The organism is Paenibacillus hexagrammi (genome assembly GCF_021513275.1).
Taxonomy (GTDB): Bacteria; Bacillota; Bacilli; order Paenibacillales; family NBRC-103111; genus Paenibacillus_E; species Paenibacillus_E hexagrammi.
In genome coordinates this window covers 5,813,869-5,871,539 of sequence record NZ_CP090978.1, presented here as the reverse complement: position 1 = coordinate 5,871,539, position 57,671 = coordinate 5,813,869, and the positions used below count along the sequence as shown (strand labels likewise).

The 57,671-nt window shown below is 48.7% G+C and carries 54 protein-coding genes, 6 pseudogenes and 1 riboswitch (2 of these 61 only partly in view); of the genes and pseudogenes, 54 read left to right on the top strand and 6 right to left on the bottom strand.

Annotated features, from left to right (window positions below):
• Positions 1 to 259, top strand: partial view of a 16S rRNA (cytidine(1402)-2'-O)-methyltransferase gene (gene rsmI, locus L0M14_RS26925; RefSeq protein WP_235119474.1) — the 3' end only. Its footprint begins 632 nt before the window's first position; the window shows 259 of its 891 coding nt (coding positions 633–891); its start codon lies off the left edge, out of view; it ends in the stop codon at positions 257 to 259.
• A 577-nt stretch (positions 260 to 836) separates the two neighbouring features.
• Here rsmI and L0M14_RS26920 read toward each other — a convergent pair.
• The gene (locus L0M14_RS26920) at positions 837 to 1,091 is read right to left on the bottom strand and encodes an AbrB/MazE/SpoVT family DNA-binding domain-containing protein (RefSeq protein ID WP_188178304.1); all 255 of its coding nucleotides are present in this window, start codon (positions 1,089 to 1,091) and stop codon (positions 837 to 839) included.
• 383 nt (positions 1,092 to 1,474) lie between these two features.
• Here L0M14_RS26920 and L0M14_RS26915 point away from each other — a divergent pair, with 383 nt between their 5' ends.
• Positions 1,475 to 2,752: an HD domain-containing protein gene (locus L0M14_RS26915; protein WP_235119473.1), complete on the top strand. Its 1,278-nt coding sequence runs from the start codon at positions 1,475 to 1,477 to the stop codon at positions 2,750 to 2,752.
• A 51-nt stretch (positions 2,753 to 2,803) separates the two neighbouring features.
• Positions 2,804 to 3,570, top strand: a pseudogene (locus L0M14_RS26910) (TatD family hydrolase).
• Here L0M14_RS26910 and L0M14_RS26905 read toward each other — a convergent pair.
• Together L0M14_RS26905 and L0M14_RS26900 are read right to left on the bottom strand one after the other, a co-directional pair.
• Positions 3,556 to 4,785, bottom strand: a complete 1,230-nt coding sequence (locus L0M14_RS26905) for an ABC transporter permease (RefSeq protein WP_235119472.1) — start codon at positions 4,783 to 4,785, stop codon at positions 3,556 to 3,558. The pseudogene L0M14_RS26910 and the gene L0M14_RS26905 sit on opposite strands and share 15 nt — an antisense overlap.
• On the bottom strand, positions 4,782 to 5,525 hold the full coding sequence (locus tag L0M14_RS26900) for an ABC transporter ATP-binding protein (RefSeq protein WP_235119471.1): 744 nt from the start codon (positions 5,523 to 5,525) through the stop codon (positions 4,782 to 4,784). Before L0M14_RS26900 ends, L0M14_RS26905 begins: the two co-directional genes overlap by 4 nt.
• Before the next feature lie 282 nt (positions 5,526 to 5,807).
• Positions 5,808 to 6,005: riboswitch (cyclic di-AMP (ydaO/yuaA leader) on the top strand.
• Between the two features lie 297 nt (positions 6,006 to 6,302).
• Here L0M14_RS26900 and L0M14_RS26895 point away from each other — a divergent pair.
• The 14 genes and pseudogenes from L0M14_RS26895 (at position 6,303) to L0M14_RS26830 (ending at position 18,937) form a co-directional block, all read left to right on the top strand.
• Complete coding sequence (locus L0M14_RS26895) at positions 6,303 to 7,442, top strand: resuscitation-promoting factor (RefSeq protein ID WP_235119470.1); 1,140 nt, start codon at positions 6,303 to 6,305, stop codon at positions 7,440 to 7,442.
• Between the two features lie 125 nt (positions 7,443 to 7,567).
• Positions 7,568 to 8,104 carry a ribonuclease M5 gene (gene rnmV, locus L0M14_RS26890; protein ID WP_235119469.1) on the top strand — a complete coding sequence of 179 codons (537 nt, stop codon included), beginning with the start codon at positions 7,568 to 7,570 and terminating at the stop codon, positions 8,102 to 8,104.
• A 12-nt stretch (positions 8,105 to 8,116) separates the two neighbouring features.
• The gene (gene rsmA, locus L0M14_RS26885; protein WP_235119468.1) at positions 8,117 to 9,019 is read left to right on the top strand and encodes a 16S rRNA (adenine(1518)-N(6)/adenine(1519)-N(6))-dimethyltransferase RsmA; all 903 of its coding nucleotides are present in this window, start codon (positions 8,117 to 8,119) and stop codon (positions 9,017 to 9,019) included.
• A 64-nt stretch (positions 9,020 to 9,083) separates the two neighbouring features.
• Positions 9,084 to 9,947: a sporulation peptidase YabG gene (yabG, locus tag L0M14_RS26880; RefSeq protein ID WP_235119467.1), complete on the top strand. Its 864-nt coding sequence runs from the start codon at positions 9,084 to 9,086 to the stop codon at positions 9,945 to 9,947.
• A 292-nt stretch (positions 9,948 to 10,239) separates the two neighbouring features.
• The gene (gene veg / locus L0M14_RS26875) at positions 10,240 to 10,512 is read left to right on the top strand and encodes a biofilm formation stimulator Veg (protein ID WP_235119466.1); all 273 of its coding nucleotides are present in this window, start codon (positions 10,240 to 10,242) and stop codon (positions 10,510 to 10,512) included.
• Positions 10,513 to 10,626: 114 nt separating this feature from the next.
• A pseudogene (locus L0M14_RS26870) lies at positions 10,627 to 10,797 on the top strand (small, acid-soluble spore protein, alpha/beta type); the annotation flags it as partial.
• 689 nt (positions 10,798 to 11,486) lie between these two features.
• Positions 11,487 to 12,340, top strand: a pseudogene (gene ispE, locus L0M14_RS26865) (4-(cytidine 5'-diphospho)-2-C-methyl-D-erythritol kinase).
• A gap of 352 nt (positions 12,341 to 12,692) precedes the next feature.
• Positions 12,693 to 13,214, top strand: coding sequence for an NfeD family membrane protein (locus tag L0M14_RS26860; protein ID WP_235119465.1), 522 nt, complete (start codon positions 12,693 to 12,695; stop codon positions 13,212 to 13,214).
• A 17-nt stretch (positions 13,215 to 13,231) separates the two neighbouring features.
• A complete protein-coding gene (locus L0M14_RS26855) occupies positions 13,232 to 14,746 on the top strand; it encodes a flotillin lipid rafts scaffold protein FloT (RefSeq protein WP_311198928.1) in 1,515 nt (504 codons plus the stop codon).
• A 264-nt stretch (positions 14,747 to 15,010) separates the two neighbouring features.
• Positions 15,011 to 15,848: pseudogene (gene purR / locus L0M14_RS26850) on the top strand (pur operon repressor).
• Positions 15,849 to 15,851: 3 nt separating this feature from the next.
• Positions 15,852 to 16,235, top strand: coding sequence for a RidA family protein (locus L0M14_RS26845; RefSeq protein WP_235119464.1), 384 nt, complete (start codon positions 15,852 to 15,854; stop codon positions 16,233 to 16,235).
• 117 nt (positions 16,236 to 16,352) lie between these two features.
• Positions 16,353 to 16,637: a septation regulator SpoVG gene (gene spoVG / locus L0M14_RS26840; RefSeq protein WP_036655543.1), complete on the top strand. Its 285-nt coding sequence runs from the start codon at positions 16,353 to 16,355 to the stop codon at positions 16,635 to 16,637.
• Between the two features lie 180 nt (positions 16,638 to 16,817).
• The gene (gene glmU, locus L0M14_RS26835) at positions 16,818 to 18,200 is read left to right on the top strand and encodes a bifunctional UDP-N-acetylglucosamine diphosphorylase/glucosamine-1-phosphate N-acetyltransferase GlmU (RefSeq protein WP_235123043.1); all 1,383 of its coding nucleotides are present in this window, start codon (positions 16,818 to 16,820) and stop codon (positions 18,198 to 18,200) included.
• A gap of 86 nt (positions 18,201 to 18,286) precedes the next feature.
• Positions 18,287 to 18,937 (top strand): 50S ribosomal protein L25, encoded by a 651-nt coding sequence (locus L0M14_RS26830; RefSeq protein ID WP_235119463.1) that lies wholly within the window; start codon positions 18,287 to 18,289, stop codon positions 18,935 to 18,937.
• A gap of 169 nt (positions 18,938 to 19,106) precedes the next feature.
• Here L0M14_RS26830 and L0M14_RS26825 read toward each other — a convergent pair whose 3' ends face one another.
• Positions 19,107 to 19,307, bottom strand: coding sequence for a hypothetical protein (locus L0M14_RS26825; protein ID WP_235119462.1), 201 nt, complete (start codon positions 19,305 to 19,307; stop codon positions 19,107 to 19,109).
• A 143-nt stretch (positions 19,308 to 19,450) separates the two neighbouring features.
• On the opposite strand from L0M14_RS26825, the gene pth reads away from it, so the two are divergent.
• The 14 genes from pth (at position 19,451) to spoIIE (ending at position 35,288) form a co-directional block, all read left to right on the top strand.
• Positions 19,451 to 20,011, top strand: a complete 561-nt coding sequence (pth, locus tag L0M14_RS26820) for an aminoacyl-tRNA hydrolase (RefSeq protein WP_235119461.1) — start codon at positions 19,451 to 19,453, stop codon at positions 20,009 to 20,011.
• 144 nt (positions 20,012 to 20,155) lie between these two features.
• The gene (locus L0M14_RS26815) at positions 20,156 to 20,386 is read left to right on the top strand and encodes an anti-sigma-F factor Fin (protein WP_235119460.1); all 231 of its coding nucleotides are present in this window, start codon (positions 20,156 to 20,158) and stop codon (positions 20,384 to 20,386) included.
• 72 nt (positions 20,387 to 20,458) lie between these two features.
• Positions 20,459 to 23,980, top strand: a complete 3,522-nt coding sequence (gene mfd, locus L0M14_RS26810; RefSeq protein ID WP_235119459.1) for a transcription-repair coupling factor — start codon at positions 20,459 to 20,461, stop codon at positions 23,978 to 23,980.
• The gene (locus L0M14_RS26805) at positions 23,967 to 25,091 is read left to right on the top strand and encodes a peptidylprolyl isomerase (RefSeq protein ID WP_235119458.1); all 1,125 of its coding nucleotides are present in this window, start codon (positions 23,967 to 23,969) and stop codon (positions 25,089 to 25,091) included. The genes mfd and L0M14_RS26805 overlap by 14 nt, the downstream gene beginning before the upstream one ends.
• Positions 25,092 to 25,343: 252 nt before the next feature.
• Entirely contained in the window at positions 25,344 to 25,886 is a 543-nt protein-coding gene (spoVT, locus tag L0M14_RS26800; protein WP_235119457.1) for a stage V sporulation protein T, read from the top strand.
• Positions 25,887 to 26,028: 142 nt separating this feature from the next.
• Positions 26,029 to 27,855, top strand: a complete 1,827-nt coding sequence (locus L0M14_RS26795) for a putative polysaccharide biosynthesis protein (RefSeq protein WP_235119456.1) — start codon at positions 26,029 to 26,031, stop codon at positions 27,853 to 27,855.
• A gap of 213 nt (positions 27,856 to 28,068) precedes the next feature.
• Positions 28,069 to 29,592 (top strand): bifunctional methyltransferase/pyrophosphohydrolase YabN, encoded by a 1,524-nt coding sequence (locus L0M14_RS26790; protein ID WP_235119455.1) that lies wholly within the window; start codon positions 28,069 to 28,071, stop codon positions 29,590 to 29,592.
• A gap of 120 nt (positions 29,593 to 29,712) precedes the next feature.
• Entirely contained in the window at positions 29,713 to 29,985 is a 273-nt protein-coding gene (locus L0M14_RS26785; protein ID WP_235119454.1) for an HU family DNA-binding protein, read from the top strand.
• Positions 29,985 to 30,248, top strand: a complete 264-nt coding sequence (locus L0M14_RS26780) for an RNA-binding S4 domain-containing protein (protein WP_235119453.1) — start codon at positions 29,985 to 29,987, stop codon at positions 30,246 to 30,248. The genes L0M14_RS26785 and L0M14_RS26780 overlap by 1 nt, the downstream gene beginning before the upstream one ends.
• 114 nt (positions 30,249 to 30,362) lie before the next feature.
• Positions 30,363 to 30,644 (top strand): sporulation protein YabP, encoded by a 282-nt coding sequence (gene yabP / locus L0M14_RS26775; protein ID WP_235119452.1) that lies wholly within the window; start codon positions 30,363 to 30,365, stop codon positions 30,642 to 30,644.
• Positions 30,641 to 31,216 (top strand): spore cortex biosynthesis protein YabQ, encoded by a 576-nt coding sequence (gene yabQ / locus L0M14_RS26770; protein WP_235119451.1) that lies wholly within the window; start codon positions 30,641 to 30,643, stop codon positions 31,214 to 31,216. Before yabP ends, yabQ begins: the two co-directional genes overlap by 4 nt.
• Before the next feature lie 15 nt (positions 31,217 to 31,231).
• A complete protein-coding gene (locus tag L0M14_RS26765; protein WP_235119450.1) occupies positions 31,232 to 31,558 on the top strand; it encodes an FtsB family cell division protein in 327 nt (108 codons plus the stop codon).
• A 109-nt stretch (positions 31,559 to 31,667) separates the two neighbouring features.
• Positions 31,668 to 32,243: a S1 domain-containing RNA-binding protein gene (locus tag L0M14_RS26760; protein WP_235119449.1), complete on the top strand. Its 576-nt coding sequence runs from the start codon at positions 31,668 to 31,670 to the stop codon at positions 32,241 to 32,243.
• Positions 32,244 to 32,795: 552 nt separating this feature from the next.
• Positions 32,796 to 35,288, top strand: coding sequence for a stage II sporulation protein E (gene spoIIE / locus L0M14_RS26755; protein ID WP_235119448.1), 2,493 nt, complete (start codon positions 32,796 to 32,798; stop codon positions 35,286 to 35,288).
• 133 nt (positions 35,289 to 35,421) lie between these two features.
• Here the strand turns inward: spoIIE and L0M14_RS26750 are convergent, their stop codons facing one another.
• Entirely contained in the window at positions 35,422 to 36,315 is an 894-nt protein-coding gene (locus tag L0M14_RS26750; protein ID WP_235119447.1) for an IS3 family transposase, read from the bottom strand.
• A complete protein-coding gene (locus L0M14_RS26745; RefSeq protein WP_235119063.1) occupies positions 36,264 to 36,584 on the bottom strand; it encodes a helix-turn-helix domain-containing protein in 321 nt (106 codons plus the stop codon). Before L0M14_RS26745 ends, L0M14_RS26750 begins: the two co-directional genes overlap by 52 nt.
• A gap of 304 nt (positions 36,585 to 36,888) precedes the next feature.
• On the opposite strand from L0M14_RS26745, the gene L0M14_RS26740 reads away from it, so the two are divergent.
• From L0M14_RS26740 to lysS, 23 genes and pseudogenes are all read left to right on the top strand, one after another.
• Entirely contained in the window at positions 36,889 to 37,608 is a 720-nt protein-coding gene (locus tag L0M14_RS26740; protein ID WP_235123042.1) for a vWA domain-containing protein, read from the top strand.
• Positions 37,592 to 38,497 carry a protein kinase domain-containing protein gene (locus L0M14_RS26735; RefSeq protein WP_235119446.1) on the top strand — a complete coding sequence of 302 codons (906 nt, stop codon included), beginning with the start codon at positions 37,592 to 37,594 and terminating at the stop codon, positions 38,495 to 38,497. Before L0M14_RS26740 ends, L0M14_RS26735 begins: the two co-directional genes overlap by 17 nt.
• Before the next feature lie 33 nt (positions 38,498 to 38,530).
• Positions 38,531 to 39,031, top strand: a complete 501-nt coding sequence (gene tilS, locus L0M14_RS26730) for a tRNA lysidine(34) synthetase TilS (RefSeq protein ID WP_260115400.1) — start codon at positions 38,531 to 38,533, stop codon at positions 39,029 to 39,031.
• Positions 39,022 to 39,948 carry a tRNA lysidine(34) synthetase TilS gene (gene tilS, locus L0M14_RS31265; RefSeq protein WP_260115399.1) on the top strand — a complete coding sequence of 309 codons (927 nt, stop codon included), beginning with the start codon at positions 39,022 to 39,024 and terminating at the stop codon, positions 39,946 to 39,948. The genes tilS (L0M14_RS26730) and tilS (L0M14_RS31265) overlap by 10 nt, the downstream gene beginning before the upstream one ends.
• A gap of 79 nt (positions 39,949 to 40,027) precedes the next feature.
• Positions 40,028 to 40,567: a hypoxanthine phosphoribosyltransferase gene (gene hpt, locus L0M14_RS26720; RefSeq protein ID WP_235119445.1), complete on the top strand. Its 540-nt coding sequence runs from the start codon at positions 40,028 to 40,030 to the stop codon at positions 40,565 to 40,567.
• Positions 40,568 to 40,664: 97 nt separating this feature from the next.
• On the top strand, positions 40,665 to 42,623 hold the full coding sequence (gene ftsH, locus L0M14_RS26715; protein WP_235119444.1) for an ATP-dependent zinc metalloprotease FtsH: 1,959 nt from the start codon (positions 40,665 to 40,667) through the stop codon (positions 42,621 to 42,623).
• A 193-nt stretch (positions 42,624 to 42,816) separates the two neighbouring features.
• Positions 42,817 to 43,754, top strand: a pseudogene (gene nadA / locus L0M14_RS26710) (quinolinate synthase NadA).
• Between the two features lie 112 nt (positions 43,755 to 43,866).
• Complete coding sequence (nadB, locus tag L0M14_RS26705; RefSeq protein WP_235119443.1) at positions 43,867 to 45,471, top strand: L-aspartate oxidase; 1,605 nt, start codon at positions 43,867 to 43,869, stop codon at positions 45,469 to 45,471.
• A 1-nt stretch (position 45,472) separates the two neighbouring features.
• Positions 45,473 to 46,342, top strand: a complete 870-nt coding sequence (nadC, locus tag L0M14_RS26700) for a carboxylating nicotinate-nucleotide diphosphorylase (RefSeq protein WP_235119442.1) — start codon at positions 45,473 to 45,475, stop codon at positions 46,340 to 46,342.
• A complete protein-coding gene (locus L0M14_RS26695) occupies positions 46,339 to 47,103 on the top strand; it encodes a type III pantothenate kinase (RefSeq protein ID WP_235119441.1) in 765 nt (254 codons plus the stop codon). The genes nadC and L0M14_RS26695 overlap by 4 nt, the downstream gene beginning before the upstream one ends.
• Before the next feature lie 24 nt (positions 47,104 to 47,127).
• A complete protein-coding gene (hslO, locus tag L0M14_RS26690) occupies positions 47,128 to 47,994 on the top strand; it encodes an Hsp33 family molecular chaperone HslO (protein WP_235119440.1) in 867 nt (288 codons plus the stop codon).
• A 45-nt stretch (positions 47,995 to 48,039) separates the two neighbouring features.
• Positions 48,040 to 48,990, top strand: coding sequence for a peptidyl-prolyl cis-trans isomerase (locus L0M14_RS26685; RefSeq protein ID WP_235119439.1), 951 nt, complete (start codon positions 48,040 to 48,042; stop codon positions 48,988 to 48,990).
• A gap of 114 nt (positions 48,991 to 49,104) precedes the next feature.
• Entirely contained in the window at positions 49,105 to 50,043 is a 939-nt protein-coding gene (cysK, locus tag L0M14_RS26680) for a cysteine synthase A (RefSeq protein ID WP_235119438.1), read from the top strand.
• Between the two features lie 147 nt (positions 50,044 to 50,190).
• Positions 50,191 to 51,732 (top strand): anthranilate synthase component I family protein, encoded by a 1,542-nt coding sequence (locus L0M14_RS26675; protein WP_235119437.1) that lies wholly within the window; start codon positions 50,191 to 50,193, stop codon positions 51,730 to 51,732.
• A 43-nt stretch (positions 51,733 to 51,775) separates the two neighbouring features.
• Positions 51,776 to 52,356: pseudogene (pabA, locus tag L0M14_RS26670) on the top strand (aminodeoxychorismate/anthranilate synthase component II).
• A 5-nt stretch (positions 52,357 to 52,361) separates the two neighbouring features.
• Complete coding sequence (pabC, locus tag L0M14_RS26665) at positions 52,362 to 53,243, top strand: aminodeoxychorismate lyase (RefSeq protein WP_235119436.1); 882 nt, start codon at positions 52,362 to 52,364, stop codon at positions 53,241 to 53,243.
• Positions 53,240 to 54,055, top strand: coding sequence for a dihydropteroate synthase (gene folP / locus L0M14_RS26660; protein ID WP_235119435.1), 816 nt, complete (start codon positions 53,240 to 53,242; stop codon positions 54,053 to 54,055). The genes pabC and folP overlap by 4 nt, the downstream gene beginning before the upstream one ends.
• Positions 54,056 to 54,073: 18 nt before the next feature.
• Complete coding sequence (folB, locus tag L0M14_RS26655; protein WP_235119434.1) at positions 54,074 to 54,442, top strand: dihydroneopterin aldolase; 369 nt, start codon at positions 54,074 to 54,076, stop codon at positions 54,440 to 54,442.
• Positions 54,439 to 54,954, top strand: coding sequence for a 2-amino-4-hydroxy-6-hydroxymethyldihydropteridine diphosphokinase (gene folK, locus L0M14_RS26650; RefSeq protein WP_235119433.1), 516 nt, complete (start codon positions 54,439 to 54,441; stop codon positions 54,952 to 54,954). The genes folB and folK overlap by 4 nt, the downstream gene beginning before the upstream one ends.
• On the top strand, positions 54,936 to 55,148 hold the full coding sequence (locus L0M14_RS26645; RefSeq protein WP_235119432.1) for a helix-turn-helix domain-containing protein: 213 nt from the start codon (positions 54,936 to 54,938) through the stop codon (positions 55,146 to 55,148). The genes folK and L0M14_RS26645 overlap by 19 nt, the downstream gene beginning before the upstream one ends.
• Before the next feature lie 18 nt (positions 55,149 to 55,166).
• Positions 55,167 to 56,183, top strand: coding sequence for a tRNA dihydrouridine synthase DusB (dusB, locus tag L0M14_RS26640; protein ID WP_235119431.1), 1,017 nt, complete (start codon positions 55,167 to 55,169; stop codon positions 56,181 to 56,183).
• Positions 56,184 to 56,442: 259 nt separating this feature from the next.
• Positions 56,443 to 56,919 carry a transcription elongation factor GreA gene (gene greA / locus L0M14_RS26635; RefSeq protein WP_235119430.1) on the top strand — a complete coding sequence of 159 codons (477 nt, stop codon included), beginning with the start codon at positions 56,443 to 56,445 and terminating at the stop codon, positions 56,917 to 56,919.
• 112 nt (positions 56,920 to 57,031) lie between these two features.
• Positions 57,032 to 57,671 carry the 5' portion of a lysine--tRNA ligase gene (lysS, locus tag L0M14_RS26630; RefSeq protein ID WP_235119429.1) on the top strand. It continues 857 nt past the right edge of the window, so only the first 640 of its 1,497 coding nucleotides appear in the window; the start codon lies at positions 57,032 to 57,034; its stop codon lies off the right edge, out of view.

The following is a 57,671-nucleotide window of genomic DNA, read 5'->3' as shown; positions in this document are numbered from 1 at the left end:
AGGCACGATTGAGGAGTGCCTCGAGCATCTCTCGCAATATCCGCCGCAAGGGGAATATTGCATCATCGCCGAAGGCGAGTCGGCAGCGGCAGCTTCCGCAGCCGGCGGTGCAGGAGCTTGGTGGGCGCAGCTGTCACTCGGCGAGCATGTTGAGCACTATGAGGCGCAGGGCAATGAGCGGAAGGAAGCAATGAAGCTGACGGCCATAGATCGTGGCCTGTCCAAGCGCGATGTGTATAATGCGTTGATTGAGCGTTAGCAGCGATGAAGCGACGCTTTAAGAAGGAACAAAGAAGAAGTATGCCTGAATTAGGTTTGTAAAGATTAAGTAAAGTGAATCGACAATCCAGTAGGATACAGTAAAATTGACTTATTGCTGAAGAAATGAACTTTGCAAGCATGCAGAAAGAATAAGGCTGCGGCGAAGCTGTGGTTAACAATCAAGCATTGAAGGAGCATTCATACAGAGAAGCAAGAAAGCAGTAGAGATACAGCGAAGCAACAAGTCGGTGGAAAAAAGAAGGGGCATCAAAGCCCCCGCATATACGTTAGGCTCAGCGAATGGTTTGATGTAGACGATCTACAACATAGAGACGTACGTAATCCTTTGTTTTGCACTAGCCTACTCAGCATTGGTTTAGGAATAACCGCTGGTGTGCTGGAATTAGACTTAAGATATGTTATAGGAAGAGGGGCGGCTTCAGCCTCTCTAAAATCTGAACAAAAAAAGATCTCTAACCCGTGGCTTTCGCCAACGAATTAGAGACTAGAGGAGATATGAAAAAGGTTAGAATTACCTAAAGGAAATGTGATACTTCTATTATATACTATTTTTCTTATTTTGTCACAGGTGTTGGCATCTCAGATAAACAAATATGGCAAACAATTTTTCCCTTAAAATAAGTAACGTTCTCGGCATTGCCGCAGAAGATACATGCAGGCTCATATTTTTTTAGCATGATGCGCTCACCATCTACATAAATTTCCAAAGCGTCCTTCTCGCCAATACCCAGCGTGCGGCGGAGTTCGATTGGAATAACAACGCGGCCTAATTCGTCAACTTTTCTTACGATACCAGTGGATTTCAACATATATGAAGTTCCCCTTCCGAATGTGAAGTAGATGTAAAAGTTAATCGCCATGTTTCGACAATCTTTTCATAACTTATGATACCAACCATTCCCAAAATAGTCAACCATCTTTTATTAAATTATACATTGGTCTAAAAAAATATGAAAGTTTTGTGGAGTAAAGACAAAGGAAATCCCTTATGGGGTAAGGTTTTGTAAGTAATATCTTACAAAAGTGACGTGAAGAGGCTTTAATTTTACAGGAAGAAAAGGGAAAACGTTACATTCGAAATTGGAATCTATGATTCGACTTTATTCGACAATTATGTCGAATGTAGAACGCAAGTGATGTCGAAAAGCTGTCGAAATGATGTCGAAATCAGCAAAAGAGAGGTTGTGGCTGAATGAAAGAAGAGAAAGTATTCAAGGATCCCGTACATAAATACATTTATGTTCAGGATGATATCATCTGGGATTTGATCAATACGAAAGAGTTTCAAAGGCTGCGGCGCATCAGGCAGTTAGGAACCTCTTATTTGACGTTTCACGGTGCGGAGCACAGCCGGTTCTCCCATTCGCTTGGCGTTTATGAGGTGACACGGAAGATCATTTCTCAATTTGAACGGAACCAGTATGAGGATTGGCCCAAGGAAGAAAGATTGCTATGTCTCTGTGCAGCACTTCTGCATGATTTGGGACACGGACCGTTCTCCCATTCGATCGAAAAAGCTTTTGGAACCCGTCACGAGGACTGGTCTTGCCGCATAGTGCTGGGAGATACCGAGGTCAATGAGGTGCTCAGCCGGGTATCGCCCGAATTTCCGAAGCAGGTAGCTGGAGTTATTTGCAAATCTTACAATAAAGAGATCGTCATCAGCCTTGTATCCAGTCAATTGGATGCTGACCGTATGGACTATCTGCTGAGAGATGCATATTTCACTGGAGTAAATTACGGCATGTTCGATTTGGAACGAGTCCTTCGTGTTGTCAGGCCGTACAAGGGCCATATTGTCGTGAAAGAAAGCGGCATGCATGCGGTGGAGGATTACCTGATGTCCAGGTACCAGATGTATTGGCAGGTGTACTTCCATCCGGTGACACGCAGTGCGGAAATTTTGCTGAATAAGATTTTTCAACGGGCAAAGCATTTATATGAGGAGCAATATGCATTTGGCTTCATGGTTGATCCGATCCTTCATTTGATTCAAAATAAGCTGACTCTGCAAGACTATTTGCTGCTAGACGAATCCGTGATGCAGACGATGTTAACGTTCTGGAGCGGGGAGAAAGATGCAACACTGTCAGACCTGTGCAAACGCTTTTTAAACCGAAAGCTGTTCAAATACAGTACGTTTGAAGAGTTGGACCAAAAGGTGCTCGCCCGCATGGAGCATGTGATGAATGAGATGGGACTGGAGCCGGCCTCGTATCTGGAGATTGATTTTCCGACAGGACTTTCTTACGATGTGTACAGGCCTGGAGAGAGTGATGATAACTTTCCTATCCTCCTGCTGAATCATAAAGATCAACTGACGGAAATCACGCACAAGTCGGAAATCGTGCGCTCCATTAGCGGCATTCATCGAGGCAAACACCACATCTACTACCCTGAAGAGTTAGTGGAAGGCTTGAATACGAGAGAATACCAGGATGTATGGGCGCTGCTGGGCTCACAGGATTAACAGGGGCGCAACGAAGTCGAACGAGAATTTCATCATTCAAAGGAGTTTATCATGCTAACAGATTCACATACGCACTTAAATGCAGAGCAATTTAACGAAGACCGTGATGAGATGATTAGGCGTGCTTGGGATGCAGGGGTCACCCGTATGGTGAATGTCGGCTTCAACCGAGAGACGATTCCAACGTCCATTGAGCTAGCAGAACGCTATGATTTTATCTACTCGACGGTGGGGTGGCACCCTGTAGATGCCATTGATATGAAGCCTGGCGATCTGGAATGGATAGAGGAACTGTGCAAGCACGAGAAGGTAGTGGCGATCGGAGAGATCGGGTTGGATTACTACTGGGATACATCACCTAAGGATGTACAGCAGCGAGTGTTCAGGGAGCAAATTCAGCTGGCGCGGAAGCTCCATATGCCGATTGTCATACATAACCGTGATGCGCATCAAGATATCCTTCAAATTTTAAAAGAGGAAAAGGCGGCGGAAGTGGGGGGATCATGCATTGCTTCTCTGGCAGCTGGGAGACGGCCAAGCAATGCCTGGACATGAATTTTTACATTTCATTCGGGGGTCCCGTTACTTTCAAAAATGCGAAGCAGCCAAAGGAAGTGCTGGCTCAGGTTCCGCTCGATCGTCTTCTCATTGAGACGGATGCTCCCTATCTGACTCCGCATCCTTTCCGCGGCAAGCGCAATGAATCGGCCTATGTCCGGCTTGTTGCCGAAACAGCCGCGGAAATACGCGGACTAAGCTTGGAGGAACTTGCTGAAATTACAACGGGTAATGCAATTCGTTTATTAGGGCTCAAGTAGAGCGGTACGAAATTTTCGGCGCAGTACAACTCCGCAGATGAAGGTGATGATTATGACCACCGCAGCGGGGAGGAGCGCATAGACAACCGAAGACCTGATCAGAAGCGGGATCGACAGCAGACAGGTCTGGATGAGCAGTACAGTCCAGATCAACCAAGCTGTAGCTCCTGCTTTTTTCATACGATCTAAGGGGTACATGTCCAGCCAAAAGGTATATTGGTGCGCACGCTCAATGCCAGTCAGCTGAATCATCGACACAAGCACAATGATGATCAAAGCGATTGCTCGGGCCCACGGACTGGAGGCTGCGCATAAGATCACAATGCCGAGTCCGGTCATACGTAAGATGATGCCGAATAGCTCGGTGCGCAGCAGCGTCTTTGTAAAGAGATACAAGTATGCGGAATTCTGTCGAAATGGCAGCATCCGGGTAATTCCGCTAATCCAGCTGCGGCGCGAGATTTTCGTAGGAAGCTGAGGGACGTGGATGAACCAGTTGAAAAACAGATACAATTGTGCCTGCTGCTGCTTTTCTCTAGCGATCAGATAGTCCCATCCTATATAGTAGCGTAACGTTCTTCTTAAACAGATCAACCAGATGCCAAGCAGCAGCAAGGCTGCACAGCCGGCCCACATCAAATGGACTTGGAATTGAAGGATGACAATAGCAACGCTTCCGCCCCAGCGAAAAAGAATAAAAGCGTTTCTGCGATTTGCGTAGACAATACGGCTTTCATGCCAGCTGGCAAGCAGGTGTGCTAACTTCACGACGATCAACAGAAGCAGCATAAGAATGAAAGGCTGAGCAGCAGTACCCTCGCAGTGGTGATACAGAGGCCAAAGTGCTGCAATGGCGGCCAATAGCCACAAAGTTTGCAGGGCAAGGCTGTACAGAATCGAGTGTCGAAAATAGCTCCCCATCTGACTTTCCATACGCAGTAAGAACATTCTATCTGCATCTCTTAGAAGTGTACGAATTGGACTTGCCGATAGTGTAGGAACGAGCAGCAGCAGCACAATCCAGAGGTAAGGATAATTTGTCGGAAGCTGCTGTAATGTTTTTGCATAATAATAGGAAGCTACAATGACAAGAAATAACATGAAGCCGACAAAATTACTGCGGGCGGCATATAGCCAATAGCCCATCGTTTCTTTCATATAAAGGTGAAAACGCTGCCTCCATATATCCTCAACACTCATTCTCATGTCCTTCATAAAGAATCACCTTGGATAATGTGATAGAAAATGTCGTCTAATGACGCTTGCGCCAGGCCCGTTTGTGCTCGCAGTCCTTCTATATCGCCATGAGCTGCCATGCGCCCTCGATGCAATACGACAAAGTGGTCGCAATATTTTTCAATGGTAGACAAAATGTGCGATGAGATGAGGAAGCTGGCCCCTTTGTGCTTCATCCTCACCATTAATTCCAGCAGCGAGCGTATCGCAAGCGGGTCGAGGCCAAGAAAGGGCTCATCGATGATATACAGGTCTGGTTCGACCAAGAAAGCGTTCATGATCATAACCTTCTGCTTCATCCCCTTGGACAAATGTCGGGCGAAGCTTTTCAGCTTATCTGTCATGCGGAATTCCTCTAGAAGGATCTGGGATCGCTCCTGATACTGCTCGCGTGTCAGCCCATATGCCATTGCGGTTAATTCCAGATGCTCGGCAATGGTTAATTCCTCATAGAGCTCGGGACTCTCGGGTACATAAGCATAAGAAGAGCGATAAGAGATGGATTGCTCGTCCAGCGTGAGTCCTTTGATGCGAATAACGCCTTTTTGCGGCTGTAGCAGTCCAAGGATGTGTTTAATGGTCGTGCTTTTACCAGCCCCGTTAAGGCCGATTAGACCCACCATTTCACCCTGGCGAATCGAAAAAGTAAGTCCGTGAAGAACAGGCTTGCCTGGAAGATATCCTCCATACAAGGCTTCAAGTTGCAGAATGGGATTCATCGAATGGCCTTCCTTTTCAGCAAATTATTGGAACTTTTCACCCAGTTTTAACCACCACCATTATAAACAAATTCGCTTTTCGTGCCTAATTCCTAGGCTCATTTTGTGAAAATAAGCGTAAAGATGCGTTATATAGAGAAAAACGTATTAAAAGCCGTGATTTATTATTTAAAATGTCTATAATTATTGAATTCCGCGCTTTTTAGCAGGCGACTATCCCTTTACAGGTTGAGATTTACAGCGTAATATACTTTTCATAATAACTTAATAACCAATTTGCCAAATTTCCATTCGCTGAGTCCCATATAAGGGAACGGGGGAACCGCTGCCGGCAAGTCAGTGTTTACGTACAGGCTGATTTGCAAGCAGAATGATTATCAGGGGTGAATCCATTGTGACTGCATGATGCAGGAGCAGGGTAGGGCGACTCTCACGTCCGAATCCGTCAGCTAACCTCGTAAGCGTACCGAGAGAGGTAACGATTGTCGTGTCTAGTCATGTCTACACACATGTATACAAGACCACGGGAAGAGTCCTCTTTCCGCTGGTCTTTTCATTTTTTGGAGATATTTACATCAGGATGCTCATAGGATGAAAAGCGAGGGGGGTGGGACTACCGTTGGCAGCGCAGCGCGTTGTGTGCTGTTGTCGGGAGAACTCCGCTGTAGAGCTGGAGAGGAAGAGGTACGTTAAGTTAAATCACACAAATAACCTTAGTCGCGTCTAATAATCATGCGTAACACACGGGCGGCGAGGCTTTGAAGGAGGACCGAAGAAGTGGGCAACATCTCTTTAACCGAGACCCATGTAAGTCGATCATCCAGCATGTCCTTGGCACTGCGATGGAAGCATGAAAACTTGCGTTTGATCTTAAGTTTGGGTTTGATTTCAATCGCTATGACTTTCATGTTTTTGGTGTTGTTGTACGGTACGGCTACCAAGAGCGTATCCGTAGTTGTGAATGGACAAGAAACCGTTGTGCACACGAAGCAATGGGTCCTGCAACGCCTACTGGATGAACAAGCCATAAAGATAGGGGAGCACGATGAAATTTCTGCTGCGCTGAATACCAAAATCAAAGGCGGAGAGAAATTCGTTATCGAGCATGCTTCACCGATTCAGTTGACTGCTGATGGAAAGACCACCACTGTTTACACAACTGCAAGAACGGTTGAAAGTGCATTGCAGGATTTACATATTGCACTGGGAGACCTCGATAAAGTAACCCCTGAACCAACCGCATCACTGACATCCGGCGATGAGATTAAAGTCGTTCGGGTGAAAAAAGAAATCGAAGAAATGACGGAGCCGATCGCATTCGATACGGAAAAGAAGAATGATGCATCGATCTTGAAAGGTAAGGAGCAGGTCGTCCAGGAAGGTAAAGAGGGCGTTCTGTTGAAAAAGAAAGAGAAGACCTTCGAAGACGGCGTTCTTGTCTCCGAAGCGGTTGTCGATGAACAAGTCCAATCGGAAAGCGTCAATAAAATTGTCGCTATAGGAACCAAGAATCCGGTTGTTGTCTTATCGGCCTCTTCGCCGAGCGTGGATGAAATAGCCAAGAATGGCGTTAAATTCGGTTACAAGCAAATTCTCAAGAATGTGAAGCTTACTGCGTATTCAGCGGGAGTTGCATCTACTGGTAAATCCAAGGATAGCCCTGGTTATGGTAAGACCTATACAGGGACTACCGTAACGGAAGGCAGAACGATTGCCGTAGATCCCAAAGTGGTTCCGCTTGGCTGGTGGGTATACATTGAGGGCGTGGGCTTCCGTCGTGCTGAGGATATCGGCAGCGGCGTGAAGGGGCAGATGATCGACGTGTATTATGACGATGAGAGTCATGCCAATCGATTCGGGACGAAAAGCGGGTTTACCGTCTATATTATCGGACCGAAGAAACCAACGGAGAACTAGCACATCTAGGTGTAAATAAATATCTGCACGGGCAGAATGAAAATAAATAGGAATGATCCGGCTGTGCCGGCGAAAGAAGAGGGGCTCCCTCTTCTTTTTGTGCGTGTAGGGAAAGGAACGGCTGTATGATTAAGGAAGTTATTGTAGTTGAGGGCAAGGATGATACGGCTGCGATCCGGCGTGCGGTACAAGCAGACACCATCGAAACAGGAGGCTCCGCAATTGGAGCTGCTGTGCTCAAACGGATTGCGCTTGCGCAGGAGCGCAGGGGTGTCATTATCTTCACGGACCCCGATCATGCCGGTGAACGGATACGCAAGATTGTAGCTGCCAAGGTTCCTGGCTGCAAGCATGCTTTTATTTCACAAGAACAGGCGGAGTACAAAGGGGATATTGGCGTCGAGAATGCCTCCCCGGAGACGATACGCCACGCACTAAGCCATCTTCGTACAGAATATGAAGCTGCTGTCTCCATGGTGACATGGGAAGATTTGATAGATGCGGGTCTTATCGTCCATCCTGAAGCGGCTTCAAGGCGCTTGGAGGTAGGCAAGAAACTGGGGATAGGGTACTGTAACGGTAAGCAATTTTATAAACGCTGTGCCATGTTTCAAATCACTCGTGAGGAGTTTGAGGCGGCGGCAGAACTATTAGATAAATGAGGGTTGTAATCCATGAATACGAACAATAGGATCCTTTCTGAGGATGTCGCTACGCCGAGTAGAACCAAGGAAATTTTAAAGAAGCATGATTTGGTGTTGAAAAAGAGTCTAGGGCAAAATTTTCTGATCGATCAAAATATTCTCCATAAAATCGTATCCGCTGCGGATCTCGGACCCGGCAAGGGGGCGCTTGAGATTGGGCCCGGTATCGGCGCGTTGACTCAGCAGCTGGCTAAGCTCGCAGAGCGTGTGCTTGCTGTTGAAATTGATCAGCGTCTGCTGCCCATTCTGGCAGAGACGCTGGAGCCGTACCCCCATGCCTCAGTCGTGCATGGGGATGTGTTAAAGCTGGACCTGCCGGAGCTGTTCCGGCAGCACTTCGAGGGCAAGGTCGACGCCGTCAGCGTCGTCGCCAACTTGCCCTATTACATCACGACGCCGATCATCATGAAGCTTCTCGAAGAGAAGCTTCCGCTGGAGAATATCGTCGTGATGATTCAAAAAGAGGTGGCCGACCGCATGGCGGCCGCCCCCGGCTCCAAAGACTACGGCAGCCTGAGCATCGCCGTACAGTTCTACTGCGAGCCGGAGCTCGTCACGATCGTGCCTCGCACCGTCTTCGTTCCGCAGCCGAACGTCGATTCCGCCGTGATCCGGCTGCGTGTGCGCACGGCGCCGCCGGTGGACGTAGAGGACCCGGACTTCTTCTTCGAAGTCGTCCAATCGTCCTTCGTCCAGCGGCGCAAGACCCTTTACAATAACCTGGCTGCACGGTTCTTTACCAAAGAAACCAAGGCCGAGCTCGAAGGGCTTCTTCTCGGCATCAACATTGTGCCTTCGCGCCGCGGCGAGACGCTCAGTATGGAGGAATTCGCGCGCTTGACGTCGGCTCTCCGCGCGTACGGCTGTAAATAGCCAAATTTACCCGCACCAAATGCCCAGTCCCGCCATAGGATAGCCCTAGGAGGGGATTTGAGCGATGAGGCAAGGAGACTTTGTTACCCGTAAATCCTATGGCGGAGACGTCATCTTCAAGATTGAGCGCATTGAACGGCTGAAGGCTGATCTACGCGGTGTCGATTATCGGCTGATGGCGGATGCGCCGCTGTCGGATTTGGCGGCATCCCATGCAGCGGCTTCGGTCGATCATCCTCGATCAACCACGCCGCAAATGCTGGAAGCGTTGCGACGGATTGAGAAAGCAAGACAGCAGCTGCACGACAAGAATCAGTCGGCTCTATCACATAAGCTCGCCGCCGGATCCAGTTACTTTGAAGTGCCGGGTAAAGTTCTGCACGTAGATGGAGACCCGGCTTATTTGCGTAAGAGCATGCAGCTGTACGGTGAGCTTAGGGTCCCTGCTGAGGGGTTCTACATCCCGGAATCGCAGATGCCGGATGCCCTGTATCGGCTCCTGCCGCAAATCAAACCGGACATCGTCGTGATTACCGGTCATGACGGTATTCTCAAGCACCGGAAGATCGGGGATATGAACAATTTGGGCAGCTATAAAAACTCACAGCACTTTGTCAATGCCGTCCAGGTAGCGAGGCAATATGAACGCAACCGAGACTCGCTTATCATTGTCGCTGGAGCTTGCCAATCACACTTTGAAGCTCTGCTTCGGGCAGGGGCGAACTTTGCAAGTTCACCGGCACGCATTCTGATCCATGCGCTGGATCCTTTATGTATAGCTTCCAAACTGTCTTACACCTCCGTTAAGGAAATGATCTCCATGCTGGATGTTGTCGATTTGACGGTCACAGGGCTTGATGGGCTGGGAGGCGTGGAAACAAGGGGCAGCTACCGAATGGGGATACCCGGCATTCAGCATATGGAATAAGCATACTTGTATGAATGCTTCTGGGAATAAATGTATAATAGAGAGTGTGCAGGTGGAAGACCTCCTAGTAAGGTCGTTCTCTCTGGATGCTCTTTTTGTTTTCTGGAATTTTAATGGAAATTGCAAGTATAATTTGTAAGCTTTAGTGAGACTCTATACTACGTAAAATAAAGAAATTTAGTCAGATATTCCATTGACAGTACGTTTGTCATGCTGATATAATATTTGGCCCAAATTTGACATATATAACCCGATCGGTTATAATCAACAGAGAAAGAGGTGGTAGTTGACAATGGCAAAAAATGCGCTGTTGGAAATTAAACGCAGTTTGGAGCCCCATGTTGGGCAGAAGATCATGTTGAGAGCAAATGGTGGCCGTCGAAAGACCATTGAGCGATCTGGTGTTTTGGAAGAAACCTACCCTTCTGTATTTATTGTTAAGCTGGAAGAGTCCAATGCATCTAAACGGGTCTCCTACAGCTACGCAGATATTCTAACGGAGTCCGTGGAAGTGACCGTTTGCAATGATGACGGACAAGTCCGAATTACGTACATTCAACATTAGCTTACAAGCGTTTTAATATAAGCGGATCCGGCGGATCTGCTTTTTTGCTTCTTGTATGGATTTGTACAGATTGCGCACACTATGCGTACTTTCTTGTATTTAGGAGGGAAACGTATGAGTCGCAGAAGAAGCGTAATGTCAGAGAGTTTCAAATATGAATTAGCTAAAGATTTGGGGTTTTACGATGTTGTTCAAAAAGAAGGCTGGGAAGGCATCCGCACAAAGGATGCTGGCAATATGGTTAAGCGCGCGATTCAAATCGCCGAAGAAACGCTAGCTAAGCAGTATACGCCAGGCAACTCTGTTTCGAATGTTTCCAGTCAGCCTGCACAGACTTTTACTGCTCAGCCTGCACAGGGTTACACGCAAACTGCTACTGCACAGTCTGCTCAGACCTACACGCCGGTGTCGAATGCATACCAGCAAACCAACCATGAGCAGCAGCATGCTGGCTTACCGTCTCAACAGCAAGCAGTTCTCCAGTCTCAACAGCAAGCTTATCCCGCTTACTCTAATCAAGCGTACCATCAGGCTGCTTTCAGCACTATGTCACCTAACGGGCAGCAGGGATACAATCAGCAGCAAACGGCGCAAGTACAAGGGCAGCAGGGATACAATCAGCAGCAAACGGCGCAAGTACAAGGGCAGCAGGGATACAATCAGCAGCAAACGGCGCAAGTACAAGGGCAGCAGGGATACAGTCAGCAGCAAACGGCGCAAGTGCACGGGCACCAGCCTATGCACGGACAGTATCCAACTGGGCATACGGGGAATGGCTATGTTTCTTCTATGGGGACGCAAGGTACAGCCTTTCTGCATAACGGAGCGATACCTCCCCATTCTTCTCAAGGGCAAAATCAAACCTAGGATTGAACTACTTTATCATCGTTCTCAGCTAAAGCATTTGCTTTAGCTTTTCTTTTGCTCTTTTGATATAATGTTTCAATGGCAAACGAGCAAAAGAAGGTGATCGGATGAAGATTTTTGAAAAAGCACCGGCCAAAATCAACTTGTCTCTGGACGTCCTGCATAAAAGGCCAGACGGATATCATGAAGTAGAAATGGTTATGACCATGGTGGATTTGGCGGATCGGATTGAAATGCAGGAATTGCCTCGGGATACCATCATCATCTCGTCACAGGCGGGGTACATCCCGCTTGATGAGAAGAACCTGGCTTTTCAGGCTGCTAGACTCATCAAAGACCGCTACGATGTGAAACAAGGCGTATACATCCATTTGGATAAAAAAATTCCCGTAGCCGCCGGACTGGCTGGGGGAAGCAGTGACGCTGCTGCTACATTGCGTGGTTTGAATAAGCTATGGAAGCTGGGCATTCCCATGGAGGAGCTGCAGAATCTAGGTGCTGAGCTTGGTTCCGATGTTCCCTTTTGTGTAACAGGGGAACTGCGGTAGCGAGGGGCAGAGGAGAGAAGCTTGAACCGATTAGCTCTCCGCCGCAATGCTGGGTCGTACTGGCCAAGCCTCCTATTAATGTATCGACATCAGAAATCTACGGGAAGCTGAACGCGCGGGGAATTAAGAAGCACCCTTCTACCAGCGCGGTATTACAAGCGATTCGAGATAAGCAGTTCGATGAGTTGTGCCGAAGCCTAGGTAATGTGCTGGAAGAAGTGACGCTGGAGCTATATCCGGAGGTGCGCCACTTAAAGGAATGCATGCAGAGGCTTGGTGCAGATGGGGTGTTGATGTCCGGAAGCGGACCTACGGTGTTCGGTCTTGTCTCCAAGGAAGCGAAGATTCCTCGGATCTATAACGGACTGCGTGGATTTTGCAAGGACGTCTATGCCGTTAGAATGTTGACATAGTGATTAGACATAAATAGTTTAGACGAGAAGCTCCTTTGGAGCTTGAGACAGTTGATAAACTGGAATGAAGAGATCAGTAGTTTTCGGAGAAGCGTAGCGGTCGCCTTTGACAGTTTTGTTATTACCATATAAGGGTTTATTTCAATGAAATAACAAAATGTCAACAGGGATCGGAGAAAAGCTACTGATAGCTCGTGAGGCAACCTTGTTTATCAGCAAACTGAAGCTCCTTTATGGGGCTTTTTTATTTTTTCGGGAGATTAGCCCCGATTTGAAACATATAGAAGTTGTATGCGTATTACTTTCTATCCAGAGATTGACATGAAGACTGGAATAAGGAGGGCGGGCTGCTATGACCGAGTTATATTGGAGCTGTTTGGCCGGAGGCGTATTGTTTGCGATTGTTAGTGTTATTTTGGGTGATGTCATCAGTCATGCATTGGATGGGATATTCGATTTTCTATCTCTGGATGTACTTAAGCCGATGGTGCTAGCCAGTGCTATAACCGGTTTTGGCGGAGCGGGAATATTGCTTGGGAAATATACGGCAGCGGGTTCATGGTTCGTCCTCTTATTATCGCTGTTAGCGGCACTTCTGATTGCTGTTCTTGTTTTTTTCTTGTATGTCCGTCCTATGGAGAACAGTGAGAACTCCACCGGCTACTCCATCCATCAGCTGAGCGGCAAGATTGGAGAAGTGACCGTGCCGATTCCGGCAAAGGGGTATGGTGAGGTAATGATCCGGGTTGGAGCGGGTAACACTCAGCATACAGCGGTCAGCTTTGAGCGGGTTGAGATTCCCGCGGGCTCCAAAATCGTTGTCGTGGACGTCAAGAATGACGCACTCTATGTGTCCAGTCTGCAATTAAATTGAAGAAGGAGTGATGAATGATGCCGGATTATTTGACAGTGCCCGTTCTTGTTATTGGAGTTATTATCGTATTGGGGCTTGCGTTCTGGGCGCGTTACAAAACCGTAGGTCCGGAGCAAGCGATGATCGTAACGGGGACTTTCCTGGGAAATAAAAATATTTCCACGGATGAATCAGGCAGTAAAATCAAGATCGTCCGCGGTGGCGGAGCCTTTATATGGCCTATATTTCAGCAGTCGGAGTTCTTATCTTTATTATCCCATAAGCTGGATGTAACGACACCGGAGGTGTATACCGAGCAAGGTGTTCCTGTTATTGCCGACGGTGTTGCGATTATCAAGATCGGCGGAAGTGTCGAAGATGTAGCAACTGCAGCTGAGCAGTTCATGGGCAAGCCCATTGAGTCGCTGAAAGGCGAGGCGCAAGAGGTGCTGGAAGGACATCTTCGGGCTATTCTCGGCTCCATGACCGTAGAGGAGGTCTACCGTAACCGCGACCGCTTCGCCCAGGAGGTGCAGGGGGTGGCGGCTCGGGATTTGAAAAAGATGGGTCTCCAAATCGTATCTTTTACGATTAAAGATGTGCGCGATAAGCACGGCTATTTGGATGCCCTAGGTAAGCCTCGTATTGCCGCTGTAAAACGGGATGCGGATATCGCGGAAGCGGAGGCTGTGCGAGATTCACGAATACAGAAGGCGCGTGCGGAAGAGGAAGGGCAAAAGGCGGAGCTTCTGAGAGATACTAACATCGCAGAAGCCGGTAAGGAAAAGGAACTGAAGATTGCGGCTTTTAAGAAGGAGCAGGATACTGCAAAAGCGGAAGCGGACCAGGCTTATCATATTCAAGAGGCTCGGGCCAAGCAGACGATGGTGGAAGAACAGATGAAGGTTGAACTCGTGCGTAAGGAACGTGAGATTGACCTGCAAGAGAAGGAAATTCAAGTCCGCCAGAAGCAGTACGATGCCGAAGTGAAGAAGAAAGCTGACGCGGACCGCTATGCTGTCGAACAGGCCGCAGAAGCGGATAAGGCCAAAAGGATGCGCGAAGCCGATGCACGGCAGTACACGATCGAGGCCGAAGCGAAAGCCAATGCGGAGCAGCGCAGGCTCGAAGGTCTGGCCATTGCTGACGCGGAGCGCGCGAAAGGCTCCGCAGAAGCGGAAGTTATCCGTTTGCGCGGACTTGCAGAAGCAGAAGCGAAAGAGAAGCTGGCTGAAGCTTTCCAGAAGTTCGGTGAAGCAGCCATTCTCGATATTATCGTGAAGATGCTTCCGGAGCTTGCTGGTAAAATTGCGGAGCCGCTTAGCTCCATTGATAAGCTGACCGTCGTGGATACTGGAAATGGCGAAGGTGCTGCCCGTGTCAGCAATTACGTCACACAGCTCATGTCGACAGCTCCTGAGATGCTCAAAAGCGTCTCCGGCATTGATGTCGAAGAGATTATTAAAAATTTGACCAGTCGTCCGGCGCTCTCTCCTTCAGGTGTAGGACGCCAGGTGGCTCCGAATAGACAGCTAGAAGCAGATGAGGATTGATAATTCTTAGTGGTGAGCTCGTTTCTCCTAAGGGAGAGGCGGGCTTTTTTTTGAATATAAGAATTTATAAGTTTCACTCCATAATTCGGCTTATATTTTTTATAAATCTCTTGGGCATATATCGTATTAAGGGTTTATCTAATAAAAGGGAATGTTAAGTTTATGTAAACTTTGTGTTAATATAATTTTCACGTTCAACTTGAATAAATACGTATATAAATGGTATATTTTCATTATATTATTCGGATTTAGGGGGGTAGGGCGATGAAAAAGTTAAAACGGAGTGCCAGGCTGGTGGAAATGACGCAATACTTGCTATTCCGCCCCCATTCATTAATTCCTCTAACAACTTTTGCCGAGCGTTATAACTCAGCTAAATCATCGATCAGTGAAGATTTGGCCATTATAAAGGAAGTTTTTGAAGACGAAGGACTTGGTGAACTGCATACACTAGCCGGGGCAGCCGGTGGGGGTGAAGTTTACGCCGAAGATGCCGAGGGAAGCATCGCTGCGTTTTATACAAAATCTTTGCTTGCAGCTTCAGCAGCCGGAGCGCATTTTACCGGGCGGTTATCTGTACATGTCCGATATTATGGGGCAGCCGCATTACTTGAATGAGATTGGCAAGACCTTTGCATCGGCTTTTGCGGGACGTGATCTGGACGTTATCATGACGGTTGAGACGAAAGGCATTCCTCTCGCTTATGCAACGGCCACTTACATGAATCTGCCGGTCGTGGTCGTGCGAAGAGACAGCAAGGTCACAGAGGGCTCTGCAGTTAGCATTAACTATGTGTCCGGCTCCAACAAGCGGATTCAGACCATGTCGCTGGCAAGGAGAGCGCTTAAGGAAGAATCCAAGGTACTGATCATCGATGACTTCATGCATGTAGGCGGTACGATTCACGGTATGATGGACCTGCTCAGTGAATTTAAAGCTTCTGTGCAGGGCGTAGGTGTGTTTATGGAGTCCTGTGAAGTGGAAGAACATTTGGTAGACCAATATGTTTCTCTTGCGCGTATGTACGGGATTGATACAAAGACGAAGCAAATCACCGTCGAACCGGGCAATTATTTTGACGAGATCAAAGGAGATGCTTAATACATGGAATACATTGCGACATCTTCAGCGCCAGCTGCAATCGGCCCTTATTCGCAAGCCGTCAAATTCGGCAATCTGCTGTTTACTTCCGGACAAATTCCACTCGGCTTGGATGGGCAAATCGTTTCTGGAGGAATCAAAGAACAGGCACACCAAGTATTTGTCAATTTAAAAGGAGTTTTGGAGGCGGCGGGTACTGATTTCTCTCACGTCGTGAAGGCAACGGTGTTCTTGAAGGATATGAATCAATTCGCTGAACTGAATGAGATTTACGCTTCGTATTTTGGCGACCATAAACCTGCTCGTTCGACTGTCGAAGTGGCGAGATTGCCGAGAGATGTTTTTGTCGAAATCGAGTTAATTGTTGGTATTCCTGTCGAAATTTGAGTGAAACATTAAGAATATATAAAATAATTCAATTTTTCAAAAAAAGAAGAAGGAATTTGCACTAAAATGTGGAATTATACACCCAAGTCCTAGCGATGGAAAAAGGTGGTGAACACAGTGCAAATTACAGATGTTAGACTCCGCCGGGTAAACTCCGAGGGGAGAATGAAGGCGATTGCTTCCATTACCATCGACAACGAGTTCGTCGTTCACGATATTCGCGTGATTGACGGCAACAACGGTATGTTCGTGGCAATGCCAAGCAAACGAACTCCAGATGGGGAGTTCCGCGACATCGCTCATCCCATTTCTTCAACAACTCGCGAGAAAATTCAAGCCGCAGTATTGGCTGAATACGACCGCGCAGCAGCCGAAGAGGAAGTAATCGAAGAAGGCGCGTAATGAACGAAGCATCTGGAGAGCCCCTGCGTGGGCTCTCTTTTCTTTTTTTGGAAAGTAAGCTATATTGAGAAATGAATTTATCATATATTTTATTTATATAGATGGCAATTACCTATTCATATCGCTTTTAAGAAGTAGTCAGACAGCAGAATTAAAGGAGTTGGATATACGTTGAAATTGATGGCAATTGTCTTGGCGGCCGGACAAGGGAAGAGGATGAAGTCTAAGCTGTACAAGGTACTTCACCCGGTGGCTGGCAAGCCTATGGTAGGGCATGTAATCGATACGCTCAAGGCAGTTGATGCGGAGCGTACAGTAGTTGTTGTAGGTTACGGCGCGGAGGCTGTGAAGGGATATCTAGGCGAACAAGCGGAATATGCGCTTCAAGCGGAGCAGTTGGGCACGGGACACGCCGTCCTGCAAGCCAAGGAAGCGATTGGTGCCGAGGAAGGCACGACGATCGTCATTTGTGGAGATACGCCGCTCATTTCGGAAGGTACGCTGCGCAGCACGATGGAGCTGCATAAGCAATCAGGCGCGGCAGCAACGATCTTGACGGCTAAGCTGGATGACCCGCACGGCTATGGACGGATTATTCGCGGAGCGGACGGTCGTGTTGCACGCATCGTGGAACAGAAGGACTGCAAGCCGGAAGAAGCGGCCGTACAAGAAATTAACACAGGCACTTATTGTTTCGATAACCGTCTTTTGTTCGAGGCTTTGGCATCGGTAAAAAATGATAATGCTCAGCAGGAATACTATTTGACGGATGTCATTGGTATTTTGACGGGACTGGGTCAGCTTGTGCAGGGATACTGCATGAAGGACAGCAGCGAATCTATCGGCGTTAACGATCGGGTAGCACTCGCTGAAGCAGAGCGGTATATGCGTGAGCGAATTAACAGGGAGCATATGTTGAACGGGGTGACCATCATCGATGCTACCAACACGTATATTGAAGCTGATGTAAAGATCGGCGCAGATACGGTCATTTTACCTGGGACAATTTTGCGCGGAACAACGGTAATCGGTGAAGATTGTACGATCGGGCCGCAGTCCGAAATCATTAACTCTACCATCTCAGATTCGGTGGCAGTTAAGCAGTCCGTTCTGGATAGTGCGATCGTAGACAGCGAGGCAAGCGTAGGGCCGTTTGCTTATCTGAGACCCGGTGCGAAGATCGGCAAACACGTTAAGATCGGCGATTTTGTTGAGATTAAGAACGCTACACTGGGCGAAGGCTCCAAAGTCTCTCATTTGAGCTACGTAGGAGATGCGATCGTAGGGACAAATGTCAATATCGGCTGCGGTGCGATCACAGTTAATTACGACGGCTTTAACAAGAGCTTGACGGAGATCGGTGATGATGCCTTTGTAGGCAGCAATGTAAACCTGATTGCTCCTGTCAAGATCGGTAAAGGCGCTTATGTGGTAGCGGGCTCTACGATTACTCACGAAGTCGAAGAGGGAGACCTGGCTATCGCGCGTCAAAGACAGTCCAACAAACCTGGGTATGCCGATAAAATCAAGGCACGCATGAAAGCGAAGAAGTCAGGCCAATAATATATGGGTAAATGGGATGGAACTTCCTAAGATTGGGTACGCTACTGATTAGCGTTTCAACCCACTCTTAGGAGGTTTTTCTTTATATGGCACTTACTTTAAACGCAGAGTCACGCCAAGAAGCAACAAAATCCGAAATCAAGCAGCTTCGTGCACAAGGAAAAGTTCCAGGTGTCGTGTATGGCAAGAAGGTAGGAAGCACTGTTGTGGCCATTGACCAAAAAGAGCTGCTTGCTCTTATGCGCACCAATCAGCATGCGATCATCGAGATGCAGCTTCCAGACGGCGGCAAGCAGCCGGTGATGATCTCGGAAGTTCAACGTGACAAAATCAACCGTAATTTGCTGCTGCATGTCGATTTTCACCAAATTAATATGGATGAGCCGGTGAAGACGGTAGTACCTATTGAAATTGTTGGCGAAGCGGAAGGAGCGAAGGAAGGCGGGATTGTTCAAATTCAGCTGCACGAATTGGAAATCCGCTGCTTGCCGCAGCATATTCCAAGCTCGGTGAAGGTCGATATCTCGCATTTGGGACTGGGTGAAAACATCCTGGTCAGCGAGATTACCGTTGCGGGCGAGATCGAGATCAAATCCGATTCGAATGAGTTAATTGTTACGCTGCTTGCTCCTCAGAAGGAGACTGCGGCAGTGGAGGATCCGGCGGAATCGCAGGATACCAAAGCTTCTCAATCGGAGACCGTTGCAGAAGAAGCGAAGGAAGAGCAAACGGTCTAGACGAAAAGATAAAGAGGGTGCGTCTCCGTCATGCGAAATGCGGAAGCATCCTCTTTTTTTGAGTTGATTTAGCAGGTATAAGCTTGTATACACCTGCCTCACCAACATAGATAAACGCTGTCACTCCTTAAGGAATGGCCAAGTCACTTATCTTTGAGCTCATCCGGCTCTAGTAGCCCGGACGGGAAATAAATACATGCAAACTTCGGTTGTAAAAAATATTATTCACCTTGATAAAGTGGGAATTGTAGACCTCAACAAAGCCTATATCCTTATGATCGGTTTGATAGTATACTTGGACAGGAACTGTTGCATCTACATGATCTTGAAAGTGACGATCCAGTGTAAGCGTTTGACCGTTGTCATACATAGCGCTCGTTCACCTGCAATTTATTTTTGTTTACTTTCGTTTACCTATAACATTAGACAGAACCTCAGGCAGGTTTGTCACGGTATTAGTTTATAAAATAATTTGCTGCCTGCTTCACAGGCTCTTATTAGGAGGAAGGTTTCGTGAAATGTTTTATCGGGCTGGGTAATCCCGGCAAACAATATGAGCTTAACCGACACAATATCGGTTTTATGGCAATAGATCATTTTGCCGATAAATGGGGGATCCGCACGTTTCAAAGCAAGTGCAAGGGTCTTTTGGGAGAAGGCAATGTCAACGGCACCAAGGTATACTTGCTTAAACCGATGACCTACATGAACCTCTCGGGTGAGTCGATGCGTGCATTTCTTGATTTTTATAAGGCCGATCTTGAAGATGTGACCATCATTTATGACGATATGGATACGCCTTATGGCCAAATTCGTTTGCGATATCAGGGCAGCAGCGGAGGGCACAATGGGATCAAGTCCATTATCCAACATGGCGGGACGCAGACGTTCAACCGTATTAGAATGGGTGTTAACAGACCTGCGCCAGGCTACAATATAGCGGATTATGTGCTCTCCAATTTCAGCAAAGAAGAAATGCGCTCCATGGAGCAGATTCTCGATCTGACCTGTGAAGCGATGGAGTTCAGTCTGGATAATTCGTTTGAAAAGACGATGGCAAAGTTTAATAAATAATTAGGGTACTTAGAGGAAGAAGGATGCAGCAAATTTGGCTAATTTCTCCGGCTAATGGTCATACTAAGATGTAAACCGAAAGTATGCTGCGGCAGATTCAGATGTCTTTCGGTGTAATAGGCCATTATAAGGAGGCATACACATATGTCAGTTAAGTATATTTGCCGTCATTGTCTTACCTTCGTAGGGGAAATTAATCAGCATTCCGTTACCGAGCAGCAGCTGGGCTTCCATTCCTTGACCCCTGAAGAACGTAGAGATATAATATCGTATAACACGGATGGAGATGTTACTGTCAAGGTTGTTTGCGACTATTGCCGTGAAGCGCTTGAAGCGAATCCGGAGCTGTCGCTGTTAGCCAGTCCTTTGCAGTAAGATGGTGTAAAACGGGAACTATAGCCTAGGCACGTATGCCGAGGCTTCTTTTTGTGAGAGGAGTGTCATTGTTTGCAAGCTTTATTACAGGCTTTTTCTGCGGATGCCGATTTTCAAACTATTATGTCAGGTGTCCGCTCCGAGATGAAAGAGCAGCTCGTCGCCGGGCTAACCGGCTCCTCTCGACAAGTGATGATTGCCGCTTTGGCGCGAGAATTGCAGCGTCCGCTATTCATCATTACCCACAACATGTTTGCCGCTCAGAAGATACTGGAAGATCTGCTGGAATGCTTGTCCGAGGAGGAAGTGCTGCTCTATCCGTCTCAGGAGCTAATGGCTACGGAAGAGGCTGCCGCTAGTCCGGAAATGCTGGCCCAACGGATTGATGTGCTGACTCGTTTGGCGTCAGGCTATCGCGGTGTGGTCATAGCGCCATACGCCGGTGTAAGAAGATTGCTGCCGGTTAAGCAAGTGTTCGAGGAATCCCGCATTACGGTGAAAGTCGGGGATACCATTCATTTGGATGACTTGCTGGGACGTCTGACAGGGCTCGGATATGAACGAGTGGAACGAGTGGAATCCAAAGGCGAGATGAGTGTTCGCGGAGGCATATTGGATTTGTATCCGCTGACTACAGAGCATGCAATTCGTATTGAACTGTTTGACGTGGATGTGGATTCTATTCGCACGTTCGATGTGAACGACCAGCGTTCCATTGATAAATTAGAGGCGATAACGATACCTCCGTGTCGGGAGATTCAAGCGGATAGAAAGCGGTTACAATCCGCTGCGCAGCATGCCTACGAGTTACTTCAGGCTCAGCTCGAGAAGATGACGGACCGAACCAGTAAAGATAATTTGCTGGAAGGAATCGGGCATGACATTGAACTGCTCCGCGAGGGGCAAATGTTCCCGGGTATTTATAAATATATTTCGTTATTATATACGGAAAGACAGACCCTCATGGACTTCATGCCCAAGGATTCGGTGCTCATCATCGACGAGCCTGCGCGTCTGCTCGAGACAGCCAAGCAGTTGGAGCGGGATGAAGCGGAATGGATGATGCATGCACTCCAAGAGGGGAAGAGCTTGCCGGCTTTTGTGCTGTCTAAATCCTACGAATCGCTGCTGCACCGCAGACCGTTTCCAACGATCTATACGTCTCTCTTTCTCAGGCAGGTGGCGGGCGTTCAACCGCAGAACATCGTTAACTTTGTATGCCGGGTTATGCAGAATTTTCATGGCCAGATGAATCTCCTCAAGTCGGAGATGGAGCGATGGAAGAAAAACGGCAGCAAAGTGGTCTTGCTGGCTAACGGCGAAGAGCGGTCGGAGCGCGTGAGACGTGTGTTCGAGGATTACCAGATCGATGAGCCTGAAATTGTAGATGGGAACTTACAGACGGGATTCGAAATGCCGTCCCTTCATGTGGTTGTCATTACGGAAGGCGAGATTTTCACCCAGAAGCAGCGTAAGGCGCGCAAGGTCGAGAAGAAGATTGAGAATGCCGAACGTATCAAGAGCTACCAAGAGCTGAAGCTCGGCGATTACGTCGTTCACGTGAACCACGGAATTGGGAAATACGTTGGGATAGGAACGCTTGAGGTCGGGGGCATTCATAAAGATTATCTTCACATCATGTATGCAGGCGGAGATAAACTGTCCGTTCCTATCGACCAAATCGATCTTATCCAGAAGTATGTCGGCTCGGAAGAGAAAGAGCCTAAGGTTTATAAGCTGGGCGGTGCGGATTGGGCGCGAGTCAAGAACAAGGTGCGCGCTTCCGTAAAGGATATCGCTGATGATCTGATCAAACTGTATGCGGAACGTCAAGCAACGCCCGGTTATGGCTTTAGCGCAGACAGCGCTTATCAGAATGAATTTGAAGCGATGTTTCCTTATGACGAGACGCGCGACCAGTTGAGGGCCATTGAGGAAATCAAGAAGGACATGGAGAAGTCGCGTCCGATGGATCGCCTATTGTGTGGAGACGTCGGCTACGGGAAAACCGAGGTTGCCGTGCGTGCGGCCTTTAAAGCTGCGATAGATGGCAAGCAGGTGGCCGTTCTTGTGCCTACTACGATTCTGGCGCAGCAGCATTATGAAACGTTCCGCGAACGCTTTTCCGGCTACCCGTTCAATGTTCAAGTGTTGAGTCGTTTCCGCTCTAAGAAGGAACAGTCGGAAGTGATGAAGGGCGTCAAGAAGGGGACGGTTGACGTCGTCATCGGTACGCATAGACTTTTGTCGCAGGATGTCCAATTCAAAGATCTTGGACTGCTGATTGTGGACGAGGAGCAGCGTTTTGGCGTATCCCACAAGGAGAAGTTGAAGCGGCTGAAGACCAATGTGGATGTACTCACTCTCACAGCCACGCCGATCCCAAGAACGCTGCATATGTCGATGCTGGGCGTACGCGATTTGTCGGTCATTGAAACGCCGCCGGAGAATCGTTTTCCCGTGCAGACCTACGTGGTTGAATACGGTCCGTCGCTAGTCCGTGAAGCCATTGAACGCGAGCTTGCCCGCGAAGGACAGGTGTACTTCCTGTATAACCGTGTACAGGGGATCACTCAAATGGCCGATCAGATATCGATGATGGTACCCGACGCACGGGTTACCGTGGCTCACGGTCAGATGGGCGAGCAGGAGCTGGAGAAAACGATTCTGGACTTCCTCGACGGTGAATACGACGTGCTTGTCAGTACGAGCATCATTGAGACGGGGGTCGACATCCCGAATGTAAATACCCTGATCGTTCACGATGCGGATAAAATGGGCTTGTCTCAGCTCTATCAGCTGAGAGGGCGTGTCGGACGATCCAATCGCATAGCCTATGCGTATTTCACCTATCAGCGGGATAAAGTGCTGACGGAAGTGGCGGAAAAGCGTCTACAGGCTATCAAAGAGTTTACAGAACTTGGCTCAGGCTTTAAAATTGCGATGAGGGATTTGTCTATTCGAGGCGCGGGTAATTTGCTCGGAGCCGAGCAGCACGGTTTTATTGCGTCCGTAGGCTTTGACTTGTACTCGCAGATGCTGGCGGAAGAAATCGCTAAGCGGAAGCAGGAGATGGAAGGTGAGGAGGCTGCTCCGCAGCAGGATTGGATTACGCAAATCGACATCCAGCTCGATGCTTATCTGCCCTCCGATTACATCTATGACAGTATGCAGAAGATTGAGATTTATAAGAAAGTGGCTGCCATTCGCACACTGGAGGAAGCTGCGGATCTGCAAGACGAGCTCGTCGACCGTTTTGGAGATCTTCCGCAGGCTGTTTCCAATTTGCTTGCCGTGGCTCGTTTGAAAGTATACGGTTCGGAGTACCGGATTGAAACGATCAGCCAAAAAGGGGACGATTACCAGATCAAGGTACATGCCGATCAGAACGACAAGCTCGACGGGCAGAAGCTATTCTCTCTGTCTAACCGATTTGAAGGCCGTATCAAGCTTGTAGCGGGGCCGCAGATTCACATCCTTGTCCGCTGCAAGGGGCTTAAACCGGATGAATCCATCAAATTGGTGGAAAACTTCTTGGTAGAATACAAGGAGGTTTTGAAAACGAAGGGAGAATTACAAGATGTCGCCAAATAAACCTATTCAATCGTGGTTCTATTCAAAGAAAATATTGCTGACAATGGTGGCGCTGCTTCTCGCAGTTTCCGTTCTAAGCGCATGTGGCAAGAAAAAAGAGGGAGAGGATGCAGAAGCTTCTCCTGCAGCCTCTTCTGCAGCCTCTCCTGCTGCTTCAGCAGCAGCTACTGGCAATGCTACCGATGTCATCGCAACGTACAAGGACGGAGGTAAGATTACCCGCGGCGAGTTCGATGCTTTTATCAATGTGAACAAAATGTTCAGCCCGCAATTGGCCCAATTTATGAGTGACCCTGCCTTCCAGCAGGACATGTTGAAGCAAATGGTCACATTCCGTGTCGTATCTGCACAGGCTGATGATAAAATCAAAGCCGATGCCGACAAACAGGTTGCAGACCAAATGAAATCCATTCAAGACTACTTCGGCAAAATGGAAGGCGGAATGGACAAGCAGCTCAAAGACAATAACGTCGAATTGAAGGACATCGAGTCCTTGATGAAAATGAGCTTCTACACGCTTGGCACGATGGAAGCTAAGGTTACAGACCAGCAAGTTCAAGATTCCTACAATGAGCAGGCTGCACAGCACACCTTTGATATCGCGACAGTTAGTCACATCCTGATTAGCTTGAAGGATGCCGCTACACAAAAGGATCTCCGCACCAAAGACGAAGCTTTGGCTAGAGCCAAAGAAGTAAAGGACAAGCTGGATAAAGGCGGAGACTTTGCCGCTTTAGCTAAAGAATATTCCGATGACCCAGGCTCCAAGGATAACGGCGGTACGTACAAAGATGCGGACGTGAACCAATGGGTGCCACAGTTTAAAGAAGCGGCTATCACTCTGCCTTTGAACAAAATCAGCGACCCGGTGGAATCCGACTTTGGCTACCACATCATGAAAGTTGAATCCAGAAGCACCAAGCCTCTGGACGATACGCTAAAAACGCAAATTAAGTCCCAATTAGCCGAGAAAACGTTGTCGGATTACGCGGAGAAAGAAATCCCGGGTATGATTGAATCGAACAATCTGCCTCAGCCTACACCTGCTCCGGCTGCAAGCCCTGCGGCGGATGCAAGTCCGGCTGCAAGCGAAACGCCTGCGGCGAAGTAACAATTCCAGGATGCCCCATTTGGGGCATCCTGTTTGTTTTTGTTAGATTTGGACAAGATAACTACAGCAGCATGCGAAGCTACATATTGGGTTAGCCGCCAAAGCAAGCGAGTTAGTGAAGCGTCTGCATAATAAATTGGGTGGAGAAGAATACTATGGATAGAATTCGAATTCCCTCCAAATCTAGAATACACAAGATTTCTTGCTCCAGTCGTATCTAATTCTTCAGAGGAAAGTGAGGCATCTAGAGGTATGAAAGCAACTGGAATTGTCCGTCGGATAGATGATTTAGGGAGAGTCGTGATTCCTAAGGAAATACGCCGTACACTTCGCATACGCGAAGGGGATCCGCTTGAGATTTTCGTAGACCGTGACGGTGAGGTCATTCTTAAGAAATATTCGCCAATCGGCGAGCTTGGCGATTTTGCTAAAGAATACGCCGAGTCTTTGTTCGAAAGCACCAACCATGTAGCGATGATATCGGACAGAGATTCCATCATTGCTATGGCCGGAGGCTCCAAGAAGGATTATCTGGAAAAGGCTATCGGTTCCGTTGTGGAAGCCTGTATGGAGAACCGTAAAGCAGTCTTGGAAAGCGCCGGCGGGCAGTATGAAATTATTAAAGATGCCAGCGAGACGTACACCTCCTATGTGGCTGCTCCTATCGTGGCAGGAGGAGATCCGATCGGATCGGTGATCCTGATCAGCAAGGATGAGAGCGTGAAGATGGGTCAGATGGAAATGAAAATGGTAGAGACTGCGGCCGGCTTCTTGGCTAAGCAAATGGAGCAGTAAGGGGAACACCCAGCTAAATAAATAATCATGAAGCTTCCTTACCGAGATGTAATTCTTCGTATAAGGAAGCTTTTTTTGTCGTTCGCGGCGGATTTCGCTATAATACTCCTTAAACATCCTTATCAGCCGGGGAGGAGTCAGGTTGAGCGATAAGGTAAGAACGGCGGACGGTGAAGGCGGGAGGCCGCATTCCTCCGAGGCCAAGCCATCCGGCGCCAAGCTTTTGAAAGGGGCTGCCGTACTCGGGCTGGCCACGATTGTGTCTAAGCTGTTAGGAACTTTGCAGAAGATTCCGCTGCAAAATGTAGCAGGTGACACTGTTTTCGGGATCTATAACGCGGTCTATCCGCTGTATATTCTCATTTTATTTGCAGCAACGGCTGGTTTTCCTGTGGCCGTATCCAAATTTGTTGCCGAACAGGCCGCCAAAGGGGATGTACAGGGAACGATACGAATTGTGGCCGTGTCATCTCTCCTGCTTTCAGGGACCGGAGTTATCCTCTTTATTTTGCTTTATACAGGAGCGGGAACCATCGCCGCCTGGATTGGCATATCCCAGACGGAGAAGGCAATTCGGAGTATTTCTTATGCGCTGTTAGTGTCGCCTGTTATGGCGGTGCTGCGAGGATACTTCCAGGGGTATCAGAATATGATGCCAACCGCCGTGTCGCAAGTGATGGAGCAGCTGATACGTGTGATTACAATGGTTGCGCTGCTGCTTTATTGTATGTCTATCGCGCTGAATGAAGAATGGATTGCGGCTGGAGCAACCTTTGGCTCAGTGACAGGTGCTGTGGCAGGGCTAACCGTGATGCTTGTCTATTGGCGCAGGGAGCGGAGATATGGGGCGCTTCAAGGCGGCGTGAGCTCGATGGCTGCGTCTCAGAATAGAGAGGGATCTCCAGCATCGGATGGCGAGCAAGCTCGCTATGGGGAAGGTGTCGTACAGCGGGGATATCTATACTGGGCGAAGCGTATCGCAGTTTATGCGATTCCCATTTGTATGGGAGCGATCGTAGTGCCGATCCTGAATCTAGTAGATACATTCACCATGCCTCGGCTGCTTGCTGCAGCTGTCTCGAACGAGGCGGAAGCGATGAGGCAGTTCGGTCTGTACAACAGGGGCCTGCCTTTGGTTCAGCTCGTTGTGATGATCGCCTCCTCTATGTCCGCGATCCTGGTACCTGCTATAGCTGCGGCCAAGGTGCAGGGTGAGCATCTACTTGTTCGGCAGCGTGCGGAAATGGCAGTCCGGTTAGCATGGCTCATCGGACTGGGAGCTTCTTTCGGCCTCGCCTTCGCGGCCGTACCGATCAACATCATGCTGTATGCCAGCAGCGATGCGAGCTGGACAATGGCTGTGCTGGCATTCACAGCCTTGTTCAGTACGCTGAACGCTGTCACAGCCAGCGTTCTCCAGGGCGCCGGTGCGATCCGCACGCCGGCGAAGGCGCTGCTCATTGCCACAGCGCTCAAGGCGCTCGGCAATGTGTGGCTGCTGCCCCGCTGGGGCATCGACGGCGCCGCGCTCAGCGCGGTGATCGCCTATGCCGCTGCCGCGGGGCTGAACCTGGTGCAGCTCGTCCGCTGCACCGGGGCGCGCTTCCCGCTGCGCCAGTACGCCATGGAGGCCCACGGTGGCCGTGGTCCTCATGGGCGTCTGGCTCGCAGCGCTGCAGCTCTTGGCCAAGCCGGCAATTGCGGCTTGGCATGTGCCGGAGCGATGGGGCTGGAGCGCCATCGCCTTAATTGGCGTAGCCGGCGGCGCGGCCGTCTACGGGCTCGCGCTGCTGCGCAGCGGCAGCATCAGCCGCGAGGAGCTGCGGCTGATGCCGGAGCTGGACCGGAAGCTGGCGCCGGTCCTGGAGAAGCTGCTGCCGCCTGCGCGAAGCGGGCGGTAGCGCGGCCTCGGGGCCGCTCGAGGTCAGCGAGCAAGCAGTCCGCTCCCAGCCAGGCATTATGCCCTTGAAGACCGGGAGAAAGGAAGAGACCGAGCCGACCTGTCAGGAGTGGGCTAAGGTCAGCGAGCAAGCAGCCGGCCCTTGAACCAGTCACTCCACCCTTCAGCTTCTTTGTTCGATTGCACACCAGACCGAGAGCACAGTCATGTAATCCTTACATAACGAGACTTCTCAGAACCACAAAATAAATAGTACCCATCCAATCAGGAGGTGTCCCACCCATGTCTCAAACCTGTGCCCCCATTACCATCGTCGGCCTCGGAACCGGTGATGAAGATCAACTCACACTGGGCGTTTGGAAAAAGCTGCAGTCCGTTAGCAGCGGACAAGCGCGCCTTTTTTTACGCACGATAGATCATCCAATGGTCAGCTTACTTACGGCTAATCAGATTCCTTTTCAAACCTTCGACAGCACCTACACGGCACACGGAACGTTCGAACAAGTCTACGAATCCATTGCGGACCAGTTACTTGCGGCTGCCGGAGAGCAGTCTGAAGAAATCATCTACGCTGTTCCGGGCCATCCGATGGTGGCGGAATATACGGTCCAGCTGTTGAAAGAACGCTGCGGTAAGCAAGGGATTTCGCTCAATCTGCTTGGCGGGGAGAGCTTTTTGGATCAAGCCTTTTTACGGTTTGGCTTCGATCCGATTGAAGGCTTTCAGCTGTTGGATGCTACCCGCTTGAACCGGTACAGCCTCAACCCTCATTTGCACACGGTAATCGGTCAGGTGTACGATACGCTGACTGCCTCGGATGTAAAGCTCACCCTCATGGATGTGTATCCGGACGATCATCATGTTGTGGTAGGGCACTCGCTTGGTGTTAGCGGGCAAGAGGAAATTGTCGAAGTGGAGCTTCATGAGCTGGATCACCTCAAAGGTTACGGCAATCTGTCGCTGGTATGGGTCCCTCGCTCCGAGGAGGATTCTGTGCACGGCCGCTCCTTTGGACGCCTGCACGAGATTGTCCAGATTTTGCGTAGTCCGGAAGGATGCCCTTGGGACCGTGAACAGACCCATGCCAGCCTTCGCAAAAATTTGATCGAAGAAGCCTATGAGGTGCTGGAAACGATCGATGAGGACGATCCGGACCATATGTGCGAGGAGCTGGGCGACTTGCTGCTGCAGGTCATGCTTCATGCGCAGATGGAGGAGGAGATCGGCACCTTTACCGTGTATGACGTCATTGCAACGCTGAATGAAAAGCTGATTCGCCGACATCCGCATGTCTTTGGCAGCAATAAAGCAGAGGATGCGGACGAGGCGCTCATGAACTGGAACGCAATTAAAGTCGAAGAAAAGCGGAAAAAAGGCATCGACGTCTCGCAGCAATCCGTGCTGGATGGGGTGCCGCGCGAGCTGCCCGGGCTGATGAAGGCGTTGAAGCTGCAAAAGAAGGCGGCGACAGTCGGCTTCGACTGGTCGGAAGCGCACGAGGTTCTTGCCAAAGTCGAAGAGGAGCTGCAAGAGCTGCGCCAGGCTATGGTGAGTCAAGAGAGCAGCGCTGCGCGCGAGAAGCTGGAAGAGCTGGGTGACCTGCTTTTCTCCATCGTGAACTTGGCCCGATTCTTAAAGGTGGACCCGGAAGAGGCCATTGCACAAACGAACCGGAAATTCGTGAAACGATTTTCTTACATCGAAGAACAGTTACGTTTAAGAGGGAAGTCTTTTGAGCAAACTGATTTATCAGAGATGGAAAATTACTGGCAGGAAGCAAAAAAAGTTACAAAACTTGATACGTGAGAGAAGGATTTTGACGAAAAAAGCAGAATATCTACTTTTGTGTCAGGTTGAATATGGATGTAACCGATATGGTACATAGTAGACGTGATCGTTAAACACTTTAGGAGGTAAAGAAACCCAATGAACAAAACAGATTTGATCAACAATATCGCTGAAAAAAGCGGATTAACTAAGAAAGACGTAGAAACCGTACTGAACGGATTTTTAGGTGAAGTTACGGACGCACTTTCCACAGGAGATAAAGTACAATTGATCGGTTTCGGCACATTTGAAACTCGTAAGCGTTCCGGCCGCACAGGTCGCAACCCGCAAACAGGCAACACGATTACGATTCCTGAATCCAACGTTCCAGCTTTCAAAGCGGGCAACAAGCTTAAAGAAGCGGTAAAATAATGCGTCTCGATAAGTTTCTCAAAGTATCCCGTTTGATCAAGCGGCGTACCGTCGCTAAGGATGTGTCCGAACAAGGGCGCGTCTGGATTAACGGGAGAGATGCGAAGCCGAGTACGACGGTGAAGGTTGGCGATGAACTCGCGATTCAATTCGGACAAAAGAAAGTAACCGTCCGGGTGGAGGCGCTAGCTGAATCGACACGTAAGGAAGACGCTGCGAAGATGTACACATTACTGAAGGAAGAAGCGTATTCCTCTGAATAAAGCGACCCAAGAGACTAATTCGTTAGTCTCTTTTTTACTGCCTTGATCATTTTACAGTTCTAAATGCGGACATCCTCCCATATCGTAGAGGTAGATGAAGGAGGGGTACAGGCCATGATTGATCCCGTGAAAAACAAGCGGCAGGAAATCAAAATGCTAAACCGCAAGCTCTTGGAGATTTCCGGAGTTTTGAACGTAGAGAGCTTTGACAGTGAAGAGTTTCTCCTGGAGACAGAGCTGGGCTATCTGATGATCAAGGGCCAGAATTTGCACATCAAGAATTTAAGCTTGGAGCAAGGATTAGTCGCCATTGAAGGTGTTGTTAGCGATCTATCTTACGTAGATGGGAACTCCCAGGAGAAATCCAAGGGTTTTCTAGGTAAGTTATTCAAGTGACACTTCACGTTCAGTTCTACACGCTGCTTATGATGTTCCTTAGCGGCGCTGCAATGGGCACAATGTACGATGTGCTGCGCGTACTCTCCGGTAAGCTGCGGCTGCCGCGATGGAGCATCCCGATTACGGATGGCTTGTATTGGATTGTGGCGACAATCCTTGTATTTCGTTTGCTTATGCACAGCAATGACGGACAAATCCGCATTTTCGTATTTCTGGGCATGGGGATCGGCATCTGCTTCTATTTTGCATTTCTCAGCACTTGGGTGATTCGTCTGACCTTGCTGCTGATCAAAACGGTAATCGCGCTGTACCGATTCCTATATCGAACCGTAGAGATACTTTTGATTAAGCCCATTATCGCGTTGTACAAGCTTGTTCTGATAATTTTAGGATTTTTGGCAGCTGTAGCTATTTTCCTGTATAAAATTGTGCTACAATTGCTCTATCCTATGTGGAGATTGTTCCTCTGGATGACTCGGCCTGTGCGCAAATGGTTCGTAATTCCCGCGTGGCTCAAGCGATTGTGGGATAAGACGAAGGCTATTTTTCGCAGGTTATTCTCAAAGTAGGAGGCATTCCCTTTCATGCAGGCTCAAGCGACCGTATCAACGAATAAGCGCAGCAACAGCAGCGGTTCGAAACGCAGACTTCGTTTTTTAATGATCCTTGTACTATGCTTCATGAGCTGGGCGGGTGTAACGATCTACAGCCAGATCGCCAAGCTGCATGCCAAGAGCGCAGCGGTGACGGATATGGAACAAAAACTCGCCGAAGCGAATACAATGAATGAGGGGCTAAAGAAAGAAATAGATCGTCTTCATGATGATGAATATCTGGGCCAGATCATTCGCAGGGATTTCCATTATACCAAAACAGGAGAGACGCAGCTGAACGTTTCGAGGTCGCATTAGCATCGGTGCAGTCAGTTAGGCCATTTGCCTTGTTGACCGCAATTTACGCATCGGTTATAATCGGCGTAGCCAGTGTTTTCAACATTTTAAGGGAGGAACATTTTACTTTATGGCAATTGAAGTGGGCACCAAGTTAGAGGGAAGAGTGACAGGGATTACTCACTTTGGAGCATTCGTCGAGCTTGCTGAAGGAGTTACCGGTCTTGTTCACATCTCAGAGATTGCAGACAATTATGTGAAGGACGTTAATGACCATTTAAAGCTGGATGATAAGGTTACGGTCAAAGTGATTAACGTGGACAAGGATGGAAAGATCGGATTGTCGATCAAGCAGACGATTGATAAGCCTGTTGAGGAAAGACCAGCTCGCCCTGAACGACAAGGTGGAGGCGGCTATCAAGGACGGCCAAGTGGAGATCGTGGAGGTTTTCAAGGTGGGCGACCTGGTGGCGGAGATCGCGGTATGGCTCCAGGCGGTGGCGGCGGACGCCCCGGCGGCGGAGGTGGCTTTAATCGCGGAGGAGATCGCGGTGGCCGAGGCTTCAATAAGCAGCAAGGCGGTAACCGACCGGCTTCATTTGAAGATAAAGTGTCCCGTTTTCTAAAAGACAGTGAGGAACGGATTTCGTCTCTGAAGAAGAACACCGAGTCCAAACGCGGTGGCCGAGGCGGAAGAAGAGATTAATCATAGCATGACGATCACAGAGACTGTCCTTAAGTTAGATAACTTAGGGGCAGTTTTTTGTTTGACGCCGTTGACCCGAAACGCATCAACCTTGAGAAGCAGGCGCGTCCTTTGAAAATGACGAGAATTACGTAATCCTAATGTATCGGTCAGCGAGTTGCTGCTGGATACACGACAGTTCTCACGATAGTTTTGGGTAAACAAAAAAATCCTAACCCTGCGCATCCCAATGTGCGGGGTTCTTTTTTATGCCCAAAAAACAAGCGATGTAAACACGAGCGCACCGGAGGCTGCTCCTCCGCACAGTGCGCAGTCGACATCAATTTACGGGAATCCGCCGCATACGAGAGGCGAAAGTTCGGGCGAAAGAGACTTTTCATAAACGGCTCATGACGATAAAGCTATACAGGACGGGGGATCTGGGCAGGCGACAAGACCGCCAAGGCATGTCGGAAATTTCTTTGAATCTACCAACTCATTCTGACAAACTTTCTGCTAGATTGTCTCTATACTAGAGAAACAATAACGAGCGAATGGAAGGTGTAAAGAAACATGGAGAGAAGAGGCGTACTCACTACGATCGGCGGACATTGGTCGGGGTTCTGGCATAAAGCAAAGACGGGCACCCGCACCAAGGCGCTTGAGAATCGGTTCGTTCAGGCATTTGTCGCGAAGAAATGGGCGATGCTGCTCATTGTGATGGGCTTCCTGCTCGGCAGAGCCATGATATTGGAACAGCTGTCGCCGTTTGGTCTAGCATTTTTTGCTGTCATTTATTTTACGAGAAAAGAATTGCTGAGCTGGGTGGGTATTGCCGTGTTTGCCGGGAGCCTGCTGTCCATGGGCGCTCATTCAGGGTACCTGGCTACGGAAATGATTGTCTTTTTACTCATACAGAAAGCGTTTGAAAAGTTCGAGAGGTCGGACATCTCCCTTGCTCCGCTGCAAGTATTTGGGGCAACCTTCATGGTTCAGCTGTTTGCCGCCCTTGTGGTATCGAACCTGACCTGGTATTCCGTTATGATGATCGGCGTAGAGTCGATATTGAGTCTTGTTCTTACACTGATCTTTGTACAAGCAATTCCGGTGTTCACACTGACTCGCAAAAATTATCATTTAAAGCATGAAGAAATTATCTGTCTCATTATCCTGCTTGCTTCTGTCATGACGGGGACGGTCAGCTGGTTCGTAGGACCGGTAACTGTAGAGCACGTTTTGTCCCGCTATTTGATTCTACTGTTTGCGTTAGTGGGCGGAGCCCCGTTTGGCGCCTCGGTTGGTGTCGTCACCGGACTCATTCTGAGTCTTGCGAACAGTAATGCCATCTATCAAATGAGTCTACTAGCTTTCTCCGGTATGCTGGCTGGCCTGTTAAAAGAAGGAAACCGGCTCGCTGTAGCATTCGGTATGCTGCTGGGCTCTTCCATTCTCTCCATTTATATGGGGACGAGTGCGGATGTGATGAGCTCAACCTGGGAGTCGCTAGCCGCTGTCACTTTGTTTCTGCTAACACCGCGCAGCTTGATCCATATGCTGGCCAAATATGTGCCGGGTACACAAGAGAATCTGAAATCACAGCAGGATTATGCTAGAAGGGTAAGGGATATTACCGCTGGTCGTGTTCAGCAGTTTTCCGAGGTGTTTCGCCAGCTCTCGAGAAGCTTCAAACAAATCACCACGGAAGGCACGGACATTCGCAAAGAGGAAGATGTGGGCCATTTCATGAATGCCGTCGTTCATAAAACCTGCGAATCCTGTTGGAAAAAGAGTCAGTGCTGGGATCAAAAGTTTTATCAGACGTATACATACATGACCGATATGATGACCGCGATTGAATCGAAGGAGGATGTGGGGAAAAGGGATATTTTACCGGATTGGAAAAAGCTCTGCATCCGCACGGATCAAGTACTGGAAGTGATGAAGCAGCAATACGGGCTGTATAAGAATGATTTACATTGGAAAAAGCAAATCATGGACAGCCGCCAGCTGGTAGCTGAACAATTATCAGGCGTATCGCAGGTGATGGAGGATCTAGCGAAGGAGATTAAGCGGGAAGGCCAAGAGCTCTTCCTGCAAGAGGAGCAAATCCGCAATGCCCTCGAGGAGCTCGGCCTGTCCATTCACAGCATCGACATTATCAGCCTAGACGAAGGCAATGTCGAGATCGAAATCATTCATCAATATACGAAGGGCTTTGATGAATGCCGCAAAATCATCGCCCCGCTGCTCAGTGAAATTCTCGGCGAGAACGTCGCCGTGAAGAGCGAGCAGATGCATGAGCGGGGCGAAGGCTACAGCACCGTCGTATTCGGCTCCGCCAAGGAATACGAGGTGGAAACCGGGGTCGCCGGCGCAGCCAAGGGCGGCGACCTCCTCTCGGGCGACAGCTTCAGCACGGTGGAGCTGGGCAATGGCAAGTTTGCCGTGGCGCTGAGCGACGGCATGGGCAACGGCGAGCGCGCCCGGGCGGAGAGCCAGGCGGCGCTGACCATCCTGCAGCAGCTGCTGCAGTCCGGCATGGATGAGAAGCTGGCCATCAAGTCTCTGAACTCAGTGCTCATGCTTCGCTCGTCCGATGAGATGTATGCGACCGTGGATATGGCGCTCATCGATATGTACAGCGCCAATACGACTTTTATGAAGATTGGCTCAACGCCAAGCTTTATTAAACGGGGCAGCGAGGTGATCATGCTCTCCGCCAACAACCTTCCTGTGGGTATTTTGCAGGATATTGATGTAGATCTGGTTTCCGTTCCGCTGCAATCCGGAGATATCTTAATCATGATGACCGACGGCATCTACGATGCCCCGGGACATGCCGTGAATAAGGAAATGTGGATGAAGCGCATGATCCAGGAGATCGACACCACGGTGCCGCAGGACTTTGCGGATTGCCTGTTGGAGCGGATTTTCCGTTACCATCATGGTGAGATTCAGGATGACATGACGGTTGTGGTCGCGCGTGTCGAGAAGCATCAACCGGAATGGGCGACTTTTCGTTGGCCGGGCATCACGCGCCTGGAGCGTCCGAAGACGGTCAGTTAATATCAATTAGCAGTGGTGTTTTGTAAAAAGGTCTGAAGCAGCTCAATGGTCAAGACCCCATTTAGTAGACATTGAAAAAAGCCCTAGGCAACAAGCTGGTCAAGACCCCATTTAGTAGACATTGAAAAAAGCCCTAGGCAACAAGCTGGCGCCGGTACTCAACCGGAGTCAGCTTGTTTAGTTTTTTCTGTGCTCTTTCCTCGTTATAAAATCGAATAAATTCCTCAATTCGCCTTTGTACTTCCTCGATACTTCGGATATCATAGGGATAGAGAGCTTCCACTTTCAAATGAGAGAAGAAACTTTCCATAGAGGCATTATCATAACAATTGCCTCGGCGGGACATGCTGATTCGGGCGCCAACCTTTGGCAGCATGTCGTGGTAAGCATGAGACGTGTACTGGTTTCCTTGATCGCTGTGAACGATCAATCCAGACACGTCTTTATGCGCTTTAAATGCTTTTCTAAACGTATCTAATACAAGCGGATTGTCGTTACGGTTACTGATGTGATAAGCCACAATTTCGCCGTTCCAGAGATCCTTTATGGCCGATAAGTAGACCCGATCATCGAACACACGATATTGCGTAACATCTGTAACCCACTTTTGATTTGGACCGTCGGCATGGAAGTTCCGCTTTAGCAAGTTCTCGGCCACTCTCCCGTCGGATATAGCTGCTTCATGACTCGTTTGATACTTATATTTGCGGCGGATAATTGACTTGATGCCAAGTTCTTGCATAAGGCGCAAAACCTTCTTATGATTGACGATAAGGTTATGCTGACGATACAACTCATCTTGAATACGGCGGTACCCTAGAATCTTCTTACGCTGCTCGTAGATCGCCAAGATTTTGAGCTTTAGTTCTCCATCAGGATCTGTTGTCCTACGCTTTACATAGGCGTAGTAACCACTTCTGCTTACTCCCAAATAAGAACATAACTCTTTCACGCTTTGCTGCTCCTTCAACTCATCTATGACGTAGTATTTATCTTGTGCACCTCCCGACTCAAGATTTGTAACCACTTTTTTAGCACATCTACCTCTAATTGCAACTGTCGAATTAGTCGCTCTTGCTCTGTCTCTGCTCGAAAGGGGCCTCCACGCTTGTCCTTAAAACTTTCTTCGCCGCACTCACGGTATTTACTCATCCACTTCTTGACCCGTCCCTTATCATATATCCCCAAATGTTCTGTGATTTCTCGGTAGCTCCAACCCTCCACCTCATGTAAACGAATAGCCTCTGTCTTGATGGATTCTGGATAATGTCTAAACGTTTGTCCTTTGATCGCCATAGAAATGCCCCCTAATAATTCATCGGTTTACCCAGGGGGTTTTTCCAATGTCTATTATAAGGGGGGCACTCCACAATGAGAGGGGGCAGCTTCAGGTCTTTTTTTCTGTATACGTTCATGCTTTTTCTGTAAACATCCATGCTTTTATGTCAGGCCTGCAGCACAATGCCTAGTTTTTTTTGCTCAGTGAAGAACGATATTCTCTTCTAGCCGGTTTAACCCTGCACGAATTTGGTAATACTAGATTTATAGATTGCTAGAGCCATTATTATTTTTTACGATACGGGGGAGGATGTTACAGATGATGAAACAGATCCTATTGATTACGGACGGATGCTCGAATGTAGGGGTTAGCCCTGTAATAGCGGCTGCGCAAGCCCAAGCGGAAGGAGTTACGGTCAATGTGATCGGTGTTATCGACCAAGGGGAGTTGGGCGTACTCGGTACGGAGGAAATTCAAGAAATCGCTTCGGCCGGTGGCGGTATGAGCCGGATTGTCAATTCTCAGCAGCTATCCCATACCGTTCAGATGATGACAAGAAAGACCGTTGCTCATACGATACAGCAGGCTGTGGGCAAGGAGCTCCAGCAGATTCTCGGACACAGTCAATTGGAGCAGCTCCCGCCGCCAAAGCGCGCCGAGATTGTTCAAGTCATAGATGACATGAGTGAAAAATCAGCTCTTCGTGTGGCTTTGCTCATCGATGCAAGCGCCAGCATGAAGCCCAAATTAGCTGCTGTCAGGGAGGCAATCCGAGACTTGCTGCTGAGTCTAAGGGCGCGCACTGGCCAGAGTGAACTGTCTGTTTTTCATTTTCCGGCAACGAAACAGTACGGGGAAGAATTAGAGATGGATCTCGATTGGACCAATGAACTTGCAAATCTCGACAAGATGTTCTATAAAATAAACATGAAGGGTACGACCCCAACAGGGCCGGCTTTGTTGAAAACATTGCAATTCGTAACCGGAAAACCTGTTTCACAACAGGCCGAGGATGGGATGTTGAGTGAGTACGTGGTTTGAGGATGCGTTTCGACCGGGTTCAGAAATTCAAGGGAAGTGGAACGGCCGCGTCTACCTGGTAGAACGCTTATTAGGCTCCGGCTCCAATGGAGTTGTTGCACTTGTGCGTAGGGGGCAGATGAAATATGCGCTCAAGGCCGGCTATGAAACGGTCGACCATCAATCGGAAATCAACTCGCTTCATGCCTTATCGAGAACGAATACTTCATTTCGAAACTTTTTGATCGATGTTGACGATATGGTCGTGCAAGGCAAAGAAGTATCGTTTAGTGTGATGCGGTATATTGAAGGGATGACGATTTCGGATTTCCTTCATAAGCAAGGGCAGGACTGGATCTACGTGATCGGTTCTAAGCTTTTGAAAAAGTTAACCGAACTGCATAAGAATGGCTACATTTTCGGTGATTTGAAGATCGAGAATATGATCGTCTCCCGATACGGTGACGTGGATTTGATTGATTTTGGGGGCGTAACGCCTAAAGGCAGAGCTATTAAGCAATTAACAGAGGTGTATGATCGGGGGTTCTGGAAAGCCGGCGAGCGATATGCGGAGGAAAGTTACGATTTGTTCTCATTCGCGATTCTTCTATTAAAAGTGCTGGACCGCAAAAACCGATTTGCCAGCTTTCCCAAGATGCTCCCACAGAACAGAGAAATCGAGCTGCTGCATGCCATCATGAAAGAGAATCCTCCGGCGGCCCGCCTTGCTCCATTTTTGCACAAAGCACTGAATAGTCAGATCGCTACATCCGAAGAAGCTTATCAGCTATGGACAGGTCTGGTCTCGAATAAGAAAGTGTCACCTAAATCTACAACAATGCCTTGGCTTAAAATTTGCTTTGCGGCTTCTGTTTGTATATTTGCAGCGACCCTCTATATATATTGGTAGGAACCGGATTGAAGTTAGGAGAAGGATTAGCGAGTGGATACTCATCTTGCAGCCAAAGTAGAATTGAATATTCGTGAACATCAGCTGATCAAGAGAGGAAATGCAGTAGTTGTTGCCGTATCAGGAGGACCTGATTCCGTGGCGCTGCTTCATATCCTTTTTGTGCTTTCAGGCAAATATGATTGGAAGCTGATTGTAGGTCACGTCAACCACAGCTTTCGCGGCGCGGAATCGGATGCAGAAGCGGACTATGTGGCTGGGCTTGCAGCGGAGCTAGGGTTGCCTTGCGAGGTTGGCGTCATTGATATGCCGGCGTATATTGAAGAGCACGGAGCGAACACTCAGGCTGCCGCGCGAGAAAAACGGTATGAGTTTCTTCACGGGGTTGCTGCCCGCTATAAGGCGGATTGCATTGCTTTGGCTCATCATGCAGACGATCAGGCAGAAACAATCCTAATGCGATTGCTGCGCGGAACAGGTCCGTCCGGTCTTGCCGGAATGTCGGAGCGCAGGAGTGAAAAAAAGTGGAACTGATCCGTCCTTGCTTACGTATATACAAATCAGAACTTGTGCAATATTGCAAAGAGCAGTCGCTTGTCTATTGTCACGATAGCAGCAATGACTCCCGCAAATACTTTCGCAACCAAGTAAGACTGGATGTTATGCCCCTGCTAGAGCAGTATAATGAACACTTTGCGGAATCGCTCAATCGTCTGTCTGTCACGATGAGAGCTGAAAACGACTATATGGAAGAAGAAGCTTCAGCTGTTTTTCGTCGCATTGTTTCATTGGAGTCGGCATCCTGCAGCATGCTCAGGTCTGAATTTGCCGGTTTGCACGTTGCTTTACAAAGACGGTTGATTAAACTAATATTAAACTATCTTTGTTCATGGACGGAAAGGCATGATTTTACCAGGATGGAGTTAATCCGTGAGACGATCCTGCAGCACCGCCTGCCTTGTACGGTCTTGGATATTCATGATCAGCTTGTACTCGTTAAGGAATATGAACTTGTTCGATTCCAACGGGAGCGCCCGAAGCCTATCCCCTATAAGTACGAGCTAGATTGGGGTGTGAGGCCTACAGGCGATATGGTTTTACCTGAGGCTGGAGCCGTGCTTCGGTACGAGGTTGGTACAGCAAGCTCATTCTCATTATGGAGGGAAGAGGCTGCTCCGCAAGAGGTGTGGTTTGATTTGGACCAGCTTGAATTGCCTCTCTTCATTAGAAGCCGAGCTGCCGGAGACCGCTTGGAGCCTTTTGGTTTAAACGGGTCGAAAAAGGTAAAAGATATGTTCATTGATGCCAAGCTTCCGCCAAGTAACCGGGATCGTATTCCGCTATTGGTTGATGCATCCGGTCAGATTCTATGGATTGCGGGCTTCCGAAGGTCACAACATGCCCTGGTCCGAGAACACTCTGAGCGGGTACTTCATGTGAAGCTGCTCTAGAGCCAGCAAGAAGTGTAAATTTCGTTCGTAGAGAATGTAAATTTATAAGGATTCATAATATTAACTAGGGGGTTCATCCTTGTACAGCGACATTCAAGACATCCTTTACAGTGAAGAGCAAATTCAAGACAAGATTAAAGAATTGGGAGAGTGTATTTCTGCCGATTACGAAGGGAAAAATCCATTAGTTATCTGCGTACTCAAGGGTGCGTTTATGTTCATGGCCGATCTGGTCAAACGGATTGCAGTGCCGTTAGAGATTGACTTCATGGCGGTATCCAGCTACGGGAATGCGACCAAATCGTCTGGTGTCGTTAAGATTATTAAGGATCTCGACGTTCCGGTCGAAGGAAGGCATATCATTATCGTTGAAGATATTATCGACAGCGGACTGACATTAAGCTATTTGATCGATGTTCTGGAGCGCCGCAATGCGTTGTCCGTATCTGTTGTCGCGTTGTTCAACAAGCCTGCGCGCAGGACGGTCGAGCTTGAACCTGACTATACCGGGTATGTGCTGCCAGATGAATTTGTTGTCGGTTATGGTCTGGACTATGCAGAAAAATACCGCAACCTTCCCTTTATTGGCATTTTGAAACCTGAAGTTTATTCCAGCTAAACCTGCATTCCTGAGGCTTGTCCACGCTGCTTTGTTGTGACGCTTCACCAGGATGTGGTAAAATAAAAAAAGTGTGCTGTTCGAGAGGAGGTTGGGGATGAATCGGATTATCCGGAATACCGGTTTTTATTTGCTTATTTTTTTGGTCACGGTTGGTATCGTTCACTTCATAAGTACCCAAAACGAACAAAAGGACGTTATTACTTACGATAAGTTCCGCCAAGCGGTTGTTACCAAAAATGTAAAATCCGTCACTCTGAAGTTTGATGGATATACATATTTAGTTAAAGGTGAGTATATTGATCCGCCAACTGCCGACAAAAAGACCTTTGAGACGCATGCCCCTTACGAGCAATTGGTTGTGCAGCTCATTGAAGCTAACGGAGTGCCGCAAGAAGTATATGAAACGATGGAGCGGGATAGCGTATGGATCAGCTTTCTGACCTCAATTATTCCATTCGTGATTATTTTCATCTTGTTTTTCTTCCTTCTGAACCAAGCTCAGGGTGGCGGCGGCAAGGTGATGAACTTCGGCAAAAGCCGTGCCCGTCTTTATAATGAAGAGAAGAAGCGTGTGACCTTCGAGGATGTGGCGGGAGCCGATGAAGAGAAGCAGGAATTAGTAGAAGTCGTAGAGTTCCTGAAAGATCCGCGCAAGTTCGCTGCTCTAGGAGCGCGAATTCCGAAGGGCGTTCTGCTGAACGGACCTCCGGGAACAGGTAAGACGCTTTTGGCCAGAGCTGTGGCCGGTGAAGCTGGCGTGCCGTTCTTCAGCATTTCCGGTTCCGACTTCGTTGAAATGTTTGTCGGTGTCGGCGCATCCCGTGTGCGTGATTTGTTCGAAAATGCAAAGAAGAACTCGCCATGTATTATCTTTATCGATGAAATTGACGCAGTTGGACGTCAGCGCGGCGCCGGTTTAGGCGGCGGGCATGATGAACGCGAGCAGACGCTCAACCAATTGCTTGTAGAAATGGACGGTTTCGGAGCGAACGAAGGTATTATTATCGTAGCGGCAACGAACCGACCTGATATTCTGGATCCGGCATTGCTTCGTCCGGGACGCTTTGACCGTCAAATCACAGTTGACCGTCCGGATGTGAAAGGCCGCGAAGCGGTACTGAAAGTACATGCACGCAACAAGCCTCTTGCCAAAGATGTGAAGCTGGATGCATTGTCCCGTTACACTACAGGATTTACCGGCGCTGATCTGGAGAACCTGCTGAATGAGGCGGCTTTGATCGCAGCACGACGTAACCGCAAGGATATCTCGATGTCTGAGGTCGAAGAAGCATTTGACCGTGTGATTGTAGGTACACAGAAAAAGAACCGCATTGTCACTGATCGCGAAAAGCGTATTGTTGCTTACCACGAGGCAGGCCACGCTATCATTGGCTACTACGCTGAGAATGCGGATATGGTTCATAAAGTAACGATTGTCCCTCGGGGACGCGCAGGCGGCTATGTGATGATGCTGCCTAAAGAAAGCACAGATCCGCTGGTTCAAACGAAGAGAGAGCTTCTGGATAAAGTCACAGGCTTGCTGGGCGGCCGCGTTTCCGAAGAGTTGTACATCGGAGAGATCGGTACTGGCGCTTACGATGACTTCCGTAAAGCAACGGGCATGGTTCGCCGCATGATCATGGAATTCGGTATGAGTGAAAAGCTCGGACCGATGCAATTCGGCAGCAGCCAAGGGCAAGTATTCTTGGGGCGTGACATCGGACATGAGCAGAACTATAGTGATGCCATTGCTTACGAAATCGATCAGGAAATGCAGCGTTTTATCCGCGAATGCTACGACCGTGCTCGCGAGATTTTAACGAAGTATGCCGATCAGGTTCACTTGGTAGCGAAAACGTTGCTTGAAAAAGAAACCCTCGACAAAGATGAAATTATCGCTCTCCTGGAAAAAGGGGAAGTAGAAGGTTCATCCGAAGAAGAGGACGTGAAAGTAAACATCCAGGGTCAAAGCCAAGCGAGCGATAGCAACAAGCTGGAATTTGAACGGGATAAAGATCACAAGGAGCCAGGCTCAGACTCTACTGAAGAGTAAGCAGGCTACCGTAGGAAGAATAATCCGGTGTATACCTTAGGTGTATGCCGGATTTTTCCTTGTTTTCAACCCATTTGCGCATTGACAGGGGATGCTGTAATGTGTAAATTAGTTGTAAATCTCTAATTTTTGAACAATTAGATCATACTAATAGCAACATATCATGAGGTCCCACATAGGGGAGGAAGCATCCATGGAGGCTTTGGCCTTAGAAAGAAAAGCCGAGCAGAACCGCCAGCTGAAAGAGCGACTGCTGCAGTTGAAGAAGGAACGCAATGCTATTATTCTCGCACATTATTATCAACGAGATGAAGTACAAGAAGTGGCCGATTTCCGGGGGATTCCTTTCTGCTAGCACAGAAAGCGGCTCAGACAGATGCAGACGTCATCGTTTTTTGCGGTGTTCATTTCATGGGAGAAAGCGCAAAAATTCTTGCGCCGAATAAAACCGTTATTATTCCTGACGAACGTGCCGGTTGTCCGATGGCAGATATGGTCAATGTCGAAGGCTTACGGGCTTTGAAACGGCAGCATCCTAACGCTAAAGTAGTTGCTTATATTAATACATCGGCAGATGTGAAGTCTGAGACAGATATATGCTGTACTTCCGCCAATGCCGTGAAAGTTATTAATTCCGTCGATTCGGATGAGATCATCTGGGTACCGGATAAAAATTTGGGCGACTATGTATCAAAATTCACAAGCAAAAAAGTGATCATTTGGGAAGGTTATTGCAATACGCACGATATGCTGACCGTCAAAGATGTGGAAGAGATGAAAGCTCAATATCCGAATGCTCAGTTCGTCGTTCATCCGGAGTGCCGTCCTGAGGTAGTCAAGATGGGGGATTTCGTTGGCAGTACAACAGCGATCATCAAGTATTGCAAAGAATCCGATTGCCAGGAGTTTATTGTGGGAACGGAAGATGGTACGGGTTATCAGCTGCGACTAGATAGTCCGAATAAACAATTCCTTTTTGCCACCAAATATCTGGTATGTCCGAACATGAAGGTCAATAACTTGAAGAAAATCGTCAAGTGCCTGGAAACGATGCAGCCGGAGATCTATGTACCGGAAGATGTGGCCGATAAAGCAAGATTGTCCTTAGAGCGCATGTTACAAGTGAAGTAGCATGCGCTGCTTCTTGTATACGCGTACGTGGAAAGCTCCCCGCAAAGCCACGGACAAGCATGACATGCTTGCCGCTTTGTGGGGTTACTTTGTAAAGACAGGGTGAAGCTGCATGATACCAAGATATCTAGTTGATGTCGATTTGGACACGATCCCACATATACATACGGATGTCATTGTGATCGGCGCAGGAATTGCCGGGTTGTTCACTGCTTTGAGAGCCGGCGAGAGCAAGAAAGTACTCATGATCACAAAAAAATCACTGCTGGACAGCAATACCCGCTATGCACAGGGGGGCATCGCTGCTGTTATCTCCGATGAAGATTCTCCCGAGTATCACATGCAGGATACATTGGTTGCAGGCGCAGGCTTATGCTCGCGAGAAGCGGTGGATGTGCTAGTCCATGAAGGTCCCAATGGCGTACAGGACCTGATCCGAATGGGGACTCAGTTCGATCTGGAGAACGGAGAATTCGCTCTGACAAAAGAAGGCGCCCACAGTCAGCGCCGTATTTTGCATGCACACGGCGATGCGACCGGTGCGGAGATCGTCAGGGCCTTGTCGGAGCGCACGAAGCAGGATCCGAACATTGAAATCTGGGACGATCATTTCGTGATCGACCTGATTACGGAGGACGGCGAGTGCTACGGCGCCCTCGTGCAGAAGCCTGACGGTCAGCGGGTTTTCGTACGCGGTAACGCGACAGTCCTTTGCTCCGGGGGAGCAGGACAGCTGTTCCGCTACACGACTAACCCTGACATCGCCACGGGCGACGGCATTGCCATCGCGTATCGCGCCGGTGCGCACGTGCAGGATGTGGAATTCATACAATTCCACCCGACGGCCTTGTGCTACCCTGGCGCTCCGCGCTTTTTGATTTCGGAAGCGGTACGCGGCGAAGGAGCGATTCTCCGCAACATTAAGGGAGAACGCTTTATGGAGAAATACCATCCTCAGCTGGAGCTAGCCCCCCGCGATGTTGTGGCACGCGCTATTGTTGATGAGATGGAAAACACCAAATCTACCTTTGTCTACATTGATATTACCCATGAGTCAGAGGAATTGGTGAAGCACCGTTTTCCGACCATATATGAATACTGCCTGCAATACGGACTCGATTTGACCACCGACTGGATTCCGGTAGCGCCGGCTGCGCATTATATGATGGGAGGCGTTAAGACGGATTTGTACGGCGAGACTGCTGTGAAACGTCTTTTCGCATGTGGCGAAGTCTCCTCTACGGGTGTACATGGAGCCAATCGATTGGCGAGTAACTCTTTGTCTGAAGCGATTGTGTTTGGACGGAGAATCGTCGAACGGATTCAAGAGCTCCCGCCGCTCGAGAGAAGTCCGCAATTGGAAGTGGATGCGCTGCGGACGGAGAGTCCGAAGCAAGCTGTGGTGGAAAAGAGGCTGAAGCTGCAAAAGGTAATGCTGCGCTACGCGGGACTCAAGCGTTCCGCACAAGGATTGCAAAAAGGATACGAAGAGCTGACACGGCAGCTGCCGTTTTACGATACGATTATGACCAAGCGGGAAGAATATGAATTTGCCAATTTGCTGAATTGTGCGCTGCTTACGACGATGGCGGCAATTGCCCGGGAAGAAAGCCGCGGTGGGCACTATCGTGAAGATTTTCCACAGCGGGATGACGAGCACTGGCTGAAGCATATTGTATGTAAACGCGGGGAAGATCGGGTTGAGGAGTGGATCTAACATGCTGGATATGAATATAGAAATAATTTGCAAAAAAATTCGCCTATGGCTGGAAGAAGATATCGGCACCGGTGATGTCACGACGCTAACGACCATCCCTTTGGAGCATTCCTCCAAGGGGATTATCCACGTCAAAGAGGATGGCATCGTTTGCGGACTCGCTATTGCCAAAGCTGTATTCGCGGAAGTAGACCCTGCGCTTCGCTTTGAACCGAAAGCCGTAGAAGGAACGTCTGTAAAGAAAGGGACGGTAATTGCCGAGGTCGAAGGAAGCACAAGAAGCATTTTGCTCGGTGAACGTCTTAGTTTGAATTTAATGCAGCGCATGTCGGGAATTGCCACTCGCACAAGAGCTTTTGTGGATGCGTTGGAAGGTTTGCCAACAAGACTTGTTGATACCAGGAAGACAACACCAGGACATAGGCTGTTAGAAAAGTATGCCGTGCGTGTGGGCGGCGGTCACAACCATCGTTTCGGCTTATATGATGCTGTGATGATTAAGGATAATCATATCAAAGGCTCGGGCGGCATCCCTCAGGCCATCGAGGCGGCACGTCGAAATATTCCGCACACTATGAAAATTGAAGTGGAAGTCGAGAATTTTGACCAGCTTCAGCAAGCGTTAGAGGCAGGTGCTGATATTATCATGCTCGATAATATGGAGCCTCCAAAAATGAAGGAAGCGGTAATGATAATTAAAAACAAAGCACCGCATATTGTAGTAGAGGGATCGGGGTCCGTCACCCTCGAGACGATTAGAACAATGGCTGAAACCGGTGTCGATGTGATTTCCGTAGGACGTCTGACGTATTCGGTAGCAGCTTTGGATATCAGTTTGGATTTGAATGAACAAAAGGGGTCCGGCTTATGATTCTTGTTGTGGATGTTGGGAATACCAATATTGTGCTTGGTATTTATCAGAAGCGCAGCCTTCTGCATCATTGGAGAATCAGCACGAACCGTTCCGGCACAGTGGACGAATACGGGATGCTGCTGCATAGCTTGTTTCAGCATTCAGGCATTGGCTTCGCAGATGTGGAAGGGGTTATCATCTCATCCGTTGTTCCTCCGTTGGTGTCGGTGATCGAGCAGCTTTGCCTGAAATACCTGAAGCGAACGCCTTTTCTTGTAGGGCCGGGGATTAAGACAGGGCTGAACGTTCGTGTGGATAATCCGAAGGAAGTGGGGGCCGATCGTATTGTCAATGCAGTAGCAGCTCTTGAGCTGTATGGTGCGCCTTGTATTATCGTCGATTTTGGCACGGCAACGACTTACGATTACATCGACCCAGCGCAGCAGCTTGTCGGATGCGCAATCGCACCGGGAATTGGGATCTCCACGGAGGCATTGTATCAGAAGGCCGCCAAGCTTCCTCGTATTGAGCTTACGAAGCCTAAAAGCGTGGTAGGCCGCAATACGGTTGCAGCCATGCAGGCTGGGATCATTTATGGGTACGTTGGTCAGGTAGACGGAATCGTGGAGAGAGTGAAGCAGGAGTTTCAAGTTAGCCCTACAGTCATTGCTACGGGTGGATTAGCGGAGCTCATAGCTAGCGAATCAAGAACGATTCAGATCGTCAATCCATTACTGACCTTACAGGGACTTCAAATTATTTATGAAAAAAATGCCTAAGACCGGAAGTAGAGAGGGTTTACGATGAGCGACTATTTGATACGCGGGACTGCGCTGAATGGCAAAGTCCGAGCATTTGCGGTACAAACGACTGGCATCACGGAGGAATTGCGTCGACGCCACCAAACAACGCCTACTACAACCGCTGCTCTTGGCAGGACTGCCGCTGCAGGACTCTTGATGGGGGCGATGCTCAAGAATGAAGAGCGCTTGACCATTCAAGTTAAAGGTGGAGGGCCTATCGGTCAGATCGTGGTAGATGCTAACGCCAAGGGACATGTACGCGGGTATGTCGATCATCCCGATGTGGATTTGCCCCTTAATGCGGTGGGTAAGCTGGATGTTGCTGGAGCTGTCGGAACGGATGGATTTTTATACATAACCAAAGATTTAGGCTTGAAGGAGCCTTACAAGGGCAGTGTCCCCATTGTGTCGGGAGAGCTTGCGGAGGATTTCACCTACTACTTTGCCAAGTCGGAGCAAACCCCATCTGTGGTGGCTTTGGGCGTCTTGGTCGATAGAGATTATACTGTCAAAGTGTCCGGGGGCTTCGTGATTCAGCTGCTTCCGGGAGTGACCGATGATGAAATCAGCGAAATTGAGCAGGTGTTATCGGGGCTTTCCTCTGTCACTACGATGCTGGATGCGGGCATGACGTTAGAGGACATTTTGCGTAAAGTGCTTCCTTCCATTCAAATTATGGACCGAAGCCTAGTGGAGTTCCGATGCACTTGCAGCAGGGAACGTGTGGAGACGACGCTGATCAGTTTAGGTAAAGATGAACTTCGGGATATTCTTGAAGAAGAAGGCTCCGCAGAAGTGGTCTGCCATTTTTGCAACGAGAAGTACCAGTATGGTGAGGAAGATTTGCAAAGAATGCTAGAGCAGTAGACGGTTCAAGTGAATTTATGAATTTAACATGAAGAGGGAATCAGGATGCGGGACGTAAAGCGATTATGGGGAGTCATCGGCCTGATGGCCGTATGTATTCTTGTGCTCACTTCCTTGTTGATCGCCCGTTCCAGGAACGAACCAGAACCAAGTCATCCAACTGAACAGCCGCAGCATATTGAGACAGATACCGAGCGGGCAGTAGCTAGAATTGGGAGTCGCACAATTACGATCGGAGAGCTTCGAACAGCGTTAGAGCATCAGTATGGTGCGGAGCTGCTAGGGCAAATGCTCGACCGGGAAGCAGTACGGCTAGAGGGAATTGAAGCGGGAATCCAGGTAGACAACGCGGAGATCGAACGTGAATTGAAACGGATGCAGCAAGGATACGAGAGTGAAGCTGATTTTTATAAATCAATGAAAGAACAACTGGGCATGACTCAGGAGGACCTTCGTGCGGACGTCGCTAATAAGCTTTTATTAGAAAAAATAGCAACCAAGAATGTTAAAGTATCGGATGAAGAGGTCGACAATTATATCAAAACGCATCCGGAGGAATTCAGGCAGGAAGTAGATCTGAACATTCTGCAGATCATTGTTTCGACTAAGGACCAGGCCAATAAAGTATTGGCTGAGCTGGCCAAAGGAACAAGCTTCGCTATCCTCGCAAGAGACCGATCGATTGATGATGCGACGAATAACAGCGGCGGGGAACTGGGCTGGGTGGAGGACGATGATCCCTTTGTCCCGGCTCCCATTCTAGAAGCTGCTAAATCATTAAAGCCCGGCGAGACCAGTCAACCGGTTCGAGTTGATAATGGCTATGCCGTTGTCCGGCTTAAAGACCGGAAGGAAGCGTCGAGTCCTGATTTTGCCTTTGTGCGGGAAAATGTCCGTATGGAATTAGCGCTGCAAGAAGCGCCGTCTCTGAATGAACTTGTTGATAAGCTGCGCAGCAAGTGGGGAGCGAATATTTTAGATACCCAGTTTCAGTGAGCGCCTGTGCAAAATCCGGTTGACAACCTATAGGACCATTGATAAGATGAAAGTATTAATACCGACTAGTTAACTCGGAAATCATATTTACTCATTCGGGAGGGAACACTTCACATGGCAAAATTAGTGCAAAGCATTACTCAATTAATCGGGGATACGCCGCTTGTTCGTCTGAACCGCGTAGTTCCGGAAGGCAGTGCGGAGATTTATCTGAAACTTGAGTATCAGAATCCGGGAGCGAGCGTAAAAGACCGTATCGCTATTAGCATGGTTGAAGTAGCAGAGCAAGAAGGCAAGCTGAAGCCGGGTGACACGATCGTCGAGCCAACTAGCGGTAACACAGGAATCGGATTAGCTATGGTAGCGGCGGCTAAAGGATACAAAGCGATCTTTGTTATGCCGGAGACTATGAGCTTGGAAAGACGAAATCTGCTTCGCGCATACGGTGCTCAACTCGTGCTGACTCCGGGTCCGGAAGGAATGAAAGGCGCTATTCGCCGCGCAGAAGAGTTGGTAGCTGAGAATCCTACCTACTTTATGCCGCAGCAATTCGAGAATCAAGCGAATGTGAAAATTCACCGTGAGACAACAGGTCCTGAAATTGTGGAAGCGATCAAAGGACATGACGGTAAACTGGATGCATTCGTTGCCGGTATCGGTACGGGTGGAACGATCACTGGTGCGGGCGGTGTTTTGAAAGAAAATTTCCCGGGAATTAAAGTTTATGCCATTGAGCCATCGGCATCACCTGTTCTCTCTGGCGGCAAACCAGGACCTCACAAAATCCAAGGTCTCGGAGCCGGCTTTATTCCAGGTATTTTGAATACTTCCGTCTATGACGAAGTGATTCAAGTTGATAATGAAGATGCATTTGAAACATCCCGCCGTGTTGCGAAAGAAGAAGGAATTCTGGGCGGTATTTCATCAGGAGCGGCCATTTTTGCAGCTTTAAAAGTAGCTAAAGAGCTTGGTGCAGGCAAGCGTGTTGTCGCTGTAGTCCCAAGTAACGGCGAACGTTACCTAAGCACACCGTTGTACCAGTTCGAAGATTAATCATAGCCATAGCCTTAAGCCTCCGGCGCGTCAGCCGGGGGCTTTTGTTTTGTCCATGGTTAGAGTATACTAGTGGACAACTATTCATCCAGACATTGAACTTATACCAGTAACACCATGCAACTATACGAATAAGGAGGGGCGGCATTGATCATCACGAGTAGGGAACAATGGCATAGCTGGTCTGCGGAATATTCGATGCTCCCCTATGTTATCAAGCTGGGCCTAGCGGAAGATCGGATTGCTTCATGGCAACGGGCATGGCAGCAGGCTTCGCCGCATTCCTTTGTGCTAGAGAGCGGTAAGGGGGGAAGATATACGTTTGTAGGACTTCGCCCTATTTCTGAGATTAAGGGGACCGGGATGCACGCCGAAATCTCCTCTAGCTCTGGCGTGGTTCACATGGAAGGGAATCCTTTGAATACAGTCAAAGCTTGGATGTCCCCTTATCGAGCACCGAAGGTCCATGGGGCACCCAAGTTTCTGGGCGGGTGTGTCGGCTTCTGGGGATACGATGTGGTCCGCACGATTGAGAAGCTTCCTGTTATCGCTAAACGTGATCTACCGATCCCCGATTACAGCTTCGCCATGTACGACCGGATTTGGATCATCGATCATGTTGAGAAAGCATTATACATCGCTGTACATACACCGTTGGCAGATGACACAATACCTGATGCGGTGCAATTGGAGAATCTCTATCAGGGAGCTCATCGAATAGCGGAGACGATGCTGCAGCAGTGGAACGATATTCGCTCGTCTAATTGGAAGACGGATACGGCTGACATCTTAAACGGTGAACAATCCATCTCTCGATCAGAACTTCACATTGATCTCGACTCCATCGAAGGTGTCCATAAAGCATTTGACAAAGACGATTATATGCGAGCCGTCGAGCGCGTGCAGGAATATATTCGGCAGGGCGATGTATTCCAGGTCAATCTCTCTGTTCGACAAAGCCGCCCGCTAGATACTACGCCGGAACAAATCTACGAATCCCTGCGGCTGGTCAACCCTTCCCCCTATATGGGGCTGCTGCGATTTTCTGATTTTGCGCTGGTGTCCTGTTCGCCTGAACTGCTTGTTCAGCTTGAGGATGGTATTCTTCGAACAAGGCCCATCGCAGGAACGCGTCCAAGAGGGATGGATGAACAGGATGACCTTCGACTCGCAGGCGAGTTGATCCATAATGAAAAAGAACGGGCCGAGCATGTGATGCTTGTCGACCTGGAACGTAACGATATAGGGCGCATTTCCAGATACGGTTCGGTTCGAGTCAAAGATTTCATGGCCATCGAATACTATTCCCACGTCATGCATATTGTCTCTGAGGTGACGGGTGAGATCGCAGAAGGCAAAGATGCATATGACGTGATTGCTGCCGCATTTCCTGGCGGAACGATTACGGGAGCTCCCAAAATCCGAACCATGGAAATCATTGAAGAATTAGAGCCTGTAAGGCGCGGCCCATACACAGGATCCATGGGGTGGATTGACTATAACGGCAATATGGAATTTAATATTACTATACGTACACTTGCCGTAGCGGAGGGGATGGGACATATTCAAGTAGGTGCCGGGATTGTCATTGATTCGGTTCCGGAGCGTGAATATATCGAATCCCTGAACAAAGCTAAGGCGTTATGGAAAGCCATCGAACACAGCGAGCGAAGCATGAGCCGAGCTTAGATGAGGATTGGCCGGGAAACGGCTGACGAAAGGGGAGCTTAGTATGATTTTAGTTATTGACAATTATGATTCATTTACGTACAATCTGGTTCAATATTTGGGCGAAATTGGAGAAGAGGTCGTTGTGAAGCGCAATGACGAAATTGACTTGGAAGGCGTAGCTGCGCTTGCGCCTGATCATATATTAATTTCCCCTGGCCCTTGTACGCCGAATGAAGCGGGAATCAGCTTAGCGTTGATTGATCGTTTCAAGGGGAAATCCCGATTTTCGGCGTATGCTTGGGACACCAATCCATTGGACAAGCCTTCGGCGGAGACGTCATTCGCGCTGAACGCTTGATGCATGGCAAGACATCGCAGATTTTTCACGACGGCCAATCTGTTTTTGAAGGACTGCCGTCCCCATTTACAGCGACTCGCTATCATTCACTAATCGTGAAGACCGAAACCTTGCCGGATTGTCTGGAGATAAGCGCACGTACGGCGGAAGGCGAGATTATGGGTCTTCGTCATAAGGAGTACCCGATTGAAGGGGTTCAGTTCCACCCGGAGTCCATTATTACGGACCATGGTCACCAAATGCTCCGCAATTTCATCCGACGCACAGCCCGGACAGGAGCATAGTTCGAATGATTATTAGCATGAATGGTACACTGGTTGATGAGCAGCAAGCCGTGGTCTCGGTTTATGATCACGGCTTTCTTTACGGTCTCGGCTTGTTTGAAACGTTTCGTACCTACTCCACTAAGCCGTTTCTCTTACAGCAGCATCTGGAGAGGCTATCTGCATCGTGCCGGGAGTTGAGTATTCAGTATGCTCCCCAGGAAGATAGAATTAGAGAACTCATCCAGCAGCTGCTTACGGTTAATGAACTGCAAGATGCGTACATACGTCTAACAGTATCGGCGGGCAAAGACATACTTGGTTTGCCGTCCGGGGATTACGTGCAGCCTACCGAAATTATGTACATCAAACCGCTGCCGCCCAAGGATGAGAAGGCTTATCAAATAGGCAAAGCGCTGCAGCTTCTGAAGCTGTCCCGCAACACTCCGGAGGGAATCTATCGTTTCAAGTCCCTGCATTATATGAATAATATACTTGCCAAACGGGAACTACAGAACTATAGCTGGGCCCAAGGAGCGGAAGGGCTTTTCTTGACCGATGAGGGCTACCTAGCCGAAGGGATTGTTAGTAATCTTTTTTTTGTAAAAAATTCCGTCTGCTATACGCCATCACTCGACACGGGGATCCTGCCGGGGATCACAAGGGCCTTCGTGCTGAAGGTGTTGCAGCATATTCAGGTGCCGGCCGAAGAAGGATTGTATACATGGGAAGACCTTGTACAGGCAGATGAAGTTTTCATCGTGAACTCAATACAAGAGATCACCCCCATTAGCACCCTATATACCCCAACCGGCACCAGTTTACATGTTGGGCAGGCACGAACAGGACCATTGGCCAATCGCCTTATATCGGAGTATCGAAGACATACGGGAAGTGAGACTGGATGAATCCATTGAGATGTAAAAATAGAGAGCTTCCCCTAGGAGAACGCACCACCATCATGGGGATTTTGAATGTAACCCCCGACTCCTTTTCTGACGGAGGCTCCTATCTTTCTATAGAAAAAGCGCTAGAACAAGCCAAGCTTATGGCAGCTGAGGGTGCTGATATCCTTGATATTGGCGGCGAATCCACCAGACCGGGGTTTGCAGCGGTACCACTAGAGGAAGAGTTGAATCGTGTTATTCCAATTATTCAAGCTCTAAAAAAGGAGCTATCGCTTCCTATCTCCATAGATACCTATAAATCTGAAGTAGCCAGACAAGCCTTGGAAGCGGGAGCACACATCATCAATGACGTATGGGGCGGGCTTGCTGATCCGCAAATGGTGAAAGTCGCAGCCGAGTACGACTGCCCGTTCATCATCACACATAATCGTAAGAACATGGAATACAACGACTTTTTAGCTGATGTCTTGGATGATTTGGGAACTAGTGTTCGCTATGCGCTGCAAGCAGGCGTAAGGGAGGAACGCATCATTCTCGATCCCGGTATCGGCTTTGCGAAAACCTACGAACAGAACCTTTGGCTCATGAATCGTTTAGAAGCAATTGTCGCCATGGGGTACCCTGTGCTGTTGGGCACATCCCGCAAAAGCATGATTCAAAAAACACTGAATCTTCCTCCGCAAGATGTTGTGGAAGGTACAGCAGCGACGGTCACGCTGGGTATCTCCAAAGGCTGCCATATAGTGCGGGTGCATGATGTCCAGGCCATGAAGCGGGTTGCAGTCATGACGGATGCCATGGTGCGCACCTAATAGAAGGAGGCATAGATAATGGATAAAATCACGTTGTCCGGCATGCAATTTTTCGGCAATCATGGCGTGTTCCCCGAGGAGAACAAGCTGGGCCAACGTTTCAATGTGGACGTGGAACTCATGCTTCCCCTTAATCAGGCGGGGCGTACCGATGAACTTGAACATACGATTAATTACGCGGAAGTTTTTTATATTGTCAAAGAAATTGTGGAGGGCCGCACCTACAAACTCATTGAAGCTTTGTCGGAAAATATTGCATCTGAGCTCCTGCAAACTTATACTAATATCATTGAAGTGACGGTTCGTGTCATCAAGCCGCATCCGCCATTTCCCGTGCTCTTTAACGGAGTAACGGTAGAAATCAACCGAAAGCGGGCTACAGAATGACAGAGGCTACACCCAACCAAGCGGTAACTGCTTACCTTGCATTAGGATCTAATATAGAAGATCGAGAAGCTTACTTGCTTCAGGCTATTGACAGGTTGCATGGCCACCCGCACATCACCGTAACTGCAATTTCCGGTATTTACGAAACAGAGCCGGTCGGTTATGTCGATCAATCCGCTTTTCTTAACATGGTGATAGAAATCACCACCGATTTACCTGCACAAGAATTGCTTACCGTCATGCTAGCTATTGAGCAGCAGCTTGGGCGGACCCGCGATATACGCTGGGGACCGAGAACCATCGATCTCGATATGCTCATGTATGGGGAAGAGCAGATTATGACCCCCGACCTGATTATTCCGCACCCGCGGATGCAGGAGCGGGCTTTTGTGTTAGTTCCTCTTTCGGAGGTTCTAAGCGGGCGAAAGCAGGCGGCATTTGAACACATCAACGCGCAGCTTATGAAACTGGATGGAAAGGAAGGCATTACATTATGGAAAAAAGCACAGTAGCTCAGCGTATTCGCGCATTTCGTAAACTAAAAGGCTACACGCAAAATGAACTTGCCGACATGCTCGGCGTTTCTATAGCAATACTGGGGGCTATCGAGCGGGGAACCCGCAAGCCCGATCACAAAATCATTCACAATATATCGCAAGTGCTCAACATTGAACCGGATGAGCTGGTTGCGGCTGTTGGCAGGTAGAGAGGAGAGGACCATTCAGTGCTCAAAATAGGAAATGTAGAAGCGCCTAATAAAGTCGTGCTTGCGCCTATGGCAGGCGTCTGTAATCCGGCATTCCGTCTCATTGCCAAAGAATTTGGAACCGGATTGGTATGTGCGGAGATGGTAAGTGATAAAGCAATCGTACACGGCAACTCGCGCACCTTAGAGATGCTATACGTAGACGATCGAGAGAAGCCGCTTAGCCTTCAAATTTTTGGCGGTGATACAGAAACGCTTGTAGAAGCTGCCAAAGTCGTTGATCAGCAGACGAATGCCGATATCATCGACATTAATATGGGTTGTCCTGTACCGAAGATCACCAAGTGTGATGCCGGCGCGCGGTGGCTGCTCCAACCGGATAAAATCGAAGAGATGATTGCGACTGTCGTGGCTGCTGTAAGCAAACCGGTTACGGTCAAAATGCGAATCGGCTGGGACTCCGAACATATTTACGCCTTAGAGAACGCAAAAGCTGTGGAACGAGGCGGCGGAAGTGCCGTGAGCGTACATGGGCGTACCCGCGAGCAAATGTACACAGGCAAAGCGGACTGGGATATCATTCGTCAAGTGAAGGAAGCTGTATCGATTCCAGTCATCGGCAACGGCGACGTAGTTACTCCCGAGGATGCTAAACGGATGCTTGATCAAACCGGCGTGGACGGTGTCATGATCGGAAGAGGAGCGCTAGGCAATCCTTGGATGCTGTACCGGACCGTACAATATTTAACGAACGGCGAACTTCCGCCTGATCCGATGCCTGAAGAGAAAATTCGCATTGCCATCCTTCACTTGGATCGTCTTGCCGCATTAAAAGGCGAGCATGTAGCCGTTAAAGAAATGCGCAAGCATATGGCATGGTACCTCAAAGGTATGACTGGCGCGGCGCGTGTCAAAGATGTCATCATGGAAACGACCAAACGTGATGAAATGGTGCGTATTTTGCATGATTATGTCGACGGCTTGAACGGCCAAACAACAGGCTCCGCAGATCAAGAATCCGCTGTCATTCATTAAAACTATGCAGGATTGGCTTTGATTGACATTTTGAAACGGTTGCAATATAATCAGTCAATATTAATGTTTATCCCGCATGAATGTATGGACTGACAGCCTTGTGTAACTGGAGTGTGTCATCTTGAGGCACGAAGCTAATATATTATCTTATAGTGAATTCATACTACTTGAATCGGCTCTTTTTAATGATCTAACTCCTAGCAGGAAGCATTGATTCAACGATATGAAAATCTTTCACACGACGGGAGATCAGTTGGGAATGAGTGAAAAAGAAGTCATTCTTACACAAGAAGGCTTGAAAAAGCTGGAGGAAGAGCTTGAGCATCTGAAATCGGTGAAACGTCGCGAGGTTGCTGAGAGAATCAAAGTAGCGATCGGCTATGGTGATATCAGCGAGAACTCTGAATATGAAGACGCGAAGAACGAACAAGCCTTCATTGAAGGACGTATCATTACCTTAGAAAAAATGCTGCGCAATGCGCGAATTATTAATAACGACGATGTAGATACCAATACGGTGAGCGTTGGGTCCATCGTAACCTTAAAGGATCTCGAGTTTGGAGATTTGGTTGAATATATTATCGTAGGTACAGCGGAGTCTGATCCGTTCCAGAATAAGATTTCCAATGAAAGTCCCGTAGGCAAAGCCATCTTAGGCAAGCAAAAGGGCGCGACAGTAGACGTGAACGTACCTGCAGGTATTATCCAGTATCAAATTGTCGATATCAAAAAGTAATGTGCAGCGCGTCTCTTTGGAAAGCTTCCTTCCGGAAGCTTTTTTCCGGTTTAACCGGGTATAAGCTGCTAGAGAGCGAACTGACATATTCTAAACAATAGGAGATGAAGGCATGAGTCAGGATCTAGAACTCAACGAACTGCTCGTTATTCGACGGAACAAATTGGACGAGCTGCGTGCATTAGGCATCGACCCGTTCGGAAGCAAATATGTAAGAACCCACACAGCTCAAGAAATCGTGGAAGCCTACAACGATAAGACCAAGGAAGAATTGGAAGCGGGACAGCATGAGGTTAGTATTGCAGGGCGCATTATGCAAAAACGGGGCATGGGCAAAGCCAGCTTTGCTCACCTTCAGGACATCTCCGGCAAAATCCAGATTTATGTGCGTGAGGACTCGATCGATGAAGCCAAATACAAAGCCTTCGATATTCTCGATATCGGGGATATGGTCGGTGTTAGCGGCGTCGTTTTCAAAACGAAAACAGGAGAAACCTCCATTAAAGTGAAGTCCCTGGAAGTTCTGACGAAATCCCTATTGCCTCTTCCGGAGAAATTTCATGGACTTAAAGATGTTGAAATGCGCTACCGCCAACGCTACGTAGATTTAATTACGAACCAGGACGTTCAACAAACGTTTATTTTACGCTCCAAAATTATTCAATCCATGCGCCGCTATCTAGATTCCCGCGGTTATTTAGAAGTTGAGACACCTACCCTGCATGCCATTGCCGGCGGTGCCTCAGCGCGTC

Bases quoted from the DNA above. Each gene is read 5' to 3' on its own strand.
- L0M14_RS26860 (WP_235119465.1), top strand. From the start codon at position 12,693: ATGACCGAGTTATATTGGAGCTGTTTGGCCGGAGGCGTATTGTTTGCG.
- folP (WP_235119435.1), top strand. From the start codon at position 53,240: ATGAATCCATTGAGATGTAAAAATAGAGAGCTTCCCCTAGGAGAACGC.
- rsmA (WP_235119468.1), top strand. From the start codon at position 8,117: ATGAATACGAACAATAGGATCCTTTCTGAGGATGTCGCTACGCCGAGT.
- glmU (WP_235123043.1), top strand. From the start codon at position 16,818: ATGGCAATTGTCTTGGCGGCCGGACAAGGGAAGAGGATGAAGTCTAAG.
- L0M14_RS26780 (WP_235119453.1), top strand. From the start codon at position 29,985: ATGCGTCTCGATAAGTTTCTCAAAGTATCCCGTTTGATCAAGCGGCGT.
- L0M14_RS26815 (WP_235119460.1), top strand. From the start codon at position 20,156: ATGTCAGTTAAGTATATTTGCCGTCATTGTCTTACCTTCGTAGGGGAA.
- nadC (WP_235119442.1), top strand. From the start codon at position 45,473: ATGCTGGATATGAATATAGAAATAATTTGCAAAAAAATTCGCCTATGG.
- L0M14_RS26745 (WP_235119063.1), bottom strand. From the start codon at position 36,584: ATGGCGATCAAAGGACAAACGTTTAGACATTATCCAGAATCCATCAAG.
- L0M14_RS26645 (WP_235119432.1), top strand. From the start codon at position 54,936: ATGGAAAAAAGCACAGTAGCTCAGCGTATTCGCGCATTTCGTAAACTA.
- L0M14_RS26765 (WP_235119450.1), top strand. From the start codon at position 31,232: ATGCAGGCTCAAGCGACCGTATCAACGAATAAGCGCAGCAACAGCAGC.
- spoIIE (WP_235119448.1), top strand. From the start codon at position 32,796: ATGGAGAGAAGAGGCGTACTCACTACGATCGGCGGACATTGGTCGGGG.
- nadB (WP_235119443.1), top strand. From the start codon at position 43,867: ATGATACCAAGATATCTAGTTGATGTCGATTTGGACACGATCCCACAT.
- yabG (WP_235119467.1), top strand. From the start codon at position 9,084: ATGAGGCAAGGAGACTTTGTTACCCGTAAATCCTATGGCGGAGACGTC.
- ftsH (WP_235119444.1), top strand. From the start codon at position 40,665: ATGAATCGGATTATCCGGAATACCGGTTTTTATTTGCTTATTTTTTTG.
- L0M14_RS26760 (WP_235119449.1), top strand. From the start codon at position 31,668: ATGGCAATTGAAGTGGGCACCAAGTTAGAGGGAAGAGTGACAGGGATT.
- L0M14_RS26915 (WP_235119473.1), top strand. From the start codon at position 1,475: ATGAAAGAAGAGAAAGTATTCAAGGATCCCGTACATAAATACATTTAT.
- L0M14_RS26685 (WP_235119439.1), top strand. From the start codon at position 48,040: ATGCGGGACGTAAAGCGATTATGGGGAGTCATCGGCCTGATGGCCGTA.
- L0M14_RS26905 (WP_235119472.1), bottom strand. From the start codon at position 4,785: ATGAAGGACATGAGAATGAGTGTTGAGGATATATGGAGGCAGCGTTTT.
- pabC (WP_235119436.1), top strand. From the start codon at position 52,362: ATGATTATTAGCATGAATGGTACACTGGTTGATGAGCAGCAAGCCGTG.
- L0M14_RS26830 (WP_235119463.1), top strand. From the start codon at position 18,287: ATGGCACTTACTTTAAACGCAGAGTCACGCCAAGAAGCAACAAAATCC.
- spoVT (WP_235119457.1), top strand. From the start codon at position 25,344: ATGAAAGCAACTGGAATTGTCCGTCGGATAGATGATTTAGGGAGAGTC.
- rnmV (WP_235119469.1), top strand. From the start codon at position 7,568: ATGATTAAGGAAGTTATTGTAGTTGAGGGCAAGGATGATACGGCTGCG.
- L0M14_RS26805 (WP_235119458.1), top strand. From the start codon at position 23,967: ATGTCGCCAAATAAACCTATTCAATCGTGGTTCTATTCAAAGAAAATA.
- L0M14_RS26845 (WP_235119464.1), top strand. From the start codon at position 15,852: ATGGAATACATTGCGACATCTTCAGCGCCAGCTGCAATCGGCCCTTAT.
- L0M14_RS26785 (WP_235119454.1), top strand. From the start codon at position 29,713: ATGAACAAAACAGATTTGATCAACAATATCGCTGAAAAAAGCGGATTA.
- folB (WP_235119434.1), top strand. From the start codon at position 54,074: ATGGATAAAATCACGTTGTCCGGCATGCAATTTTTCGGCAATCATGGC.
- L0M14_RS26825 (WP_235119462.1), bottom strand. From the start codon at position 19,307: ATGTATGACAACGGTCAAACGCTTACACTGGATCGTCACTTTCAAGAT.
- cysK (WP_235119438.1), top strand. From the start codon at position 49,105: ATGGCAAAATTAGTGCAAAGCATTACTCAATTAATCGGGGATACGCCG.
- greA (WP_235119430.1), top strand. From the start codon at position 56,443: ATGAGTGAAAAAGAAGTCATTCTTACACAAGAAGGCTTGAAAAAGCTG.
- L0M14_RS26790 (WP_235119455.1), top strand. From the start codon at position 28,069: ATGTCTCAAACCTGTGCCCCCATTACCATCGTCGGCCTCGGAACCGGT.
- L0M14_RS26900 (WP_235119471.1), bottom strand. From the start codon at position 5,525: ATGAATCCCATTCTGCAACTTGAAGCCTTGTATGGAGGATATCTTCCA.
- L0M14_RS26740 (WP_235123042.1), top strand. From the start codon at position 36,889: ATGAAACAGATCCTATTGATTACGGACGGATGCTCGAATGTAGGGGTT.
- yabP (WP_235119452.1), top strand. From the start codon at position 30,363: ATGATTGATCCCGTGAAAAACAAGCGGCAGGAAATCAAAATGCTAAAC.
- L0M14_RS26920 (WP_188178304.1), bottom strand. From the start codon at position 1,091: ATGTTGAAATCCACTGGTATCGTAAGAAAAGTTGACGAATTAGGCCGC.
- L0M14_RS26855 (WP_311198928.1), top strand. From the start codon at position 13,232: ATGCCGGATTATTTGACAGTGCCCGTTCTTGTTATTGGAGTTATTATC.
- veg (WP_235119466.1), top strand. From the start codon at position 10,240: ATGGCAAAAAATGCGCTGTTGGAAATTAAACGCAGTTTGGAGCCCCAT.
- folK (WP_235119433.1), top strand. From the start codon at position 54,439: ATGACAGAGGCTACACCCAACCAAGCGGTAACTGCTTACCTTGCATTA.
- L0M14_RS26695 (WP_235119441.1), top strand. From the start codon at position 46,339: ATGATTCTTGTTGTGGATGTTGGGAATACCAATATTGTGCTTGGTATT.
- hslO (WP_235119440.1), top strand. From the start codon at position 47,128: ATGAGCGACTATTTGATACGCGGGACTGCGCTGAATGGCAAAGTCCGA.